This window comes from Singulisphaera sp. GP187 (assembly GCF_900129635.1).
Classification (GTDB): domain Bacteria; phylum Planctomycetota; class Planctomycetia; order Isosphaerales; family Isosphaeraceae; genus Singulisphaera.
Genome location: NZ_FSRB01000001.1, coordinates 4863219 through 4920889, shown reverse-complemented (window position 1 = coordinate 4920889; position 57671 = coordinate 4863219). Strand labels below are relative to the sequence as shown.

General features: G+C 63.5%; 46 protein-coding genes and 4 pseudogenes (2 of these 50 cut by a window edge). 18 read left to right on the top strand and 32 right to left on the bottom strand.

What is annotated here, in order from left to right; genetic code table 11:
- Positions 1 to 61: the 3' portion of a serine hydrolase domain-containing protein gene (locus tag BUS42_RS44415; RefSeq protein WP_074308767.1), read on the top strand. Its footprint begins 1325 nt before the window's first position; only the last 61 of its 1386 coding nucleotides appear in the window; its start codon lies beyond the left edge, outside the window; the stop codon is at positions 59 to 61.
- Positions 62 to 339: 278 nt separating this feature from the next.
- On the opposite strand, the gene leuD is transcribed toward BUS42_RS44415, so the two are convergent.
- The 4 genes from leuD to BUS42_RS18990 all read right to left on the bottom strand — a co-directional run bounded on the left by leuD (position 340) and on the right by BUS42_RS18990 (position 4364).
- Positions 340 to 1008 (bottom strand): 3-isopropylmalate dehydratase small subunit, encoded by a 669-nt coding sequence (leuD, locus tag BUS42_RS19005; protein WP_074308762.1) that lies wholly within the window; start codon positions 1006 to 1008, stop codon positions 340 to 342.
- A gap of 7 nt (positions 1009 to 1015) precedes the next feature.
- A complete protein-coding gene (gene leuC, locus BUS42_RS19000; protein ID WP_173878245.1) occupies positions 1016 to 2419 on the bottom strand; it encodes a 3-isopropylmalate dehydratase large subunit in 1404 nt (467 codons plus the stop codon).
- 265 nt (positions 2420 to 2684) lie between these two features.
- Positions 2685 to 3515, bottom strand: coding sequence for an MIP/aquaporin family protein (locus BUS42_RS18995; protein ID WP_074308758.1), 831 nt, complete (start codon positions 3513 to 3515; stop codon positions 2685 to 2687).
- A gap of 39 nt (positions 3516 to 3554) precedes the next feature.
- On the bottom strand, positions 3555 to 4364 hold the full coding sequence (locus tag BUS42_RS18990) for a protein-tyrosine phosphatase family protein (RefSeq protein ID WP_083670309.1): 810 nt from the start codon (positions 4362 to 4364) through the stop codon (positions 3555 to 3557).
- Positions 4365 to 4621: 257 nt separating this feature from the next.
- On the opposite strand from BUS42_RS18990, the gene BUS42_RS18985 reads away from it, so the two are divergent.
- Positions 4622 to 5500: an SGNH/GDSL hydrolase family protein gene (locus BUS42_RS18985; RefSeq protein WP_074308755.1), complete on the top strand. Its 879-nt coding sequence runs from the start codon at positions 4622 to 4624 to the stop codon at positions 5498 to 5500.
- Between the two features lie 86 nt (positions 5501 to 5586).
- A complete protein-coding gene (locus BUS42_RS18980; protein WP_074308754.1) occupies positions 5587 to 6576 on the top strand; it encodes an ADP-ribosylglycohydrolase family protein in 990 nt (329 codons plus the stop codon).
- Positions 6577 to 6868: 292 nt separating this feature from the next.
- Here the strand turns inward: BUS42_RS18980 and BUS42_RS43720 are convergent, their stop codons facing one another.
- Together BUS42_RS43720 and BUS42_RS46545 are read right to left on the bottom strand one after the other, a co-directional pair.
- The gene (locus BUS42_RS43720) at positions 6869 to 7579 is read right to left on the bottom strand and encodes a transposase (RefSeq protein WP_074308752.1); all 711 of its coding nucleotides are present in this window, start codon (positions 7577 to 7579) and stop codon (positions 6869 to 6871) included.
- Between the two features lie 352 nt (positions 7580 to 7931).
- Positions 7932 to 8075 (bottom strand): annotated as a pseudogene (locus BUS42_RS46545) (helix-turn-helix domain-containing protein); the annotation flags it as partial.
- Positions 8076 to 8439: 364 nt separating this feature from the next.
- On the opposite strand from BUS42_RS46545, the gene BUS42_RS18970 reads away from it, so the two are divergent.
- The 5 genes from BUS42_RS18970 to BUS42_RS18950 all read left to right on the top strand — a co-directional run bounded on the left by BUS42_RS18970 (position 8440) and on the right by BUS42_RS18950 (position 13688).
- Entirely contained in the window at positions 8440 to 8970 is a 531-nt protein-coding gene (locus BUS42_RS18970) for a hypothetical protein (protein ID WP_074308750.1), read from the top strand.
- A 55-nt stretch (positions 8971 to 9025) separates the two neighbouring features.
- Entirely contained in the window at positions 9026 to 9505 is a 480-nt protein-coding gene (locus BUS42_RS18965) for a hypothetical protein (protein ID WP_074308748.1), read from the top strand.
- Between the two features lie 328 nt (positions 9506 to 9833).
- A complete protein-coding gene (locus BUS42_RS18960; RefSeq protein WP_216821052.1) occupies positions 9834 to 10220 on the top strand; it encodes a DUF4157 domain-containing protein in 387 nt (128 codons plus the stop codon).
- A 374-nt stretch (positions 10221 to 10594) separates the two neighbouring features.
- Positions 10595 to 11479: a carbon-nitrogen hydrolase family protein gene (locus tag BUS42_RS18955; RefSeq protein WP_074308744.1), complete on the top strand. Its 885-nt coding sequence runs from the start codon at positions 10595 to 10597 to the stop codon at positions 11477 to 11479.
- A 1027-nt stretch (positions 11480 to 12506) separates the two neighbouring features.
- Entirely contained in the window at positions 12507 to 13688 is a 1182-nt protein-coding gene (locus tag BUS42_RS18950; RefSeq protein ID WP_216821051.1) for a ferritin-like domain-containing protein, read from the top strand.
- 1090 nt (positions 13689 to 14778) lie between these two features.
- Here the strand turns inward: BUS42_RS18950 and BUS42_RS18945 are convergent.
- The 3 genes from BUS42_RS18945 to BUS42_RS43710 form a co-directional block, all read right to left on the bottom strand.
- Complete coding sequence (locus BUS42_RS18945; RefSeq protein WP_074308742.1) at positions 14779 to 15867, bottom strand: DUF1559 domain-containing protein; 1089 nt, start codon at positions 15865 to 15867, stop codon at positions 14779 to 14781.
- A 298-nt stretch (positions 15868 to 16165) separates the two neighbouring features.
- The gene (locus BUS42_RS42835; protein ID WP_143206374.1) at positions 16166 to 16372 is read right to left on the bottom strand and encodes a hypothetical protein; all 207 of its coding nucleotides are present in this window, start codon (positions 16370 to 16372) and stop codon (positions 16166 to 16168) included.
- A 576-nt stretch (positions 16373 to 16948) separates the two neighbouring features.
- The gene (locus BUS42_RS43710) at positions 16949 to 17092 is read right to left on the bottom strand and encodes a hypothetical protein (protein ID WP_159452255.1); all 144 of its coding nucleotides are present in this window, start codon (positions 17090 to 17092) and stop codon (positions 16949 to 16951) included.
- Between the two features lie 700 nt (positions 17093 to 17792).
- Between BUS42_RS43710 and BUS42_RS18935 the strand changes: the two genes are divergently transcribed.
- The 3 genes from BUS42_RS18935 to BUS42_RS18925 all read left to right on the top strand — a co-directional run bounded on the left by BUS42_RS18935 (position 17793) and on the right by BUS42_RS18925 (position 21382).
- A complete protein-coding gene (locus BUS42_RS18935) occupies positions 17793 to 18131 on the top strand; it encodes a hypothetical protein (RefSeq protein WP_074308738.1) in 339 nt (112 codons plus the stop codon).
- Between the two features lie 309 nt (positions 18132 to 18440).
- Entirely contained in the window at positions 18441 to 19001 is a 561-nt protein-coding gene (locus BUS42_RS18930; protein ID WP_074308736.1) for a hypothetical protein, read from the top strand.
- 335 nt (positions 19002 to 19336) lie between these two features.
- Positions 19337 to 21382 carry a redoxin domain-containing protein gene (locus BUS42_RS18925; RefSeq protein ID WP_074308734.1) on the top strand — a complete coding sequence of 682 codons (2046 nt, stop codon included), beginning with the start codon at positions 19337 to 19339 and terminating at the stop codon, positions 21380 to 21382.
- Between the two features lie 180 nt (positions 21383 to 21562).
- On the opposite strand, the gene BUS42_RS18920 is transcribed toward BUS42_RS18925, so the two are convergent.
- The 3 genes from BUS42_RS18920 to uvrA all read right to left on the bottom strand — a co-directional run bounded on the left by BUS42_RS18920 (position 21563) and on the right by uvrA (position 26954).
- Entirely contained in the window at positions 21563 to 22384 is an 822-nt protein-coding gene (locus tag BUS42_RS18920) for an RNA polymerase sigma factor (RefSeq protein ID WP_143206373.1), read from the bottom strand.
- A 12-nt stretch (positions 22385 to 22396) separates the two neighbouring features.
- On the bottom strand, positions 22397 to 24223 hold the full coding sequence (locus tag BUS42_RS18915) for a serine/threonine-protein kinase (protein WP_143206372.1): 1827 nt from the start codon (positions 24221 to 24223) through the stop codon (positions 22397 to 22399).
- A gap of 181 nt (positions 24224 to 24404) precedes the next feature.
- Positions 24405 to 26954 (bottom strand): excinuclease ABC subunit UvrA, encoded by a 2550-nt coding sequence (gene uvrA / locus BUS42_RS18910; RefSeq protein ID WP_074308729.1) that lies wholly within the window; start codon positions 26952 to 26954, stop codon positions 24405 to 24407.
- Positions 26955 to 27605: 651 nt separating this feature from the next.
- On the opposite strand from uvrA, the gene BUS42_RS18905 reads away from it, so the two are divergent.
- The 3 genes from BUS42_RS18905 (at position 27606) to BUS42_RS18895 (ending at position 35001) form a co-directional block, all read left to right on the top strand.
- Positions 27606 to 30479 carry a beta strand repeat-containing protein gene (locus tag BUS42_RS18905; RefSeq protein ID WP_074308727.1) on the top strand — a complete coding sequence of 958 codons (2874 nt, stop codon included), beginning with the start codon at positions 27606 to 27608 and terminating at the stop codon, positions 30477 to 30479.
- Between the two features lie 729 nt (positions 30480 to 31208).
- Positions 31209 to 32540 (top strand): group II intron reverse transcriptase/maturase, encoded by a 1332-nt coding sequence (ltrA, locus tag BUS42_RS18900; protein ID WP_074306715.1) that lies wholly within the window; start codon positions 31209 to 31211, stop codon positions 32538 to 32540.
- Positions 32541 to 33399: 859 nt separating this feature from the next.
- Positions 33400 to 35001 carry a hypothetical protein gene (locus BUS42_RS18895; protein ID WP_254053609.1) on the top strand — a complete coding sequence of 534 codons (1602 nt, stop codon included), beginning with the start codon at positions 33400 to 33402 and terminating at the stop codon, positions 34999 to 35001.
- 140 nt (positions 35002 to 35141) lie between these two features.
- Here BUS42_RS18895 and BUS42_RS18890 read toward each other — a convergent pair whose 3' ends face one another.
- The 6 genes from BUS42_RS18890 to BUS42_RS18865 form a co-directional block, all read right to left on the bottom strand.
- Complete coding sequence (locus tag BUS42_RS18890; RefSeq protein WP_254053608.1) at positions 35142 to 36704, bottom strand: alginate export family protein; 1563 nt, start codon at positions 36702 to 36704, stop codon at positions 35142 to 35144.
- A 509-nt stretch (positions 36705 to 37213) separates the two neighbouring features.
- The gene (locus tag BUS42_RS18885) at positions 37214 to 37855 is read right to left on the bottom strand and encodes a hydrolase (protein WP_074308725.1); all 642 of its coding nucleotides are present in this window, start codon (positions 37853 to 37855) and stop codon (positions 37214 to 37216) included.
- 219 nt (positions 37856 to 38074) lie between these two features.
- On the bottom strand, positions 38075 to 38944 hold the full coding sequence (locus tag BUS42_RS18880; RefSeq protein ID WP_074308723.1) for a pirin family protein: 870 nt from the start codon (positions 38942 to 38944) through the stop codon (positions 38075 to 38077).
- Between the two features lie 67 nt (positions 38945 to 39011).
- Positions 39012 to 39596, bottom strand: a complete 585-nt coding sequence (locus BUS42_RS18875; protein WP_173878244.1) for an NADPH-dependent FMN reductase — start codon at positions 39594 to 39596, stop codon at positions 39012 to 39014.
- A gap of 18 nt (positions 39597 to 39614) precedes the next feature.
- A complete protein-coding gene (locus tag BUS42_RS18870) occupies positions 39615 to 40295 on the bottom strand; it encodes an isochorismatase family protein (RefSeq protein ID WP_074308720.1) in 681 nt (226 codons plus the stop codon).
- Between the two features lie 186 nt (positions 40296 to 40481).
- Entirely contained in the window at positions 40482 to 41348 is an 867-nt protein-coding gene (locus BUS42_RS18865) for a formylglycine-generating enzyme family protein (RefSeq protein WP_074308718.1), read from the bottom strand.
- A gap of 152 nt (positions 41349 to 41500) precedes the next feature.
- Here BUS42_RS18865 and BUS42_RS18860 point away from each other — a divergent pair, with 152 nt between their 5' ends.
- Positions 41501 to 42550 (top strand): prenyltransferase/squalene oxidase repeat-containing protein, encoded by a 1050-nt coding sequence (locus BUS42_RS18860; protein WP_074308715.1) that lies wholly within the window; start codon positions 41501 to 41503, stop codon positions 42548 to 42550.
- A gap of 162 nt (positions 42551 to 42712) precedes the next feature.
- Complete coding sequence (locus BUS42_RS43705) at positions 42713 to 42874, top strand: hypothetical protein (protein WP_159452254.1); 162 nt, start codon at positions 42713 to 42715, stop codon at positions 42872 to 42874.
- Between the two features lie 164 nt (positions 42875 to 43038).
- Here BUS42_RS43705 and BUS42_RS46020 read toward each other — a convergent pair.
- The 4 genes and pseudogenes from BUS42_RS46020 to BUS42_RS18840 all read right to left on the bottom strand — a co-directional run.
- Positions 43039 to 43137: pseudogene (locus BUS42_RS46020) on the bottom strand (lipoyl synthase); the annotation flags it as partial.
- Positions 43138 to 43416: 279 nt separating this feature from the next.
- A complete protein-coding gene (locus BUS42_RS18850) occupies positions 43417 to 43896 on the bottom strand; it encodes an ester cyclase (RefSeq protein WP_074308713.1) in 480 nt (159 codons plus the stop codon).
- A 111-nt stretch (positions 43897 to 44007) separates the two neighbouring features.
- Complete coding sequence (locus tag BUS42_RS18845) at positions 44008 to 44721, bottom strand: flavin reductase family protein (protein ID WP_074308711.1); 714 nt, start codon at positions 44719 to 44721, stop codon at positions 44008 to 44010.
- A gap of 760 nt (positions 44722 to 45481) precedes the next feature.
- Positions 45482 to 45631, bottom strand: a pseudogene (locus tag BUS42_RS18840) (lipoyl synthase); the annotation flags it as partial.
- 280 nt (positions 45632 to 45911) lie between these two features.
- Here BUS42_RS18840 and BUS42_RS18835 point away from each other — a divergent pair.
- Positions 45912 to 46379: a hypothetical protein gene (locus BUS42_RS18835; protein WP_074308710.1), complete on the top strand. Its 468-nt coding sequence runs from the start codon at positions 45912 to 45914 to the stop codon at positions 46377 to 46379.
- Positions 46380 to 46707: 328 nt separating this feature from the next.
- Here BUS42_RS18835 and lipA read toward each other — a convergent pair whose 3' ends face one another.
- The 7 genes and pseudogenes from lipA to BUS42_RS46540 all read right to left on the bottom strand — a co-directional run.
- On the bottom strand, positions 46708 to 47661 hold the full coding sequence (gene lipA / locus BUS42_RS18830) for a lipoyl synthase (protein ID WP_074308708.1): 954 nt from the start codon (positions 47659 to 47661) through the stop codon (positions 46708 to 46710).
- Complete coding sequence (gene lipB, locus BUS42_RS18825; RefSeq protein WP_074308706.1) at positions 47639 to 48370, bottom strand: lipoyl(octanoyl) transferase LipB; 732 nt, start codon at positions 48368 to 48370, stop codon at positions 47639 to 47641. The genes lipA and lipB overlap by 23 nt, the downstream gene beginning before the upstream one ends.
- 230 nt (positions 48371 to 48600) lie before the next feature.
- Positions 48601 to 49581 (bottom strand): SDR family NAD(P)-dependent oxidoreductase, encoded by a 981-nt coding sequence (locus BUS42_RS18820; protein ID WP_074308704.1) that lies wholly within the window; start codon positions 49579 to 49581, stop codon positions 48601 to 48603.
- 446 nt (positions 49582 to 50027) lie between these two features.
- Entirely contained in the window at positions 50028 to 51407 is a 1380-nt protein-coding gene (locus BUS42_RS18810; RefSeq protein WP_074308700.1) for a dihydrolipoyl dehydrogenase family protein, read from the bottom strand.
- A 382-nt stretch (positions 51408 to 51789) separates the two neighbouring features.
- A complete protein-coding gene (locus BUS42_RS18800) occupies positions 51790 to 52158 on the bottom strand; it encodes a hypothetical protein (RefSeq protein ID WP_143206371.1) in 369 nt (122 codons plus the stop codon).
- 96 nt (positions 52159 to 52254) lie between these two features.
- The gene (locus BUS42_RS18795; RefSeq protein ID WP_083670305.1) at positions 52255 to 53322 is read right to left on the bottom strand and encodes an SDR family oxidoreductase; all 1068 of its coding nucleotides are present in this window, start codon (positions 53320 to 53322) and stop codon (positions 52255 to 52257) included.
- Between the two features lie 206 nt (positions 53323 to 53528).
- Positions 53529 to 53651 (bottom strand): annotated as a pseudogene (locus BUS42_RS46540) (SDR family NAD(P)-dependent oxidoreductase); the annotation flags it as partial.
- A 121-nt stretch (positions 53652 to 53772) separates the two neighbouring features.
- Here BUS42_RS46540 and BUS42_RS18785 point away from each other — a divergent pair.
- Positions 53773 to 54360 carry a TetR/AcrR family transcriptional regulator gene (locus BUS42_RS18785; protein WP_074308695.1) on the top strand — a complete coding sequence of 196 codons (588 nt, stop codon included), beginning with the start codon at positions 53773 to 53775 and terminating at the stop codon, positions 54358 to 54360.
- Positions 54361 to 54726: 366 nt separating this feature from the next.
- On the opposite strand, the gene BUS42_RS18780 is transcribed toward BUS42_RS18785, so the two are convergent.
- The 3 genes from BUS42_RS18780 to BUS42_RS18770 all read right to left on the bottom strand — a co-directional run.
- Positions 54727 to 56415 (bottom strand): serine hydrolase, encoded by a 1689-nt coding sequence (locus BUS42_RS18780; RefSeq protein WP_074308693.1) that lies wholly within the window; start codon positions 56413 to 56415, stop codon positions 54727 to 54729.
- Between the two features lie 134 nt (positions 56416 to 56549).
- Positions 56550 to 57371 (bottom strand): AraC family transcriptional regulator, encoded by an 822-nt coding sequence (locus BUS42_RS18775; protein ID WP_074308692.1) that lies wholly within the window; start codon positions 57369 to 57371, stop codon positions 56550 to 56552.
- Between the two features lie 294 nt (positions 57372 to 57665).
- A protein-coding gene (locus tag BUS42_RS18770) for a DHH family phosphoesterase (protein ID WP_074311216.1) crosses the window boundary here: on the bottom strand, positions 57666 to 57671 show its final stretch. Its footprint extends 1068 nt past the window's final position; only the last 6 of its 1074 coding nucleotides appear in the window; the start codon falls outside the window, past its right edge; it ends in the stop codon at positions 57666 to 57668.

Genomic DNA, 57671 nt, shown 5'->3' with positions numbered 1-57671 from the left:
GACGCGACTTCAGAACGACGGGCAAGCCCCCTCCGGGGAGACGCCCGACCAGTCGCAGTGATCGAAACCGCTTGAGGGGCAAAGTCGCCAGGCACCTCAGCGGGGAGATCTAGGCAGAATGGCAGTCTAGCCGGGTGCTCAGACAGATTGCCTAGGTTTTCTATTTTGGTCTAATTGGTTGCCTCGCCAATCGTGACCCGCGCGAAACGTCCTCCCGGTCTCGTGGCGATCGGGCCACGAAACGGGGAGGACGATTGGTTTTCGGAGGTTGGGGGGTCAGTCCTTGCCGAGCGACAAAGGGCAAGGGCAAGGGCAAGGCCAAGAGCGAGGGCGCATTCCTCAAGCCGGCTGCGGCGTGAGCCAGGCGGGGGCGGACTGCTCGTGCTTGCGGATCGACTCGTCGTTGAGGAGGGTCTCGGAGATCGCGTCGAGGCCGTTGAGTAGGCGGTGGCGGTCGGATTCGGAAACGTCGAAGGTGAAACGCTTCTCGGCGCCCTGGGCCGGATGGAGCGTGATCGACTGGTCGCGGAGGTCGATGGTGACCTCGGCTCCCCCTTCGGTGCGCCCGGTCTCGGCGATTTCCTTCCAGTCGGCTTCGGCGAGTTCGATGGGGAGGAGGCCGTTGTTGAAGGCGTTCCCCTCGAAGATGTCGGCGAACCCTTCGCCCTTGCCGGGGGCGATCACGGCGCGATAGCCGCCCTGGGCCACGGCCCAGACGGCGTGCTCGCGACTCGAACCGCAGCCGAAGTTGCGGCCGACCACCAGGACGGAGGCACCGCGGTTCGCCGGATCGTTAAGCGGGAATTCGGGGTTATCCGCGCCGGATGCGGTGGGGTCGTCGACGGCCGGGGCGGCGCCGGGGGCGTAGCGTTTGTCGGCGAAGAGCAGGGGGCCGTAGCCGGTGCGTTCGATCCGCTTGAGGTAGCGGGCCGGGATGATCAGGTCGGTGTTGACGTCGCTCCAGTCGAGCACGGCCACCCGACCACGGTGGGTCACGAACGGTTCCATGATATCCTTACTTGAGAAGCTGGCGAACGTCGGTGAAGTGCCCGGTGACCGCGGCGGCCGCCGCCATGGCCGGACTGACGAGGTGGGTTCGGCCGCCAGGCCCTTGCCGCCCCTCGAAGTTGCGGTTGCTGGTGCTGGCCGAGCGCTGACCGGGGGTCAGCTTGTCAGGGTTCATGGCCAAACACATGCTGCAGCCCGCCTGCCGCCACTCGGCGCCGGCGCCGGAGAAGATCCGGTCGAGACCTTCCGACTCGGCCTGGGCACGGACCGCCTCGCTCCCAGGGACGATCAAGGCGCGGACCCCATCAGCGACCTTGCGGCCCTGGAACACCTTGGCCGCGGTGCGGAGGTCTTCGATCCGGCCGTTGGTGCACGAGCCGATGAAGACGATGTCGACCGGGATCTCGGTCATCGGCGTGCCGGGGGTCAGGCCCATGTAGTCGAGGGCGCGGCGGGCGTCTTCCCGGCTGGCGAACGGGACGTGGTCGGGGTCGGGCACTTGTCCGGTCACGTCGACGGTCATCGCCGGGTTCGTGCCCCAGGTGACCTGTGGCGCCAGGGTGCTGGCGTCGATCGCGATGTGCCGGTCGAATGCCGACGGATCGTCGGTCCGCAACGACTTCCAGTCGTTGAGGGCGGCTTCGAGTGCCTTGCCCTTGGGCGCGAACGGGCGGTCGCCCTTGGTGATGTACTGGATGGTCGTGTCATCGGGGCCGATCAGGCCCGCGCGGGCGCCGGCCTCGATCGACATGTTGCAGACGGTCATCCGCCCTTCCATCGTGAGGGCCGTGATCGCCGGGCCGTAGTACTCGATGACGTGCCCGGTCGCTCCCCCGGTGCCGATGGCGCGGATGACGGCGAGGATGATGTCCTTGGGCTCGAGCCCGGCCGGCAGCGTGCCCGTGACCTCGATGCCGAGCGAATGCGGGCGTCGGCCTTGCCAGAGGGTCTGGGTGGCGAGGACGTGCTCGACCTCGCTGGTGCCGATCCCGAACGCCAGGGCACCGAACGCCCCGTGGGTGCTCGTGTGGCTGTCGCCGCAGACGATCGTCGTGCCCGGCAAGGTCAGGCCGAGCTCCGGGCCGATGACGTGGACGATCCCCTGGTGTCCGCTCTGCATGTCGTAGAGCGTGACGTCGAACTCGCGGCAGTTGGCGCGGAGGGTCTCGACCTGCCTGCGCGACATCGGCTCGCGAATATCGAGCTGATTCTCGGTCGGAACGTTGTGGTCGAGCGTGGCGAACGTGAGGTCGCGCCGGCGGACTTTACGCCCGGCCAGTCGGAGCCCCTCGAACGCTTGCGGACTCGTCACCTCGTGGATGAGATGGCGGTCGACATAGAGCAGAGTCGCCTCGTCGGTGGTCGTCACCACGTGGCGTTTCCATACCTTCTCGAACAGGGTCTCGGGCATCAACGGCGTCCTTCACTTCGCTTCATTTCGATTCGATCGGATGGGGCGAAAACAAAAATCATGAGTCGAGGGGGGACCCTATCTGCCCCAGACACGCTCGTCGCGACTCGGTTCAGTCGACGAAGGCCCAGCGCGGCTTTCGAAATCCATTCTAGGGCCCGGACAATGCTGAAACGATCCGATCCCGTCCAATAACCAGCGGGAGAGGGGGGCACACCGGCCTTTGGGGACCCCCTCTTTCCTTCAGAATAATCAATCGACGCGCTCAGGGCGAGAGGCGGCCGGGCGGGCTCGGCTCGTCACCGGGGGGAAGGTGGCGATGGATCGCCAGGTCGTAGACGGCGGCCCCCACGATTCCGCCGGCCAGCGGTCCGACAATCGGCACCCAGAAGTAATAGTTGTGCGATTGGAAGACCGCCGGTCCCCAGCCGAAGACGGCCGACGCCAGCCTGGGCCCGAGGTCACGAGCGGGGTTGATCGCATAGCCGGTCAGACCGCCGAGCGAGAGGCCGATCGCCCAGACGACCGCACCGACCAGAATCGGCTCGAGGTTCATCTGGGGCGACGCGTTGCGGCGATCGGTCACGGCACGGACGCCGAAGAGCAGGAGCGCCGTGCCGAGAAACTCGCTGAAGAAGTTGCCGGCCAACCCGTCGAACGCGGGGTAGGTGGCGAAGATGCCCGCTCCTCCTGCCGCGGGGCCGGCGAGCTTGCCGTCGACCAATGCCCCCCGGAGGATGTGGTGGGTGTGCTCGAAGGCCGTGAAGGCGGCGAAATAGTCGGCATAGACCAACGCCGCGCCACAGAAGGCCCCGGCGAGCTGCGCTGACCAGTAGGGGAGCAGCCGGCCCCAGGAGACCTCACCGCGGGCGGCCAGGGCCAGCGTGACGGCCGGGTTGAGGTGCCCGCCGCTCAGCCGGCCGCTGACGTACACGCCCAGCGTGACGGCAAGGCCCCACCCCGTCGTGATCACGATCCAGTTGGCTTGCTTGTCCAGCAGCGCAACCGAGGCCACGACTCCGTTGCCCAGGAGGATCAGGATCAGGGTGCCAAAAAACTCGCCGATCAGGACGGACCGCAGCGGGGGTGGTTCCATGAGAGCGCTGATACCCTTCCAAGAGAATGAGTCAGGTGGTTATGTCTTCGCTGAGTTCGGGAGGACGGAACGCGAACTCGGAGCTGCGCCCGCTCGATCCGAGTTCCAGAATCGAGCGAGGGCCTGCCGCTGCTTGCGCGACGGCCTGGCCTTGGTCCGGACGGCAGCAATCCGGGCCAGCGCGTCATCAGGATCGGCCGCCAACCCGAGCCGGCAGAGGGCCGCGGCAGCGACGGTCACACTGCGCCCACGCCCCTGGGCGCAGTGAACCAGGACCGATTGGCCCGCGCCATGACGGGCCACGATCCATTCGACGGCCTGGCGGAACTGCCGATCCGACGGCGCCGTGCCGTCGAGGACCGGCACGTAGGCCGTCTCCAGGTTTAAGGTTTCGAGGCCTTTCGCGTGGCGCGGAAACTCGGCACACAGGTTCAGGACCGACGTCACCCCGAGCGCCGACAGCTCCGCCTGCTCGGAGGGTGAGGGGTGCCGCCCCACAAAGAGCCGTGGCCCGACCGGGTGCATCAACTCCATCGAATCGAACCGGCGGAGCACGGCCAGGGTGATCCGGGCAAGGGCCCGGTAGGGCAGCAGGAGCAGGCCGAGTGTCTGCCTCCCCCTGACGCTCCCGAAGACCTGCTCGAGTGCGATCCCACGATCGTTCAAGCCATGAGCCAGGGCCATGGTCAGCAAGCCGAGTGCCACGTACCCCTCAACAACGGCGATCCCCCAGACCGCGCTTACACCGGCTCCGGCCACCCGTTGCACGGCCGCGCACCCAAGCAGGATACCAAGAACACCGAACAGCGCGGCGTAGCGCATCGGCTCGAACATATCGGGGTTAATCATTCCGTTGGGGTCGAATCGCGCACGTGGCCGCACCTCTCGCTTGCAAATGAGGAGTGACGACGTGTACTTCGTACCAGGGAGGCCAGGCGCAAGTCAATCAGATTCACGCGATTGCGCAATTCTTTCCGGCCTGGGACCGGTGTTCGAACCGCGCTGCTTTTTCCTCGCGAGCCCCCCCATCGTCCTGCGACAATCTTGGAGAGGGCACGCCGTTGGTGGGCGGGTGCCGCGAACCAAAAGCGGAGCCGCACATTTCCATGTTCACGCGATGGCTCGTGTTCCATGTTGCCAGCGGCCAATCGTTCTTCGCGGGGGCTGCCAGCCTGATCGTCGCGGTCGTTCTGTCGGCCCTGACGACGCGGCGGCCGCTTCGGATCGTTCGGAACGCCCTCGTTTTTCTCGGCGGTACGTTGGTCTTCTTGTCCGCGACGCCGTTGCTGCCTTGGTTGACTCTCCTCCTGGTCGCCGTCTCGTTGCTCTGGCTGGGGGGCGAAGCGGCTCGCGGGCGGCTCTCAGCCCGACTCGTCCTTGGTTTGCGGGGCGCCGTCGTCACTCTCTGGGGGGCGGCCCTGCTGGTCGAATGCCCCTATCACCGGGCGCCGACGGTTCCTCCACTCGGTCGGCCGATTCTCGGGATCATTGGCGATTCCGTCACGGCCGGGACGAATCAGGCGACGGTGAAGACTTGGCCCGGCCTCTTGGCGGACCGCCACGACGTTGTGGTCCACGACCACTCGCAAGCTGGGGCCAACGTCGCTTCCGCGTTGCGGCAAGCGAATGCCGTCTCGGCGGACGAGCGGCTCGTTTTGCTGGAGATCGGTGGTAACGACATCCTGGGAGACACGACCCCGGCCAAGTTTGAGGCGGGGCTCGCGATCTTGCTCGCCACCGTCCGCCAGCCCGGCCGCGTCCTCGTCATGCTCGAGTTGCCGTTGCCACCGACCTACAACGCATACGGGCGGATTCAGCGTCTCCTGGCGCGGCGATACAATGTCCTCTTGGTTCCCAAACGCGTTCTGCTCGGGGTGCTCCAGCAGCAAGGCTTGACCGTCGACTCGATCCATCTCAGCCAGGTGGGGCACCAACACATGGCGAACGCGATCTGGGCGGTTTTGCAGGGGGCGTACTCAAATTGATGGTGCTATGATTGCAATAACATGTGAATTATTTGAGGTTGTGCCGTCTCTTGGCCGCGTGATTGGTGTCTGATCGAGGCCCTCTCATGACCGAATCGCAGCCGGACCTGCAAAGTCGCTTCCTCGGTTGCCTCGTAGGTTGCGCCGTGGGGGATGCCCTCGGGGCTCCCTTCGAAGGGTATTGGGAGCATCAGTTGCCCGGTCGAACGGCTCTGCTGAGGGGCTTCGCGGAGGTTGACGGCTACCCGCGAGGGCAGTACACCGACGACACGCAGCTTACCCTGGCCACGGTCGAGTCCATCGTCGGGCAGGGGGGCGTGGAGCCGGCGGATATCGCTCGTCGCATCGCCGCCCTCTGGAAGTCGTCGTCGGTCGTCGGACCCGGCGGCGCCTGCACGTTCGCGGCGCACGCATTCCTGAAGACTCGCGACTGGACTTCATGCGGTGCCCCCGTGGGCCAGGCCGGGAATGGGACGGCGATGCGGACGGCGGCCCTCGGCCTCGCGTTCCTCCGCGACCCCGAACGGCTGCCGGAGGCGGTCGCCAACGTCTCGCGGATCACGCATCAAGACCCGCGGAGCGTGGCGGGCGGCATTGCCATCGCCAAGGCGGCCCAGTTGCTCGCCACTCCCGACCCCGTGGATCAAGGCTCGTTCTGTGGCGCGATTGCCGGTGCCATCCGGCCCTATGAGGCGACGTTCGCAAGCTTGATCGAGGACCTGCCGTTACGACTCCAGGAAGACAGGGAGACGGCCTTCTACGCGATCGCCTGGGCCGGTTCCGCAAAGCCGGAGTTTTCGAGGCCGGTCATTACTCCCTTTGTGGTGCCCACGGTCCTGGCCGCCCTCTGGGTGGTGCTCCAGCATCGCTCGTCCTGGCCGGATGCCGTCGCCGCCGCGATCCAGTTGGGAGGCGACGTCGATACTCTTGGGGCGATCGTCGGTGCGCTGATGGGAATTCGGCTGGGCATCACCGCAATTCCAGCCCATCTCGCCGAAGGGGTGTTGAGGTCCAACAGTATCAGGCTGTTGGCCGAGCAGTATTTCCTGACCGTTGCTGCCATGGCGGGTGACTGAAAGAGCGATCGCATCGAGGATCGGCATTGGATTCAAACTCTTGTGAGACGTTGGAGGAATGAGCGATGCCTTGGCTGTGCCGTGGCAGCCCACTCCGGCCACGGGAGTGCTTTCTCAGGAGCCTGTCCAAGGAGGAATCGTCCATCGGGTTCGGCGAAGAATACCGTCGCGCTCCATTGACGATGATCCATCCTTTTTCTGGGTGCCACGCGGTTCCGTACTTGTCACGCGACAGTAAGTTAGGCCGCGCAATCGCGACACGAAGTTTGTCCGCAACCTGTTCGTTTGACACCTACTTGTTCGTCACCGCTAATCCCATGATCCGCTCGCGACTAATCTCGGACGCCACTTGCCGGCTCAACTGTCGCCCCTCGGTGTCCGCGATTACCCACTCACAAGCCAAGGGGTCAAAATTCACATAAACATGCTTATTTTTGTTGAGAATTCCGATGTAAAGATTTCTATTGTATACGGAAATGTATCCAGTTGCTCCTGCCCATCGTCGACCTGTGGAGTTGGCCAGGTGCCTATTGACCGATTCCAGACTCCAGTTGTCCCGCTCCCACGCCGGTGTAAATTCGCGACCGGAGCTCGCCAACTCGGGGTACGCTTCCAATCGGCTCCGGCCCTTCACGCTGGGATACTCGCCACGCTGAATGTCGTCCATAATCTTCAGGCGTTCCCGCAACTCTTCCGGGGTCGCGCAGGCCTGCGGTTCCGCCCACCGCTTGGCCGTCCCTTGGGACCGCTCAACCACCCCATTGTCCTGGGGGGTTGCCGGAGGGTTGTAGTCGATACCGACCTCTATCCCGGCCAGCCACAGTCCGAGGTCCGTCGGCAGGTCGCCCCGCGCCGAACCCCACGGCGTCCCATTGTCGACCCGGATCCGATCGGGTCGGCCCCAGCGGGCGAAGGCCAGGCGGAGTTGATCCTGGGTCGACGCGGGCGAGACCTGGTTCCAGCGGGCCGGGGGGGAAAACCTCGGTCCAAAGGACTGCGCCACTGCACTCGTCAACGATTCTTAACCAGCAAACTCGCTGCCCGGTCTGGAGCGGAACGAGTTCGGCGGCGTCCATCTGCCAGACCTCATGAGGCCTGGCAGCCCGTAGAGTATCGCTCGAGGGCCGCCGTCCCGGCGGGGCGGGCGCGAGGTCGGCTCGGAGGAGCCACCGTTGAAGAGTCCGAGTGGCGGGGAGCGGTCCGTCGAGACCGTTGCGACGTAACATCACGCGGATCAACCCCGCCCCCCAGGTTGGGTGCTCGCGGCGAAGCTCCAGCACGGCTTGTACAAGGGTCTCGATGGGCTTAGGTGTCGCGACTCCACAACGGTCGTAGGACGTGGCCAGCGGATCGGCGTTCTCGGAACGGAAACGTTGAAACAACCGCCGAACGGTGCGTAAGGAGAGGTCCAAATCCTTGGCGATGGTCCGAACATCCTGTCCATCCTGGAAGCGATTCCAGATGGTTTGACGAATGGGAAGGGGGACGTGGCGTGGCATGAGCCGTTCTCCACGGACGACGGGCGAAAGAACGAGTCTCTACTGTAAAGCCATACCGATTCGCGGACAAACTTCGTGTCGCGATTGCGCGGCCTAACTTACTGTCGCGATTGCGCGGACAAACTTCGTGTCGCGATTGCGCGGCCTAACTTACTGTCGCGATTGCGCGGCCTAACTTACTGTCGCGTGACATACTCGGAACCCGTGCGCCACGGGCCAAGGCGTTCCCTCACGGGTTCCGAGTACGGAACCGCGTGGCACCCAGACATCGCTCACTTGCCAGCTTCCCTATGTATCGGGACAGCCCACGCGTTTGTGTTGATCTTGCCCGACCCACGGGTCCTTTATCCTGGAGTGGCTCACCTTGCCCGTCCTCAAACGAACCCTCTTGCTCTTCTGGGCGGCATGGCTGAGTGCCGTCGCGACGACGAATGTGCTCGACGGGCTATGGGCCCTGGGCGCTCTCCCGGAGTCGTTCAAGTTCGTCTCCGGGAACTGGCATTGGATCAACCAGGTGATGGACCCCCTCGGCATTCCGCGCGGTCTGCAAGCGCCCCTCTACGTAGGCGCCATCGCGTGGGAGGCTCTGGGGGCGCTGCTGTTCTGGTGGGCCGTCGCGTCGTATCGTGGTCGGCCGCTCGTGCAGGAGAAAGCGACGGTGGTCGCTTGCAGTGTCAACCTGGCTCTCTGGTCCGCGTTCCAGGTGCTTGACGAAGTCGTCCTGGCGTATCAGCCCGAGGGGGTGCACCGGATGATTTTCGTCAGCCAGATCGCCACGCTGCTCTTACTGGAACGACTGCCGACTCCGGCGTGCCAGCCTGGCATGATCGAGGCCGACGTAATTCAGGCCGGCGGCGATCCTGTCGCTCCCGAGCTCGGCCCTCACCGCGTTTGACTTCGGAGAGGACAAAGAGGTGCCAAAGCCTGATTCAAGTCGATCGGACGGCACAATGCCGGACCCGGCCCTCTGGCAGGGGCCGCTGGCCTGGGCCGGTTCACCACCCCAACCGGTAGCGAACTACTCGCGGGAGTTCCCAGCCAACGCGACCTTCGTCCGGGCCGAACTGATTTTCCAGTTGGGCACCCCATCCGGTCCGAGTGCGATGGGAGTCGAAGAGCGAGCGGTCCCGGGACTCATCCGTCTCGACCGTGGCAAGCCCGTCGAGGTCCACGCACCCGGGCCGGACGGACAGTGCTGGACGTATCGCCGCCTCGGGAGGGGAAACCAGTGGGCGTTGTGTGTCGGGCCGTCGTTCCCGGCGGGGGAGCCGGCGGTCCCGTCGTTCCTCGGGCCGATGGTGGTCGAGCAGGTTGTCGTCCAGAGCGTGCTGCCGAAGCAAGGGACGGGGAAGGTCGTGTCGTTCGTGATCTCCTCCGGCGGACGTGGGGATGACCTGTCGCGGACTGTCGATCCCGATCCCGACGACTGAGGTGCGGGCACCGGACGGATCGTGCGGCTTACCGACCCACTTACCATTGTGGATGTCGACGGAAAACCATGAGACACGGCCACAGACCCAGCAGTTGGAACCGTCGGGTTGCGTCTGAATGCGCGCTATGGTCTTCTGGGCGTTCTCTCCGACCCGCGGCAATCGCCTCGCCGGTTCGGAGGCGATGCCGTCCGCGCCGACGCGGATGAGTGCTGGAGACGGGGCGGTTCGGAATGGCGACGATTTGGCCACCGGAACTTCCTCGTCGTCGGATCATTGTATGACTGATAACCAAGAGATGAGCCTACGCGGAAGGGAGTGTGGGGCGATGGCCTTGAGACTCGATCCGGAGCGAGTGAACGAGCGACGGGACGCGAACGAAGGTTCAGCAACGCGCGGCGGTCAACCGTTGCCACAATCGTTTCGTCACCAGATGGAGGCGATCTTCGGGGCGAATTTCTCCGGTGTCCGCATCCACCAAGGGCACCACGCGACCCATGTCGGAGCCGTCGCCTACACCCAGGGGGAAAACATCCACTTCGCCCCCGGGCACTACGACCCGACGTCCGCTGCGGGTCAGGAACTCCTCGGTCACGAGTTGGCCCACGTTGTCCAACAACACTCCGGGAACAGGATCCCGGACGTCCCACGCGGGATGGTCAATGTCAATCTGGAGTCGGAGGCGGACAGCATCGGCAATCTCGCTGGGATGTAAAAATCAAGAAGAATTTTGTTTCTTTGATTTGCAGTCAGCTTCAAAAATGTAAGGATTTTTTGAGACTGTCGCAAGGATACCGGGATCTCGTTCCCACGCTCGGCGTGGGAACGAGATTCTCCCGCGAATTTCGGCCTCCGTGGCAGACAGACGGCCCTGTTTTTTTGCGACCGACTCGTTTTTTTTGTGCTTCGATATCATCATTCATGATGAGGCCGCCCCTGATCCTGGAGCTTCGATTCCCATGCCCAGTGTGTCGGCTGTCATGTGCATCCACGTCTCCGAACCCAAGGGCATTCATTCGAGAAAATCGGCCTGGGATGACGGTCGAAGAGAACCGGATCGCCGAACATTTACCATGATGAGACGCTGATATGCTCGATAACGTACGGATTGCCGCGGTCGCCGTCGACACTCAGCCCGGCCGGGTCGCGGAGAATCTCGACAAGATCTCCGCCTGGACCGGGAAGGCGGCCACGTCGGGCGCCCAGTTGGTCCTTTTCCAGGAGCTGTCCCTCTCGGGCTTCCTCCCGAATCACCCCACGCAAAACCACGACGCATGGCTTCGCGAGGCGCTCCAGTTTGGCCGGAGGGCCGCGGAACGCCTCGACGGCCAGGCCGTGCGCCAACTCTCGGAGATCGCCGCCAAGCACGACGTGCTGATCTCCGCCGGCCTGCTGGAAGACGCGGGAAACGTGCTCCACAATACCCAGGTCCTGGTCGATCGGACTGGGCTGCTCGGGCATTGGCGGAAGATGCACGTTCCGATGTATGAGATGCCGTTCTATTGTGGCGGCGGCGTGCCCGACGTGGTCGAAACCCCGCTCGGTCGGATCGGCGCGAATATCTGCTTCGACGTCCTGATGCCCGAATCGACCCGCCTGCTCGCCGTCAAGAACGTCGAGCTCGTCCTCTTCCCGTTCGCCTCCGACCCGCCCCCCGTGACACCACGGGGCTGGGCCGACTGGGCGGGGACCGCGCTCAGGTCCCGGTGCGTGGAGAACGGTGTCTTCGGCATCGCCTGCAATTATGTCGGCACGGTGACCTGTGCGTCGGTCAGCCAGTTCTTCCCGGGCGGTGGGATGGCCATCGACCCTCGTGGCCAGGTTCTCGGGGATTGGACCGCCCCCACCGGAGAGCCGGGCATGCTGGTCGTCGACCTCTCGGCGGAGTTGCTCCGCCAGGCAAGGGCGGAGCCGGAATATCTCTACCGCTTCCGGCGCCCCGAGCTTTACGGATCACTTGCAGGAATTCGTTAACGATTTTGTGTAGGAAATATGCGATTTGCAAAAAAAAAATACAGTGACTCCTCGTATTTATTTACACTCTATCCTGAGAAGAGAAAACTAGCATCGTGGTAATATTGTCCAGTTTGTGCGGGATATGCCCAGGCGTAGGAATATGCTATTTGATTTTCCGCGGCAGTCTCGGGAACCCCAGCGCTGACTGGGCTGACGAGATTCATGGTTAAGAAGTCTCGCTCTCCCACCGCCACGCCACGCCAATGATCCATTTGAACGGCCTGCTGCGTCGAACGGAAGCCGTGCGCGAGTGGATCACACGGTTCTTTCCAGTCGAAGAAGCCCGTCCTGCAATGGGAATCAATCATTAAATTTCATTGGATCTATGCCGAAAATCAACAAGCATGGCTACGTAAAGGATTTGAATGCGATGGTAATATTGTGGCGTGTGACAATAGATCTAGCTGGCCCTGGTGAGCCAGGGATATGGCTTACTCTCTTGGGCTTGTCGACGGTGATTTGAATGAATTTTCTCGGATGTTGGTTCAAGCAATGAAATCGGCGCGATCCCGGCAACCCTGCTGAGTCATGGCGGTTTCGTCGAGTTCACCTCTCGCTTTTGGGTTCCATTCTTGTCGCCGTCTGAGCCAAACAACTGCCTACAATAGTTTGCAACAATCACATGGATCTCCTAGAAATCAAAATATCTGGGGCGATTTTGCTTGCAACGAAAACACGATATGAGTAAAACCAAGAAGCCTTGTGGTTGCTAGCCGAAGAACAAGCGAGGACTCCTTCGCCCTAAACCACCCGGACTGCTTGGCGAAAGCTAGTCGGGGTGGCTGAGAGTATGGATGCGAACTTGAATGCGACGCATTTTTTTATGCGTATGAAGCGTTCTGCGTTCATGGATTTAATGAGGCCGATTCATCTTGCTTTGGCGGGATGTCTCTTGCTTGGCCTCTCCATTGAATGTCGGCCCCGTTGGATCGGGCTCGACGTTTGCAAGGCTGGAGTCCTGCCCAACACCGTGAGGAGCAAGACGATGACCTTGGACATTCGCGACCATGATCAGCCCACGCAATCCCCGGCGCCCGTAGGCACGCCGCCGCCCGGAGAGGGTGTCAGCCGCACGTTGGACCGACGTTCGTTTCTGCGGCGAGGCGCGGCCGCGGCGGGAACGGTGTCCGCCGGCGCCGCGTTGCTGGGCGCTCAACGCGAGGCCCTTGCCCAATGGCACAGCGGCTGTCTCTTTCCGGGAGATGCCGCCATCCTCAGGTTTCTCGCGGCGCTGGAGATCCTCGAGACCGACCTCTGGCAGCAGTACAACGAACTGGGGGGCATTCAGGACGCCGAGGTGCCCGGCGGGACCGGGAACCCAGCCTACACGCAGGCCCTCTTGGCCCTTGACACCGACATGAATCAATATATCCACGACAACACGGAAGACGAGTTGACCCACGAGCAGTTCCTCAACGCCTACCTCATTGCGCACGGGGCGGCGCCGGCCAATCTCGAGCCGTTCCGGACCCTGGCGAGTAGCAAGGCGACCGGCGCCCAGCAGATCGGGCGGCTCACCAACCTCATGCAGCTCACGGTGGACACCAGCTGGTGGACCCGATACCGCGACCCCAACCATAACCCGGACCTCGACCCGCGGTTCGTGTTCCCACCGGCGGTCCCGGGTCTGCTGAATGGGCGATTTCCGGCCATCCCGAGAACGGATAATGACCTCACGCCCCCCAACCACCTCCAGGCCATCGCCAACACGGCGGGGTTTCACTTCGCGACGATCGAGCAGGGAGGCACCAGCCTCTACCCGTCGCTCGCCCAGAGGGTGACAGACGTCGAGGCCCTGAGGATCGTACTCAGCATCGGTCCAACGGAGGCGATGCACTTCCAGACGTGGCACGATAAGGCGGGAAATGCGCCTGCGGTGACCGATCCCACCAACGGCTTGACGTTTCCGGACCTTACGGACGGCGGGCAGCTCTTTCAGAAGAACCTCATCATGCCGGAACCCTGCCCGTTCCTGAGCCGGCGCCTCCCGCGCTGTTCGATCGTCCGGCCGACCGAGACCCGAGGGGCTGCCATGGGGGCACTGAACTTTCTGACAGCAATGGGGCTCTTCCGCGGCCAGCCTGGGGCGTTCTTCCACTACATGCGAGGGCTTGCCGTACACGCGGACGCGGCCCGGCGCGGATCCGATCACCTCGAGGACGACTGAAATATAGCTCATTCAATTGAGGTTATGATTATTATTTGTTGTTCAGGTGAGCGTTGATCTCATCGTGCGGGACCTCGCCCGGGTCTCCTGAACACACCTTGGGCACGGTCCGGATCCCCCTGCCCGATGGAAAACGGCGAGCCCGGGGCGGTTGGTACGCCGGATGCGACTCGGGCGTGCCGACGCCCCCCCCCCTTTCGGTTCGCCCACGGCCGGCCCCCCCTCACTTCACTTCGAACCATCCGCGCTCCCCGCGGCTCGGCGCCACTCCAATCCGCCGGCGAACGCTCATCCCGAGCCAGCCGCGGTTGACGACCTACCGTATTCGGAGAGTCACGGAAAGTGCAGACAGGTGACCCGCTACGCCGTTACCCCTGATATAAGCTGATGTCCAATGCTTTGTGCCGCGTTGATTCGAGCTTCCGTGGCATTGTGGACTTTTGGGCCTCGGTCGCTGGCTCGTCTTTCTTGCGCCATGCCGGGACACCGGCTTGCGCCATTTGCCGTTGAGCGTGCCGGGCCGGCAGTGGCCAGTCACCGGAACTGGGGAAGGGAGCGAATCGGGGTGGGCCATCGAAGCCATGCGTCAATCGCTCGTGATCGCCAAATCTTCCACGCCTCCCCGCTGAAGTGCCTGGCGGATTGTTTCTATGCGCCTAAAGAGGGCAAACCAGGAGACTTGAGTAGACTGTTGAGACTCGCGGACAGGTTCGCAGTTTTGCTGAAAACTCCCAAATTTCCCAATTGAAGTGCATTGCGACTGATGTCGTTCCTAAAGAGGGTGAGTAAGGCGGGGAGCTTGGGTGATCTATCGTGGTCAGCGGCCAGGCGTCTATCTTTGCTGAATATCCCAGACCTCTCCACTGAAGTGCCTGGCGACTTTTGCCCTCTCCGGGAATCAGTGTCTCGGGTGCCCGGACCACTGGTGGTCCGTGGTGGCGCAGCCACCAGAAGTCCGGGACAAGACCAAGTCATCGATCGAATGGCCTGAGCCAGCGGAACGCCCCTTGTGGCTCCGTGGCCACGGACCACCAGCGGTCCAGGCTTCCTTTTCATGGATCGGCAGGTGATTCCTGGCCGATTCGTCAGCTCAGTAGCTATCGGACGAGACAACCTCGCCGCCGGCCTTGGTGCCGAGGGCCCAGTACGTTGGGGGGCTGATCGAGTCCTTGATGAACTTGACGCTTCCGTCGCAGAACGCCACGTTGACACCACCGGAGTGGTAGCTGTTGGCATTGATGAAGCTGGCGTAGTCGGATCCCGAGTTGGTGTCGGTCCGGCACGAGCTCCAGGGGTACTGGGTCGAGTTCGGTGTGACGACGGTGTTGAAGAACGTATAACCGGGCGAGCCGACGCCCCAGTATTGGCCACGGTTGCCCGCGGTGCCGGTGATGGATGTCGCGGCGCCGGCCCAGACTCCGCTGCAGGCCGTCAGGCCACTCTGCACGGCGGGATTGAGCACCTGGGTCGTGCCGGAGGGCACGACCGGATTGAGCATGTTGTTGGTGGTGGAGGTGCCTGTACCGCCAACCGAGGTTCGCTTGTTGATCCGCGGGTTGTTGTTGCCTACCAACGCCTCCGACCACATGATCGTGTTCGACGTCCCGTCCGTGACGGAGGCGACATCGTAGGAAACCGTGTGGGCGAAGATGCCGGTGACTCCACCAGCAAACCAAGGGTCGGTGGTCGTGCCCATGCTTCCGTGATAGTTGTTCAGTCGGGAAACAGCGTCGGTTGCGATCACTTGGCCGTCGGAGGGACAGATGAAGGCCGCGATCCTGGACTTGACGGCCGTGGAGTTCATCGGACCGAAGACCGGGAAGGTTGTGATCGGGTTCACCATGAAGTTGCAGGCGTTGTAAATCGCCGTCTGCTCCATGAAGGGGAGCATCATCGCCTGTCCGCTGAAGTTGCCCCAGCTACTAGCCCTAACAGTCCCGTCCGACCCTCCGGTGGAGTTCGTCGCATTCCGCAGTGGGTAACTCTGGTTGGTCGACTGATAGGTGTTGGCCGCCAACCCCATCTGCTTCAAATTGTTGATGCACTGGGATCGGCGCGCCGCTTCTCGAGCAGCCTGGACCGCGGGAAGGAGAAGGGCGATCAGGACTGCGATAATCGCGATGACGACCAGCAATTCGATCAGCGTGAAGCCGGACCGGGAAGACTGAGAACGTGACATAGACAAGTTCCTTTCCCGAACGTCGAAATGGGAGGGTCAGGGGGGAATTATAAAAACGAGGGATTCCCCCAAAGTCCAATTCAAGGGAGACGTCTTACCAACGGCTACGTGCTACCTGTTGGCACTTTCTCAAAAGCAACAGTGACGCAGATGTGCAGGCAAAACAGTTTGCCTGGCAGAAAAGTCGTCACGGGCGGACACACCCTGAGCCTTGGATTCCTGAGACCTCGACCTGATTACGGCTTAAATGTTCACTGGAAGAACTGTCCGGCCTTGTCCGCCTCCGCTGAGATCGTCCCTACCGGTTACCGCGTCTTGCGGCCTTCGAGGCCGAATCGTTGGCTTCATTCTGCTCCTGGACCGCCTTCTTCTCGGCCTCTTTCTGAGCCTCCGTCTGGACGGGGGGCTCACTGTCCGACGAGCAACCGCCAGAGAAGCCGATCGAGACCAAGCCCAGCCCCAAGAGAGAGGCTCCGATCAGACTGAATCGTTTCAGACGAACCAAGACAAAGCTCCTTACAAAACGAACCTGGGAATTCGCCTTTTTTCCTGCGACGAGCCCGAACTGGATCACGTTGTGGAGAGTCCGTCGATCTTTGGTCGGCATCGTCCCGAGGTCGCGATGGAGTGCATCGCATTCGCACGAAACCCGGCGAGGCCGAACCATCAGATCTGGAATCATGGCATATTAGGACAGGGAGGATTGTACAACGCTAAGCGACCAGAGACCAAAGAAGCTAAAGATTGGCGGGACACCGGTCGAACTCGCACATCGACGGTGATTGAGGCTTTCTGCATTGTCAGTAACTTAAGCTATATCATGCAAGGTGGATCGCGCAAATGCAATCTCGAATTGACGTCACCGACAAAACTCCGCTTGCGCGGTGTCCCTGAATCCGTTCAAACCGCCGGCATCGGCTCGAAACGTCGGTCAGGCGACGCGGCAGAAAACGCGGATTTGTCGGCCGGCAAGGCGTCTCCGACGATGAAAAAGGCTTTCGTGGCCATCACCATCGCCGATTCTGAGCGTCTCGGCCACCCTGGCCTTCATCTTCTTCGACGCCGACGCCTGCAGCATGTTTCAACTCGCCAGTTTATGCAGTCGCACACGCGACACGCTCTTCAGGCTACCCAGGCCCTGTCGGTTCTTCAGCCCGCTGTTGGTCGACTCGATCCCCGAACGCGTCGCGTACCGCTCCGCGGAGACCGTGGTCTTCTCTTCCACGCGACGCCCACCAGCCGGTGTTCCTTGTTGGTGAACTTTAATGTTGATTAACGATGAGGTGTTATCCTAATCATGTACTGCTGCCGGAACAGGCACTCCGCGCACGCCGACATTTCGTACCCAGGCCGGCAGTGGCCAGTCACCTGAACGGGGGGAAGGGAGAGAATCGGGGTGGGCCATCGAAGCCATGAGTCAATCGCTCGTGATCGCCAAATCTTCCACGCCTCCCCGCTGAAGTGCCTGGCGGATTGCTCCTGAACTCGGAAGGTCGTGGCTGGAGGAGCCCGGCTCGCGCCATCTTCTCCCCAGTCGCCCCACGGAGCCCGAAATCGTGGCTCCGCGGTTGCTGACGGCGGCGTCAAAAAAAAGGGCGACGGTAAACTGCGGATTCAGGAACACAACCGCTTCACTTCGCCCAGAAAACGGCAATAATGATTGACGTATGCCCCCCCCAGATATCGCTCCCGATCCCCGGGGTCTCGTGGTCCCATGAATTCACCCACTGCACTCCAGTATGAGAACCGGAAGGGCGTGGTCTACTCTCTCCAGGAGGGGAAGACTCGTACCGGCAAGCCCAATACAGGCAGAAAACTGACGGGAACGGGTCGTTCGCAAGATCAAGCCGTCGGCCATCACGGAGTTCGAGCGGAGACAGGCCGAGGAGATCGTCCGTCGCGAAAGTGGCCTGAAGCATTTTCGAGTGGATATCGAAGACGATGCGTTGGTGATCTACACCCCCCCCTCGACCCGTCCCGCCGCCGCGACGAATTTGTTCGAACGGCTCACTCGTTCCCTCTTCGGAACAAGTTCGTCGATGCTGGACGAGTCCAATAAACAGCAATTGAGAAAATCTCAATATGTGGAAATGCTTAGAATTGAACTGGCGAATCCAAAAGCGAGGCGTTATCACGCCTATCGCTGGTGCTTCCTCGGCTCGATCGACCACTGGGTCCCGCTCCACGAACACGGGTCGCTCGTCGCCCTGATCGAGCTGTACGCGAAACACCTGAATGAAGAGAGCTTCTTCGAGTTGATGTAGGTGCCGGAGGTTGTTGGCCTGGGCGGCCCCTCGGTGGCCAGGCACCTCAAGGCGATAAACTGGGGAATGGGGACAATCCGTCAATGGGGGGGCGGCTGACCACCCATTTTCACTGAAGCTCCCAAGCAACCCATCTCAAGTGCCTGGCGACTCATCCTTATGGGTGTAAAGTGTGGAAATCGTGTGCCAAATACGATTGGGGATGTCCTATTTTCTTGGGTAGTCCAACGAACAGGGCGGTAGACTGGGGCTGTCCCTCGTTTTCAGGAATGGTCCCGCCGGGCCGGCGGGCATTCGGAAGGGATCACCATGAGCACCGAGCCGACGACCCATCGTACCGATTCCGATACCTCCGCGAAGCCGTCCGCCACTCAGGCCCCGCCGCACGAGGAATTTAAGCGCAGTCACTCCATCATCGGTCGCCATCTGACGAAGTTACGAGATGCGGCGTTTGCCATCCTGACGGCGTTTGCCCCACCCGAGGATCCTGAGGAGGCAGGCAGGGGGCACGGGCCGACGGGGCCGACGAAAAGCCTGCTGGAGGCTCGGATCGATCATCACGCCGCCGTGATCGACCGGGCACTCAACGTGGTCGCGCAACTCAACCCGGACCACAAGTCCCGGCGCGACCTGCCCGAGGAGGCAAGGGGGGCGATCGGCCGGCAGGAGCAGATCATCCGCGACGTCGTCAATGCCGAGGTCCACTACTGGAGCGCGTCCATTGAGGGCAACCCCCTCATCGGACTGGACGAAACCGAGGGGGCCTGGGTCCGCAGGCTCGTCCGGCTGGGGGACCGTGTGGGGTGCGACGCCGACCACGAGGAGCATCTGGTCTTCCTGCGCAACTGGGTGGCGAACTCGCGTCATTGAGGCTGTGACCCGCCCCCTGCGGGGCGGTCGGGTTCCTTGATGACCGAACGGCCCCGGGGATCGATCCGGGGCCGGTTCGCGTTGGTTGTGACGCCTCGGCGCAGTCGTCGCTCACGAGGTATCGTGGGTCGCTTGGAAGTCTCCAAAGGGGGGCAGGTGCACGAGGTCCAACGCTGCCCGGCGCAACAGGGAGGGACGCCACGAAACGAGCACGGGACCATCCCCGGAAACGGCCCTCGAGTCAAATGCCAGATCCGCCTCTTTCTTGCCCCCGACAATCGTGGTAGGTTGACGACGATCCAGGCCGATCTCGCGTCACGACGAGTTTTTCTGCCATGCTCACCCCAGGCCGATTGATCTTGCTGCGTCTTGGTCTCTGTCTCGTCGCGGTGGCCGGGTATGCTCCGGTCGCGTGGGGCGGGCCCGCGGCCGAGGTTTCGTTCCGGCTCCAGGACTTCCGGGGTGCCTGGCACTCGTCGGATGACGTCCGTAGCCGCAAGCTGATCGTCCTCGCGTTCGTGGGGGTCGACTGCCCGGTCGCCAACCGCTATGCGTCGACGCTTGCCGAGCTCGCACGCGAGTTCGAGCCACGGGGGGTCGCCTTCTTCGCCGTCGATGCCAACCGGCAGGATGGCGTCACGGCGATGGGTCGGTTCGCGGACGCCCACAAGTTTCCGTTCCCGTTCCTCAAGGACGCCGGCAACGTGCTGGCCGATCGCCTTGGGGTCGAGCGTACGCCCGAGGTCGTCGTGCTCGACGAGAAACGCACGGTTCGGTATCAGGGCCGGGTCGACGACCAGTTTACTCCGGCCGCTCACCGGCCTTCGCCGACGCGCCGGGACCTCGCCAATGCGCTCGGGGAGTTGCTCGCCGGGCGCGAGGTGTCCACCCCGACGACGGAGGCTGTCGGGTGTCGGATCGGGCGCGTGCGTCCGGCGGGGAAGGGCTCGGTGACTTACTCAGGGCAGGTGGCGCGGGTGTTGCGGGATCGCTGCGTGGTCTGCCACCGCTCCGGCGAGATTGCCCCGTTCGCGCTGACCTCGTACGAGGAGGCCGCCAGTTGGGCCGAGACGATCGCCGAGGTCGTCCGCGCGGGCCGGATGCCTCCCTGGCACGCCAGCCCCGACCACGGGAAGTTCCGCAATGAGGCCCGCCTCACCGACGCGGAGAAAGCCGCGATCGCCGCCTGGGCCGCCGACGGCGCCCCCATGGGCGACCCGGTCGAGTCGCCCACGCCGACCGTCGACGCCAACGCCAACGTCTGGCGCATCCCGACACCCGATCTGGTCGTCGAGTTGCCGAGGGCCGTCGAGATCCCGGCGTCGGGCGTCCTCCCCTACCAGAATTTCATGATCGACCTCAAGCTCGACCATGACGTCTGGGTGAAGGCCACCCAGGTACGGCCCCAGAACCCGGCGGTCGTGCATCACCTGATCGTTTATGTGCTCCCCCCCGGCCAAGTGTCGAATAACCCGTTCGACTACGATTTCCTCGCCGCGTACTCCCCGGGGATGCCCCCACGGATCCTTCCGGAGGGGACGGCCAAGGTGATCCCGGCGGGGGCGAAGCTGCTGGTCCAGGTCCATTACACCCCGCGCGGAACACCGCAAACCGACCGCAGCCGGATCGGCCTGGCGTTCGCCGACCGGGCGACCGTCCGGAAGCGGATGACCTCGGCCGCCGCGATCAACTACCAGTTCCGCATCCCGCCAAAAGCTGCCGACTACCCGGTTACGGCCGAGCACCGCTTCAACCAGGACTACATCCTCTACGCGCTCCTGCCCCACATGCACCTTCGGGGCAAGTCGTTCCGCTACGAGGCCGTCTATCCCGACGGCCGGCGCGAGGTCCTCCTCGACGTGCCCCGTTACGAATTCGACTGGCAAAACGCCTACGTCCTCGACGAGCCCAAGGCCATGCCGGAGGGCACGATCATGCGCTGCCTGGCCCGATTCGACAACTCGGCCGACAACCCGAACAACCCCGACCCGTCGCGGGTCGTCACCTTCGGCGAGCAGACGAACGACGAGATGCTGGTTGGCTACATGGACGTGGCACTCGGCTACCAGGACCTGAGCGTTCCCGCCCCGTCGGCGACCCCTCGTGGCGACGGCGATTTCGACGTGACGTTCCGCCACCGCCCTCCCGCGGGCACGAAGTCGGTCCAACTTGCGGCCACCTTCAACAAGGACTTCTCCCCGGTCCAGAAGCTCGACGGTCCCGGACCCGACGGGCTCTACACCACGACAATCTCCCTACCGCCGGGTCGATACGAGTACAAATACGTTCAAGACGGCAAGCACTACCGCCATGATCCCGCCAACTGGCAGCAGACCGGCTTTTTCAATAACAGCGTGCTCACCATCGGCAAGGTGCCCTGACGGGTCGTCCCCGCGAAGTCGGAGGGTGGTGTCATCCGGCCGGTGACGTGATCACTATAGGGACCGGTACCCATAGAATGCAACGATATAGTAAAACATGTTGGTGTGATGTTCGCGATTCTTGATCGTCTGATCGATCGCCGCGGGCATGCGACTGCCGATGCGTGCCACTCTACGCCGTTAGCGGCCGGTTGCCTCAGGCGGCGTTGACCGAGGGCGGAATGCCGCATGGGCTTCCGAACCCGTACCCGGGTGCGATGCGGTCAGGGCCTGGATCAAGTAGTCAAGTTCCCCTTGGAGCACGTCCGGACCATCCACGGTGGAGGCAATCTGGTCATGGACGAGCTGGCGGAATCGCTTCCGGAGACGATGGACGGCGACTTTGAAGGCCCCGTCTGTCATCTCCAGCGAACGGGCCGCCTCGGTGGCCCTCACGCGGTCCTCGGAAGCGATGAGCCAGCGTTTCAGAACCTCGAACCGCATTGTCTCGTCCCTGTCCCGCGATTCCGCTTGCAGGTCACTCATGGCCTTCTCAACGATGGCCAACGCCCATTGATGGTCGAAAAAGGCATCCGGGGGAAATCCATGGGGATCAGCGACATCGAATCGCGCCTGCTCTTGGGGGTCGGATCGACTGCGGCTCGGTCCTGGGTCGAATGACGCTGGCGCTTGGCCACCTCGCCGCTTCTCGGCGAACGAGCGATCCGCCTGGTCGGCCAGAAAATGCTTGACCGCTCCCAGCAGGTAGGAGCGGAACCGGCCTCGCGTCCGTTCGACGCCCCCCAGGCCGTTCCCTTCGAGCAGCTTGGCGAAAAACGCGTGCGTGAGATCGCGGGCGTCGTCACGGCCCGGTCGACTTCGTCGCACGAATGCTTCCACCGGGCCGTAGTATGCTTCGCACAAGTCACGCAGCGCGTGTCTCGCTTCGGGAGATTCACCGCGGGTCGCGAGAACCTGAGTCCAACGTGTCGTGCGAAAGCTATCCGCAGAACGATCATTCATGAAATTATCGCATCATTTTTTGACGCCGGATTCAAACGGCTCACTGGGAACCTTGAGTGGCGGCTCGACAGCGGGCATTCTCGGTGGTGAAGCGAAGCGTTCAGGCTGCGGGACAAGTCTCGGGGCGACTAGGGCTGGGGCGACTTTGGGCGTCACATGTTGAAACTCAAGGTAAATGGCGATAGCCATCATGCCGATTACGAACAACAGAAAGCCGGCGAGCAGTTGCGGTCGTGGAGCCAGCTTATCGCCGCTGAGTGCGCTCTTCTGGAGAGTACCCAGCATCGAACCGAAGCCGAAAAAGACGCAAATGATCCCCGACACCAGGCTCCAAGTCGAGCCCAACCCGCCCCAGCGTGAACTGAAAAAGAAAACGAGGACATATATCACCAAGGCGATGATCATGTGGGACCTGGACGGCCCTCGGAGCTGGTCGCTGGGGGTGTTGCCAGGCTCGCGGCCGGTCGCGGCCGTGGCGGCGGCGCGGATGGATTGGAACCACCCGGCCACGTATTGGTTGAAGTGCGAGGGCAGGGCGATCAGGCCTTCGTAAGGCGAGAAGATGAGACGATGCGGCTGGCCTCCCACCTCGTAGGTCACACTGATGAAGTCGATGCCCGCGGGATTCACAACACGTGGGTATTGACCGATGCTGAGATTGAGGATGGCGGCCAGCGGGATGATTGTGGTCGTGCCGGGGCGTGTGAAGATGAGCTGGCAATCATCAAGGAGCATCTGGCTCTTGCGGCGATAAAGGAAGAGTTGACCGTCGAAGGTGCTGAGCTGTTCCGGCGTGGAGACATAGCTCTTGCCCTCGTAAATATGACGCGATGCCGTGGTGTCCGCCTGACTGTCGGCTTTGCCTGCGCTAGGTTCGTTGGCCACCGTTTCCAACTGGGTCTGCATCTCCCCGATCGTCTGGTAACGAAGCTCCGGCACGTGCTCCAGGGCCCGCAACACAATGGCGTCGAGCCGCACGTCGACAGACACCTTGCGCGACGGCGGCTCGAAGGTTCCCACCGGCAGCTCGCCCGTAAGCAGCTCGTAAAGCACCACGCCAAGCGAGTAGATGTCCGCGCGATGATCCACCTGCGCGGGCAGGGCCGACTGCTCGGGCGCCATGTATTGCGGCGTACCCAGAACGCTCTCCTGTGTGAGGCCCGCGGCGCCCGGCACCGTGAGTTCCGAAGCGGGATCGAGCCCCGCGCCCACGATCCGCGCGATGCCGAAGTCCGCGATCTTCACACGGCCTGATTGATCCAGCAGCAGGTTCTCTGGCTTGATATCGCGGTGCACGATGCCGTGATCATGCGCGAATTGCAGCGCCTCGCAGATCGAGGGCACAATCGCCAGCGCCTGCTCCGGCGTGAAGCGGCCCGCCTTCATCGCCTCGCGCAGATTGACACCGTCGACGTATTCCATCAGCAGAAAAAAGAACGGGCCGGCCCGCCCAAAGTCATGCACCGTGACGATATTCGGGTGGTTGAGTTCCGCCAGTGCCTGGGCTTCCCGCGAAAACCGTTCGGCAAAGCGGGGGTTGTCCGCATGCCCCGGCGCGAGAATCTTGAGTGCCACAAACCTCCCGAGCGACTTTTGGCGGGCCTTGTAGACCGCCCCCATTCCGCCTCGGCCGATGAGTGCGATGATTCCCAATTGCGGAAAAGCCGCGGCCAATTCGCTCAGGGCAGGGGGTGTCCACGGTTCCGCGGACAAGTCGTCCGTCCCCGTCCCAAGCGCCACCTGTCTCAGCAGACAGGCAGGACAGAGGCCGCCGGCCACGTCCGGGTTTGCAGGTGCCCCGCAGCGCGGACAGTTTGGAATGTTCGTTGTGTCGGTCACGATTGCATCTTACCTCAGGTCCGTTCCCAAATTTCGCAATGTTCGCCTGAGAGTTACCTGAGGAATCTCCACGCGCCGGTTACACGATACAGGTAAAGGGGGTGGACCGACCCGATTGCGCCGTCGATGGTGGAGGGCAGGCTTCCTCTCAAAGCCACGGTGCCTTGGGTTGGGGCGGATCTCAATCGACACACCGCGCCAGGTACGACGCGGTCCGGCTCTGGGGCGCTGCGGCCACTTCGTTGGGAGTCCCGGACGCGACGATTCGTCCCCCTTCGTCCCCGGCGCCGGGGCCGATATCGATGACCCAGTCGCTCCCCGCCACAACGCGCATCTCATGCTCGACCACGATGACCGTATTGCCCGATTCGACCAGGCCGTCGAGCTGGGTCATGAGCTTGTCCACGTCGGCCGGATGAAGTCCGGTCGTGGGCTCGTCGAGGATGTAGAGCGTATCGCCGCGCTGGGCGCGTTGCAGCTCGGTCGCCAGCTTGATCCGCTGCGCCTCGCCGCCGGAGAGTTCGGTCGCCGGCTGGCCGAGTCGCAGATAACCCAGGCCGACCTCCTTCAAAACGTCGAGCGAATGGAGCACCGACGGCTCGGCGGCGAAGAACTCCCAGGCCGCATCGACCGTCATTGCCAAGACGTCGGCGATGCTCTTCTCGCGGTACTTGATCTCGAGGGTTTCCTCGTTATAACGAGCCCCATGACAGGCCGGGCAGGGCGCATAGACGCTGGGCAGGAAGAGGAGCTCGACCATGACGAAGCCTTCGCCCTGGCACGTCTGGCAGCGCCCCTTGGCGACGTTGAACGAGAACCGTCCGGCATCGTACTGACGGGCCCGCGCGGTCTCGGTGGCCGCGAAGAATTTGCGGATATGATCAAACAGACCCGTATATGTGGCCAGGTTGGAGCGAGGCGTGCGCCCGATCGGCTTCTGGTCGACTCGCACGAGCCGTCTGACGGCTTCCATCCCGGCCGTGATCCGGCCGCCGAGAGTCGCCACGGCCGACTGTTCGAGCCCTTCGCCTCCCTCATCGTCCGGGGTGAGGACGTGGCCGAGTTGCTCCGCGACCAGTTCCACCAGCACCTGGCTGACCAGGCTCGATTTGCCCGAGCCTGAGACGCCGGTCACGCTTGTGAACACCCCCAGCGGGAAGGCCACGTCGAGGCGTTTCAGGTTGTTCCGTGTGACATCGGTCAGGCGGAGCCATCCTTTAGGGACGCGCGGGGTCCTGCGATGAACCACCTGGTCCTCGAACAGGTGGCGCCTGGTCTGCGATTCCTCGACCTGCTTGAGCCCTTCGGGCGGGCCGCTGTAGAGCACGAAGCCGCCGTGTTGGCCGGCGGCCGGCCCCACGTCGACGATCCAGTCCGCATGACGGATCACGTCGAGATCGTGCTCGACGATGAACAGCGAATTGCCGGCGGCCTTCAGCCGGCCGAGCGCCCGCAGGAGCGCTTCGGTGTCCGCAGGGTGGAGCCCCGCGGACGGTTCATCGAGCACGTAAACCACGCCGAACAGGTTCGAGCGGACCTGGGTGGCGAGCCGCAGGCGTTGCAACTCGCCCGGCGAGAGCGTGGGCGTACCGCGATCGAGCGCCAGGTATCCGAGGCCGATGTCGATCAGCACCGCGAGCCGCGCGACGAGATCCTGGGCGATCCGCTCGATGACCAGCGACTTTTCCGGGTGTTCGGTCGCCAGCTTCGCGAGCGCGGGGGCGGTCCGCTCCGCATATGGCTGCAAGAGGTCGGCGAGCCGAGCGAGCGGCACGTTGGACAGGTCGGCGATATCGAGGCCCGCGAACGTCACGGCAAGCGACTCGAGGCGGAGCCGCTTGCCGTGGCAGAGCGGGCACTCGGTGCTCAGCATGTACTGGAGCGCCCGCTTCTTCATCAGCGCGCTCTGCGAGTTGGCGAAGGTGTGGAGCACGTGGCGTTTCGCACTCGTAAACGTGCCCTGATAGCTTGGTATGTCCTTGCGGTTGAGCGCCTTTCGCACCTCGGTTGCGCTCAATCCCGAGTAGACCGGCACCGTCGGCTGCTCGTCGGTGAAGAGGATCCAGTCGCGATCCTCCTGGGGGAGTTCGCGCCAGGGCCGGTCGACGTCGTAGCCGAGCGTCATGAGGATTTCGCGCAGGTTCTGCCCTTGCCAGGCGGTCGGCCAGGCGGCAACGGCCCGCTCGCGGATCGAAAGCGAGTCGTCCGGCACCATCGAGCGCTCGGTCACTGCATAGACCCGTCCCAGGCCGTGGCACTCGGAACAGGCCCCCTCGGGAGAATTCGGGGAGAACGACTCGGCGTAGAGGATCGACTGCCCGGGCGGATAATCCCCCGCGCGGGAGTAGAGCATCCGGAGCAGATTCGAGAGCGTCGTGACGGTGCCGACGGACGATCGCGTGGACGGCGAGCCGCGTTGCTGCTGCAGCGCCACCGCGGGGGGCAGCCCGTCGATCTCGTCGACTTCGGGCACGCCCAATTGATGGAATAATCGCCTGGCATAAGGGGAGACCGATTCGAGGTAACGCCGCTGAGCTTCCGCGTAGAGCGTGCCGAACGCCAGCGAAGATTTGCCCGACCCGGACACCCCCGTGAAAACGACCAGAGCATCGCGGGGGATCCGGATCTCGACGTTCTTGAGATTGTGCTCCCTCGCCCCGCGAACGTGGACGAACCCCTGGAATTCCTGGCCCGCGGGCCCTGGCAAAGGAGAAGGATCAGCCCTGTCCATTTCGAGTGGCTCGCCGTAGCGGGATGATGGCCGGTGGACGAGACTCTGGGGTCGAGCCGTTCCGGTGGAGTTTGCGTTCCGACAGCATACGAAATCCCGAGGCCCAACAGGAATCGATCCGCGGCGCATCCCGACGTTGCGACCATGTGCTCCAGGGTCCTCGCAGGAACGCCAAACCGCATTACGCATCTCGGACGCAATCCAGACGCCGGAATTATCGATTCTTACGTTTCGAGAAGCTGTCATTTCGCGAAGGCCCGAGTCGTCCGGCCGAGCGATGAGCCGTTCGGTCCGAGCTCCGAAATGTTGAGCCTTTGCCGGATCGTTGTTGATTTCGGCCTGGACGGCGGTCCCAATCTGGGCTAGACGGTTTTCGCCAACTGTTGTAATTTGTTAACGGTCAAATATGGCGAAGCAGGTTGTCACCAGCAGCGTCGACTGACTCACATCTCAGCTTGTCTCAGCTTATCCTGTCTCGACTTTTGCTCCTTCGAAGCGGCCAGTGCATGGTCGTTGACGGTCTCTACCTTTCATCTTTTGATGAAGAGGGAGAGCCGGCTTGAGCGGGGTCGGGAATGAGCCCATTCCGGGCACTACTTCATGGCCGCCGGCACGGATGTAGCGGCCATCATCAGGCAAGGAGGCCAGTCCATGGCTCGACGGACCTTCCTCGGTCGGCTCGCTCGACAGGGCTTTCACTTTCTCCCCTCGAAGCGTTTGCCCAAAAAGGACTACCGGCCTCGCATCGAGTCGCTCGATTCGCGACTTCTCCTCTCGACGTTTACCGTCACCAACTCAGGAGATTCCGGACCCGGAACGTTGCGCGAGGTCATTACGCAGTCGAACGCTGACTCGGGACAGCCGAACTCGATCCACTTCAACCTCGACGCCACCCAGCGAACGATCGCGCTGGCGACGCCGCTCCCGGTCGTCACCACGCCCGTCACCATCGACGGCACGAGCGATCCGGCGGCCCCGGATGTGGCGCTCTCGGGATCGGCCGGCGCGGCCGACGGGCTGACGATCCAGTCGGCCAATTCGACGGTTAAGGGACTGGACTTCCGGAGTTTCTCCGGCACGGCCCTCAACCTTCAGGGCAATAGCATCGTCGTCCAGGGAAACAAGTTCGGAACCGCGAGCGACAGCACGACCCCCGCGCCCAACGGGACCGCGATCCGGATCTCGGGGTCGAACCAGACGATCGGCGGTTCGGATCCCGGCCAGGGCAACCTGATCGCTTACAACGGGACGGGCGTCCTGGTCGCCGACCACTCCCACGACAATACGATCACGGCCAACGCATTGGTCGCGAATAACGGGCCCGCGATCGGGATCACGAATTCCGACCGGAACCGGATCTCCGCGAACTCGATCGCCAACAACGCCGGGCCGGGCATCTTGCTCGATGCCAGGACGGGCGACGTCGCTCCCAATGCGCTTCAGCCGGCCCCCGTGCTCACCTCGGTGGCCGACGCGGGCAATGTCACGGTCACCGGAACCGTCCGCGGAACTCCGAATACGGCCAATTACCGCGTCGAGTTCTTCGCCAACGCGGCCTCGACCCCAGGCGCCCAGGGCGACACGTTCGTCGGCGCGGTCAACGTGACGACGGACGCGGCCGGAAACGCGCCGGTGTCGTTCTCGTTCGCGCCGGTGGCCGGCAGAGCGGTCGTGACCGCGACGGTCACCGACCCGTCGGGCAACACGTCGGCCTTCTCGGGCCCGAATGCGGCCCCCGTCAACTTGCTGCCCGGCTCCCAATCGCTCGATCAGGACCAGCCCTTGGTCTTCTCGAGCGCAAGGGGCAACCTGATCGCCGTGGCCAATCCGTTCCGGCCCGACAACACGTTCAAGATCGACCTGACGGTGAACAGCGGGACTCTCACCCTGTCCGGCTTGCAGGGTTTGAGCGGCACCGGCAACGGCACCGCGGCGCTGAGCTACACGGGGACGCTCTCACAACTGAACAAAGCTTTGAATGGGTTGACCTATCGGCCGACCAACCCCTTCCCCGGCATCACCACGCTCACGCTGAACACGACCAGCCTGGACGGCCCCGGCCTGGGCGGAGCGCTCTCGAAGAGCGACAGCACGACGATCGACGTCCGATCGATCAATAACCGGCCGCTGCTCAGCTCGTCGTACACGGCCCTCAACCAGCAGACGAACTCGGGCTTGGTCCTCACGCCCAATCCCTATGGGCCGCGAAACGTCGCCAGCTTTCAGATCACGAACATCAGCCACGGCACCCTCTATCAGGCCGACGGTGTCACCCCGATCCACAACAACGACTTCCTTACCATCCAGCAAGCGGCCGCGGGCCTGAAGTTCACTCCGGACAACGGCTTTATCGGAGTCGGCAGCTTCAACGCACAGGCCTCCCGCGACGGCACGACCAACGGTCTGGCCGGTCCGTCGGCCTTGGGCAACATCACGGTGAATCGGGTCGCGATCACGACCACGCTCACCAGCAGCAATCCCAACTCCCTGCAAGGCCAGGCCGTCACCCTGAGCGCCACGGTCAGCCCGGCCGTCAGCGGCTCCATTACATTCCTTGATGGGTCGGCCCCGCTCGGAACCGTGACGCTTGCCAACGGGGTCGCCACCCTGAATCTGACGAACCTCTCCGTCGGCACGCACTCGATCACCGCCTCATACGCCGGCACCGAGGGGAATCCGCAAGGAATCTCGACCCCGGTCATTCAGACCGTCACCGCGGCCACACCCGTCGCCGTCGCCACAACCACGTCCCTTACCAGCTCCACGGCGTCGACGACCGTCGGGGCACCCGTTACCTTTACCGCCACGGTCAGCCCCGCGCCCGGCGGCGGGACCGTGACCTTCCTCGACGGAACCACGATCCTCGGCACCGAAGGCATCGTCGGTAACTCGGCAAGCCTGACGATCCCGGTCCTCACGGCTGGCACCCACAACATCACGGCCAACTTCAACGGCACGGCTAACCGGGCCCTCAGCCGGTCGGCACCGGTCACGGTCAACGTCCAGAACCCCAATCCCTCCGAAACAGGGACGCCGACACCGACCCCGACACCCACGCCGACGCCGACGCCGACGCCGACACCGACCCCGACACCAACGCCGACACCGACTCCGACGCCCACTCCGACCCCGACCCCGACCCCGACCCCGACACCGACGCCCACGCCGACGCCCACGGGCACCGGAATTCAGGCGACCGCAAACCAGGTCGGGACCAACACCACGGTCACGGTCGAACTCCTTCGACAGCGTCGCAAACAGTACGCCAAGATCACGGCTCACGTGTCACCGAGCCAGGCCGGGAGCACCCCGTCCGGCGGAACGATCACGTTCTTCGGTCCGAGCGGCCCGGCGCGCCAGGTGCCACTGGTCAACGGCGTGGCCGAGCTCAATGTTCAGGTCAGAGGACCACGTCCCAAGGGAAGTGTCCTCGCAGCCTATAGTGGAACCAACGCCTTCGGGGCGAGCCAATCGGCGATGACACCCCTGTTCGCGCAGGCTCCTCGTCGCTTCCGAAGAGGCTGATGCTCTGAGTCTGAGGTCACGTTGCAAACCCAAAGGAACCGAGGCGTGGAGCACCACGCCTCGGTTCTTGCATTACCCCACCAGCACGGTTAACCCCCGGCTCGCCGAAAAGTCACCGACGGCCACAGGCACTTTTTTTGAGACTGTAGCAAGGCTACCGGGATCTCATTCCCACGCTCTGCGTGGGAATGCCGTCTTGGACGCTCTGCGTCCTCGGCTTTCGAGGGCCAGACGACGCGGAGCGTCGGGGAGTGCGCCTGTAATTGCATTGAATCCGCAGGGTGTGAGTTCCTGCCGAAGTGTTCTGGCACTTCGTAACCGAGGGTAACTGCGTCGCCGCGAGGCGGGGTGGGAAGCAACCGTAGGTGAACGATCAGTCCGTAACGCAAGTAAACTCGATTCGGCCGACTGTCGTGGCGAGCCTGCTCCTCGATGGCGAAGCCCAATTGACGCATGGCCCCTCAGAAAGGGCGTCCACAGTGATGTGGTCCGGTAAGACCGACGCACAAAACCCCAGAATGGCGTCGGGACGACAGTAGGTTGTTGGAGACGGAATGATCGGAAGGTTCGATGACGAAACACAGGGAGACCTGGACCTCGCCAAAGCCGGTGTTCATTGTCCCTGATAAGGATACGAAGAGCCGGGGGTCCAGGAGTCAGAGCACCCATAGTAGCGCAGAAGCCGGGTAACTCCGGTGGAGCGAAGGGGTGCAGGGAGGTGGAGACGCGATGTCCGATGCGAAGGAATTCCCACTGGAGGCAGTGCCCGCGAGGGCTAGGCGCGCCAGAGAGATCCCGATCCCATGGGTCTGGGTCGAACCGACGGTCTGGACGGAGCGGATGTTGACGGCCCTCATCGAGGGGGTCAAAGGTGGAGTCTGGTATAGCCTGATGGACAAGGTCCACCCGCAACGCGCCCTGTATACGGCCTACTCTCGAGTCGCCGCCAACGAGGGTGCCGCGGGCGTGGACCACGTGACCGTGACGATGTTCGAGGACCGCCTGGAAGAGAACCTGAAGGATCTCAGCGACGCCCTGCGTACGGGAACCTACCGTCCGCAAGCGATCCGCCGACACTGGATTCCCAAACCAGGAAACCAGGAGAAGCGTCCGCTCGGGATTCCCACCGTCCGCGACCGGGTGGTCCAGACGGCACTCCGGCAGGTGTTGGAACCGATCTTCGAGCGTGACTTCGCCGCGCACAGCTACGGCTTTCGCCCCGGCAGGGGATGCAAGGACGCGCTGCGGCGGGTGGACGAGCTGCTTAAAGGCGGATTCACCCATGTGGTAGATGCCGACTTGAAGAGCGATTTCGACACGATCCCCCACGACCGCCTGCTGGCGCTGGTCGCCAAGAAGGTAGCGGACGGGAAGGTGCTGAACTTGATCGACGCGTTCCTGCACCAGGGCGTCCTCGACGACCTGGAGGTATCGACGCCCGAACAGGGGACGCCGCAGGGTGCGGTGATCAGCCCGCTGTTGAGCAACATCTACCTTGATCCGCTCGACCACCTGATGGCCGAATCGGGTTTCGAGATGGTGCGCTACGCGGACGACGTCGTGATCCTGTGTCGAAGCTCGGAGGAAGCGGCCCAAGCGATGGCGGTGGTGCAGGAGTGGACGGCCTCGGCCGGCCTGACCCTGCATCCCACCAAGACGCGGATCATCGCCGTCAGGACCGAAAGCTTCGACTTCCTGGGCTACCGGTTTGAGGACGGCACACGCCGCCCGCGACCGAAGAGCCTGGACAAGTTCAAGGAGACGGTCCGGACGAAGACCACGCGTACGACCGGGGGCAGCCTCTCCGCGATCATCGCTAGCCTCAACCCAACGCTTCGTGGCTGGTTTGAATACTTCAAGCACAGCCACAAGTGGACGTTTGAACGACTCGACGGCTGGATCCGCATGCGTCTGCGGAGTCTGCTCCGTAAACGGATGAAGAAACGAGGCCGCGGTCGTGGCACCGACCATCAACGTTGGCCCAACGCCTTCTTTGCCGACCATGGACTTTTCAGCTTGGAACGAGCCCATGAGTTAGCCAGTCAATCCTCTTTGAGGTAAAACCACCAACGGGAAAGCCGTATGCGGGAGATCCGCCCGTACGGTTTGGAGGGAGGGGGAGCGTAATCCGCTCTCCCTACCCCTATCGGCATTCCCACGGAGGACCGTGGGAACGAGGGGGATTCTTAGCTCTATGGCGGGTCGTTGTTTTTTTGCAAGCCAGCTATATCACCGCAAATACGCGGCAATTCTCAATAAAATGCACATTGTTTCGCCTGTACAAATCATTGTGTTGATCGCTTTGCCGCCCGCGTCATCCCAATCATGTAGGGTGGGCACGGCCCACCAGGTTTTGCCTCTCGGTAAGAGCGGTTACCAACTCACGACAACCGGCTTGTGAAAAGGCGTGGTGAGCCGTGCCCACCCTAAATGATACTGATTGCTTATGTTCAATGTGCAGGTTATGGGATTGGTAGCCGCAGGTTGCACTCCCCCGGTTACAGCCGTTTGCCAATCGGTTGCGAACGCGGTCCTGCCAACCCGCCTACGGCAACGCTTGCCAGGCCCGAAGCGATTGAGTCGAGAAGACCGACGGGCTTCCCCTCGCCGAGGACCGTCAAAAACCATACCGCGATGATGACGCGGGTGGTCGCTGGGCGTCCACAGTGGTCGTCGAACGCCCAACAGGAATGACAGCCAGTGGCCACGGGCGGCGGTCGTGAACACTCGTTCGAGGACTTGGCGATGACAGCACAATCTCTTGCTCACCAAGGAGTTCCACGCAGACGATCGCTCCGTGCCGGCGCCCCGTCGTGCCGTTGGCACAAGACATGAGATGGGACGGACCCGAGATCCCCATTGCACTCCGCTCGGGCCGTGGTTCCGAAGCAGAAACCGGCCCGGGTGAGGATCGCGGGGAATGGATTCTCTTCTCATCCTCAAGGGAGACGGCATGCGTATTGGTCTCAGTCTCTGCGGCGCGATGGCCTGCGCCCTCGTGGCGTTGGCCCCATCGACCCGAGAGGTTGTGGCGGCCGAGGCGGTCCGGCCAGTGCCCCTCGGCGGCAGTTTGGGCGGCCAGACCGGAGACCGGTCCTACGGCGTCTACGTCCCGACCCGCCACGGTGGCATCCTCACCGTCAAGGCCGAGGCCGGCACCATCGAGGCGCTCACCGGGCCCGACGGACGGCCCCGCCACAACGGCCAGGAGGTCGGCGGCCCGGACGCGCACGGCTGGTACACGTTTAAAGTCTCCGGCGCCGAGCCGGGCAAGCCATACGCAATCGAGACGGCCTTCGTGCAGGTCGGCCAGGCCGCGCGGATGCCCTGGAACTACTACTACTGGCCCACGAAGGGCGACTCGATCCACGAGCCCTGGGCCGGCGGCAACGGGCGTGTCGACACCCCGAGCCCGGCCGGTGACGACATCATGGTCGTCGCCTATGGTGCTCCGATCGCCCCGGGGCAGGACATCATCCTCCCCGGCCCCAACGGACTGCTGGAAACGCGGCCGGCCCCCGGCGACACCTCGACCTGGTTCCCCAACCTCTATGACGACCTGACCTTCCTGGGCGCAGACGGCGTTCCGTATCAGACCCCCGCGCCCCTGCTCAAGTACGATCAGCTCTTCGGTCTCTCCGCGCGGAGCTGGGAGGCGGCCTTTAGCCAGACCCAGGGCATTCAGCGCTGGCCGGGCCACTGCCTCGGGGGCGCCATTGCCTCGATCATGCTCAATGAGCCGCAGCCGGTGCCCGGCACGGGGTTGACGCGGGATGAGATGAAGGCCCTCTGGGCCGAACTGGGCGAGAATCACCTGAACCACCGGATCGGCGACAACGCCAACAACATCCCGGCCGGTCCGCCTCGGCCCGGTCCCGACCCGTGCGACTCGTCCGTGCCACGGTTCCATGCCATGCTCGAGCGGAACATTCGGGCCCGCAAGCAGGCCTTGCTCGCGAACCTGCGCGCGTTTCCCCCCCGCGGCGGGCCGGACGAGGTCTGGAACCACGGCGTCGGCAAATACACCGCCACCTTCCACGTTGTCCCCGGCGCGGGCGCGCGGCGGGTCCGGATCGGGCTGGAGTTGGTCGCCAACACGGGGTCGAACCTGAACGACCAGGATCCGAAACCGCGACTCAATACTTATGAATACATCCTGGTCTACGGGGCCGACGGCGAGGTCGATGAAACGGCCGTGGCCCTCTGCGACTGGACGGCCGTGGGCGGCGATGCGATGTATGCTCCATTGAACATTCTTGAGGTCGCCGAGAGTCGCTGGCAGGGCCACAACCCATTGGTCACCGAGGCGAACGTCCGCGCACTCGACGCCACGAACGGTGGCGGCGCGCGATTCACCGGCGCGGCACCGGTCTTTCGGCCGGTGGCGACGAATGAAACGGGCCAGGCGCCCCTTGCCTTCCCGCCCATGGTCGGTGGCGATCCGAATGCGGCTCCTCCACGCATGGCGGACGGCAACCCGACCCCGCCGCGCCGGGGCCTGTTCCGTTTCGGCCGCGACTGAGCGTTGGCCCTGGGGCCTCCTCATCAGGGCTGTTGCGGCGAATCGGCCCCGGCGACCGCCGGGGCCGGTGAGCCTCAGACATCGAGGCCGTCGCCGTTGCCATTCTCTCCTCACTACTGAAAAACTCTTGTTTGCAAATACTAAAATGTGTAATCAATCCAAAGCGTCGCGTAATCCATGTCACGCCCGGGTGGGGTCTCCTTGAGGAACGGGCCGGCGAAGAAGTGGACGTAGCTTGCCAACAGCGTGAGGTGCCGCGTCGCGTTCCACGTCAACGTGACTGCGGGCGAGCTTCCGACAAACCGCTTCTGGCTCAGTTGTCCGGTTCGGATTGGCGGTCCGACGAACGGTCCGTAGATGCCGTCGTTGATGCTCTGGCGCCAGACGAATGCCCAATCCGCTTTGAGCATCAGGTCATCACCGAGGCGGACGTCCGCCGTCGGATGCACCTGGATGAAATTGGCGGGGCCGATCGGGTTGGCGAGGTTGAGGTAGGCCCCTGTGGGGAACATCGGGTTGAACGTCTGGAGGTTCGCCGAACGCGGGTTCTGGTCGCCGCTCGCGATGTCGGCGATCAAGCCGAGGCGGGGGCGGAGCGACCGATCCTGGAAGGTGTATCGGACGGCCGAGGCGATCGCCCACGCCTGGAGGTTGCCGTGTCCGAACCGGCCGAACTGCCAGATGGCCTCGACGTTGTACTCCCAGGGCAAGGGCAGGCCCCAGAACCGAGTCCCCAAGGAATTCCGGAGTTCGTTGCCGGTTGACTGATCGAAGGTCGCCTGCTTGTTCTCGTAGCCGAGATAGTAGAAGTCGGCGTGGCCTTCCGGCAGTAACTTGAGCGGACGGACCGCGTAGATGCCCCAGAGCGAGAGCTTGGGGTTGGGGATATCATCGAACACGCCGGGTCGATTGAGGACCGGCTTGGACCAGAACCCATCCACCGACCAGTCACCGACCCGCAACAGCAGCCGCGCGGCGTCGAACGAGCGGCGGAGGTTGACGCCCTCCCGCACGCTGATGAGCCGTTCCGAGCCGTAGGACATCTCTTGCCGTCCGACCCGCCAAGTCAGGGTGTCCTTCTCACCGAAGTGTTGCACCACGTCGAGGAACGCTTGGTGGCCGTCGAAAATGTTCTCGTCGATGTCCGGGCGGGGCCCGCCGATCCGCCCGTTCTCGAACCCGCTCACGAACTGGCCGAAGAAGCGGACGTTCGGGCCGAAATGGAAGTCGCCGTGGAGCAAGTATCGCTGGAGGAGATAGCCGTTGCCGCCCGGGATCGTCCCGAAATCAAAATTGTTGTAGAACTCGAACCGTGGACGAAATTGGCCACCGAAGGAGCTGTACCATCCCTCCCGCTCGCCAACCGGGATGTACTTGATTGGATCCCAGAAATCGGTGCGACGGCCGGGGTCCTTCAGGTCGCTGTAATCCTCGTTGTAACGCAGCAGCTTGTAGGTCGGCACGTCGGAGCCGGCGATCGCATCACTTCCCGGCCCGAGGCGAGTGGGGGCTGCCGGCTGGGTCGGCACCGCCCCGGAACCGACGGGCAGGGCCGCGGCAGAGGCGCTCGACGGTGGAGCGGTCGGTGATTGTGCATAGAGGCTATTGCTGAGTGTTAGCAGGAGGCCGGCGATCGCCGTCAGGACGCGAGTCGGGGGGGACTTGTGCCTTGGGCCTGACCCACGTTCGTTCCCCATGGTCATTCTGAGGATTCTCCGGCCATGAGTGAACAAACGTTGCGACGTCGGGCCTCTCTTTCTTCTTAAGGATCGGCACTCTGGCCGCCACAATGAAATCAATACGCAAGACCCGTAGGAACGGCGTATTCAGGGTGGACCGCCCGCACTTGCCGTGGGCGCCGTCGTTCCCGCGATGCTTGAGCGTGGGTGAGAAACCCGTGGTCCGACACGCGTAGTGGTCGATCCACTCTAAATTCGTGGGTATTTACGGCGGCTACAACTCGTCGACCTGGCTGAAACAATGCACTCGGCACGTCAATAGCAAGCATGCGCCACCCACAAATTTAGAGTGGATTGACCGGTAGAGTGGGCACGGGCCACCAGGTCTAGTCCCGGAGAAGGAAAGGGCACCCACTCCAACCATGCCTCTTGTGAAAAGGCATGGTGGCCGTGCCCACCCGACAAGACACGTTCTCACCCACGCTCTCAGGCCTACCTGTGTGCGATGGCCACGTTCGGCCGGTCCGGGCCGGTCAGTCGGGCCTCTCGGCGGCGAACTGGAGGCCGGCGGTGCCGCCGGTCTCAATGAAGAGGTCCATGAACGCCGGCACCGTCTCGCTGCGCGCCCAGTCACGCTGAAGTTCGCAGAGGAGTTGCGTCCAGCTGATCGGTTTGCCGCCGGCCTGCTCGATTCGCCGCAGGGCCGCCTCGTGGGCCGCAACCGAGGTGCCGCCGACTGCGTCCACCACCAGGTAGACCTCGTAGCCTTCGCGGATCGCATCCAGGGCGGGGAAGGTCAGGCAGGCCTCGGTCCAGAGCGCCGTCATGATGAGCTTTTTGCGGCCCGTGGCTTTGACCGCCTTGACGAACTCGACGTCCTCCCACGAATTGATCGAGGTGCGATCGATGGTTGGGAGGTCCTTGAGTACCTTGCGAAGCTGTGGGATCGGAGGCTTGTTCAGCCCGGTCTTGACATTGACTGTGGCGTGGACGATCGGCAGGCCGTAGGCAAGCCCGATCTTGGCCACGCCCACGATGTTGTTGACCAGCAGTTGCCGGTCCATCGAAGCAATCGAGTTCACCTGAACCGGCTGATAGTCGATGATGATCAGCGCCGAGTTTTTGGGAGTAAGCAGGTCATCCTTCATGGGGTCACGAATGGGTTCACTCGACATGACACACCCTTTCCCGGCAGAGCCGGACCCGAGTTAACGTCGCCGCCATTCTGGGGAGTGGTATTGGTGTTCGTCCTCATTGAAACGCAAGAGAAAATCAGAGCGAACACCAATAATCATTGTGTGGCCAACCCATGTCTCCCTCGGGCCGCATTTGCTCGAGTGAGAGGTGGACCGGCGAAACCGTGGGATTCGATTCCCACGATTCGGCTCGCGGACTCAGGACGGGGCGACGAGGTGCCCCATCTTGCCGCTCTGGTAGTCGCTGATCGCCTGGCGGATCTCCGCCTGGGTGTTCATCACGAACGGCCCGTAGCTGACGACCGGCTCGTCGATCGGCTCGCCACTCATGACGAGGAGGGTGGCGTCGTCCTCCGCCTCGACGGTGACCGCGCCCGGTTCGCGATCGAACACAGCGAGCTCGGCCTCGCCGATCGGTTCCACCCCGTTTATCATCGCCTTCCCCTTCAGGGCCAGGAGGAGGGTCGTCGACCCCGCCGGGAATTCCAACTCGAGGCGATGACCCGCGTTGAGCCGAACGTCCCAGACGTTGAGCGGCGTGAACGTGTTGGCCGGTCCCTTCGTCCCCTGGAACGCGCCGGCGATCACCCGCACGGTCCCCGCGCCGTCGAGGTCGACGACCGGGATCTGCCGGTCGAGGATCTCCTGGTAGCGGGGCGGCGACATCTTGTCCTTCGCCGGCAGATTCACCCACAGTTGCACCATCTCGAGGATGCCGCCCTGCTTGGTAAACGCCTGTTCGTGCCACTCCTCATGCACGACCCCGGACGCGGCCGTCATCCATTGCACGTCGCCCGGGCCGATCTTGCCGTGGTTGCCGGCCGAGTCGCGGTGTTCGAGCTCGCCCTGGTACACGATCGTCACCGTCTCGAACCCGCGGTGCGGGTGCTCGCCCACCCCGCGCGGCTCGTCCGACGGCGGAAACTCGGCCGGACCGGCGTAGTCCAGCATCAGGAACGGGCTGATCCACGCCTCGAGAGTCTGGACCGAAAAGAGGGTGCGGACGGGGAACCCGTTGCCAACCCAATGGGCGTCCGCTTCGCGATTGACGGCGACAAGTTTTTTCATGTCAGTTCCCTCCTTAACTGTTGATTGCATCCCTTCGCAACGAGGCCACGCCCAGGTGACTCCCGCGCTATTGCCCCAGCCCGGCCGGTTTCCGGGAGGTTGAGGCGCCGACGAATTCGACGAATCCGTGGACGAACCGTTTGAGCGGCTCGCGAACCTTGTCGTCGGTGATCGCTCCCGAGGTGTCGAACACTTCGCCCGCATGCGAGACGAGGAGCCGACCGGCAAACCAGGGGTTGGTTCCGAGGTAACGGAGCACAGGGAGCCAGGCGTCTTGGCTCAAGATGGTCCCGAACCCGCCGGGGGTTGCGCCGAGGATCGCCACCGGCTTACCGCCAAACACCCGCTTGATGTCCGCCTGCGGGCGGGACAGCCAGTCGATCGCGTTCTTGAACGCCCCCGGGAGCGAGTTGTTGTATTCCGGCGTGGCAAGGAGCAGGCCGTCCGCCGCGGCGATCGCCTCCTTCAGGCCGGCCACCGCCAGGGGGATGCCCTCGGCGGCTTCCACGTCCGCGTCGTAGAGCGGAATCCCCCAGATCGTGTGGACCGAGAGCTCGACCCCAGCTGGCAACAGCTCGCCCGCAGCGCGAAGCAACGCGGTGTTGAACGAACCACGGCGCAAGCTACCGGAAAGTCCAACTAACTTCATCATTGCATGAGTTTCCGTTGATTATTTGGCGGCTTCAAGTCGATCGAGCTTGGTTTCTCGTCCGACCTTTTGCACGCTCTGCGCCTTGTCGTAGCTTTCCATCAGGGCCCGATAGGGCGGAACGATATGGTCGACCATCACCGCCGCGAAGTCCATCGCATCGGGCCGATTCCAGGTGCTCATGAGTTCGGCGAGCACGGCATAGGTGTCGATCGGCATCGCGCCGGCCTGCGCGACGCGGGCGACCGTCAGGTCCGTCGCCATCTTGCTCCAGTTGCCGGAGGCGTCGACGATCGTGAATACCTTGTACCCGGCAACGAGGGCGCTGAGCGTGGGGAACGACATGCAGACACTGGTGAGCGTGCCGGCGATGAGCAGGGTTTTCCGCTTGGTTTCCTCGATCGCCTTCACCCACGCCGGGTTGTCCCAGGCGTTGATCTGGCCGGTTCGCGGGATGTAGACCGCATCCGGATTCGACTGATGGATCTCAGGGATCAGCGGACCGTTCGGGCCGTCGGGGACCGAGGCCGTGGTGAAGGTCGGGATCTTGGCGAGCCGGGCCACCTTCGCGAGCGCAGTCACGTGCGAGCGAAGGATCGGCAACTCGATGTCCTTGACCAGTTGGAATAGCCCGCTTTGATGATCGATCAGCAACATCACGGCATCATTGGGGTCGATCATCCACTTGTTCGCGTGTGCCATGGCTTACGGCTCCCAAGGGGGCGGGTCGGGATGAAGGCGCGACGGACTCCTTTGACTTCTACATCGCGACTGGCAAAAGATCAAGGATGGGCAAGCTCGCGAAGGTATCCTCGGGGATCCTTCGGAGTCAGAGTTGGCGGTTGGTATGCCGCTACGGTGGATGGCCACCGGCCTGCTTTTCCCAGGCTACTTTCGCACCGCCACGACCCTGAACCCGATATGGTCGTAGCGCCGCTCGGGCTCGAAGCGAACCCGGAACGCCGTCCGGCAAAACATCCCGTCGTCGGTCCAGGCGCCGCCCCGCCGCGATCGGGAATAGGTGCCGTCCCGGTTCATTGTCGCGGTCGCTTTCGCCGAGGACAAATCCGGGTCGTCGCCTCCCGACAGCGTCGCGTGATACCAGTCCCGGCACCACTCATAGGTGTTGCCGTGCATGTCGTGGATGCCCCAGGCATTGGCCGGGTAATTGCCGACCTTCGCCGCCCGATTCAACGAAGGACCCTCGTCGGCACCGCCGTTGTAGGGCTTCCCCCGAAAATTCGCCTGCCCGCGGGTGAGTGAATCGCCGAACGCGGTGGCGGTGGCTGTTCCGGCCCGACAGGCGTATTCCCACTGCGCCTCGGTGGGGAGGCGGAACTCCCAATTCCCCGGCAGCTCCTTCGCCGCGATCGCCATCGCGGTCAGCTTGCGACAGAAACCCTCCGCCTCGGCGAAGTTCACGTTGCCAACCGGGTAGTCATCCCCCTCGGGCAACTCCGCCGTCAGTTTGCCCGGCAGTTCTCCGACGACCCGCTTCCAATCGCGTTGGGTGACCTCGTATTTGCCGACCCAAAAGCCTCGTGTGTGTCGCACCTCGACCTGGTTCTCGCCGGGCCTCCGTTCCGGCTCGCCGGGCGGGCTTCCCATGGTGAAGCGTCCGGGCGGGCACCAGCACAGCTTGACGCCCACGGCTTGACGCTCGTCACCGGCCTTGGAGCCGACGATGGGAGGGGCTTGAGCCCAGGCCGTAAGACCAATCAAGGAGGGGAGTGCGATTGCGAGACATCGCGTCATGGGGAGCGCTCCGTCGGGCGATCGAAGCAAGGGCAGGGGGCGCCGCTCGACCGTTCAGGACTTGCTCGGACAGGTAGCGAGCCGGCCGCGCGCGGCGTAACATCGATACGTATTTTGCCACCGATCTTCGTCCTTTTCGAGGTGATCGATCCATGGCTCGCCCATTACGGATCTCGGCGTTCTTCCTGACGCTTTGCCTCGCACCGCTCGCCCTTGCCGGCGAACCGGCCTCGGTTCCGTCAGCAACGCCGCGGCAGGTTCAGCAGTCGGTTGAGCGGGCCATCGGATTCATGCAGACCGAAAGCACCGCCTGGTTGAAGTCACGCAACTGTTTTACATGCCATCACCTGGCAATGCCGCTTTGGGCGATCAGCGAAGCCGAACGGCAAGGCTACACGATCGACAAAGCCTTCGTGGCAGAGACGACCGAGGCCATGATCGGGGGGCCGGACAAACTGATGACTTCGAAGCTGTTCAACGACCCGGCGGATCCGCCCGACCCGCGGCCCATCGGTAAGGGCGTAAGGACCGGCACGGCGTTCATGGCTGTTGCGGCACGGTCGTTGCCATCGCTGAGTGAGGGGCAAAAACAAAGCCTGCGGCGGATTGCGGACGAAATCCTCAAGAAACAACGCAACGACGGCGGCTGGGACTTCTTCCTCAGTCGGCCGCCGATCAACGAGAGCGAGACGACTGACGCCGCATGGCTCATCATGGCCTTGCAGGGCGAAACGGGCCCCGACGCCACCGAATCGCAACGCACCGCGCTCGCGAAAGCGAACGCCTGGCTGGCCGACACCAAGCTGCCCAAGACCCTTCAAGATCAAGTTTTCACGGTATTGCTGGCAGCTCGCGCCGGCAAACCCCGGGAGGAGATGGACGCAACGATCCGCGAACTCCTCGCCCTGCAACGAGCCGACGGTGGCTGGAGCCAGAACGCTGATACGGCGAGCGACGCTTATGCCACCGGCCAGACACTGTACGTCCTCGCGCTCGCCGGTTTCACCGCCGATCAACCTGAGATCAAGCGATCCATAGATTTCTTGATCGCCACGCAAAAGCCGGACGGCAGTTGGCCGATGACGTCGCGATCCTCGCCGGACGGCAAGACCGGCGGGTCCGCGAAATTATTGACGCCGATCACCTGCGCCGCCAGCGCCTGGGCCACACTCGGGCTGGCAAGACTCGTTCCCAAAGAATAGCCTCCATGCATCGAGTCGGAATCCGAGGGCATGCAACAGCGACGTTCTCACCGGCGTGGTCCTTGAGACGTTGTCTCGAACCGGCGCCGGCTATAAAGCGATGACGATAAAAGCACGTGACTGACTCGAGGCTGGTCGCCGCACGCGCACGAAGGATTGAACTTGGACATTCAGCCCCTTCCGATTCGCCTGGCCGACCTGCTCGACGTGCGGAAGGTCGAGTCAGATCGCCTGAACTTCATTGAGGCCGGAGTTAAGGCCGGAGTTGAGGCCGGAGAAACGCTGAGCAAAACAGGTTGCCATTTTATGGCTAAAAATGACTAATCTGTTGATTTTCAGTGACGTTGCCAAAGGCTGGCTTGGGGCGATAACAGGCGTGCTTGCAATATGTCGGTAAACCCCCGGAGGCACCTGGATTGCGACAAGACCGGGGGTAAAGGTTCGCCGAAACGATTGTAAATTTATTAATAAATTTGCGATCGATCGGCGGTCAGGAAATCGCAGCCGACGGCGCGGAGGTCCGCCAAGGTTTCGAAGAGCTCTTCGGTTGTCTCGCTCAGGCCGAGCATCAGGCCGCTCTTGGTTCGCACGTCGGCGGGGCACGAGTGACAAGCCACTTCAGTTACGAGGTCTGGGAACTTCAGTGAAGATGGACGCCGGGACGCCGACCTCGATGGATTTTCCAGGTCCCCTGTCTTGCCCTCTATAGGTGCCTGGCTACCGACCGAATCATTCACTGAAGTTCCCAGCCCTCGCCGCCCGGCCGGCGGGCCGATTGGCCCGCAGACCGCGGATATTGCCGAGATTTTGGGCGAGCGACCTGGGGAAAGTCGGTTGGTCCACGCTCGTAACTCGCGGCATTCTCGCTAAATATCACGGATGCTGTGCGCCGCCGTTCCAATCGCCTTGATGAGCCCCAATTGAAAATAGGCGGTCACGCCATCGTCCAGGCCGATCTCCTCCACGATCTTACCTTGATCGAGTCGAAGCACCGTCGTTCCGGTGAACCGCATCGTACGCCCGGTCGCTGCCGTCAACGATCCCAGGAGGAAGTCATGGAAGGCGGGACCGGTGTGGGTGCCGCCACCTTCCCAACGGCCGACCACGTAGTCACCTTCGGCGATGAGATCGGCAGTCCCCCAGAAGTTGAGGTCCGGGAATGCGCCGCGGAAATCGGTCATGAATGCCTTGATGTCCTCACGACCGCGACGCGGGGCGTGCAGCGAGTACTTCAGGAGCATGTCGGGAGCGGCGAGCTCGTCCACGATGTCGAGGTTGCAGGTTTTACCCCAGAAATCTGTGAACCAGCGACCCACGATCGCCTTGTTTTCCTCTTCTTTAGACATGGTAGAGCCCTCACTTGATTGAAGTGGAACGGAGAAGCCAGATCACCTCTGACTCCGTACGATAGCCCCTTGGTGTGCTGGCCAGCGCTCCGGTTCTTGGCTTCGAATTCGTTATTTGATTTTTGCAGGTGAGACGATAGCGGCGCGATCGACATCGGGAGTGCGGTACATTGCTTCGGGGATCTTCGCCAGTCGAGACTCGGAAAGTTCCGGCCCCAATCCGTAGAACCGCTGAAAGCTCATGATCAAGGGCCGCCAGCGATCCGGATCGATATGGTTCCGCTTTCCATCCATCAAGATCGAAGGATGCGTGTGGACGCGCGTGATCCGCACTTCAATGCAGACGATGCCTTCCAACGTACACTCGCCGCTCCTTTCATGGACGGAGTAGTCATACTCATCCGCCATGACGGGATTGACGCGGGCGACTTTGGCTTCGAGGTGAATCGGGCACTCCAACGCACGTGCCGCCGCGACAGTTTCCGAGGCAACCGGGGTCAGTCCCGAGACTTCAAACTTCTCCCGCTCGAACTGGTAGCCACGCAGGGTCTTCCCGGCGGGCACGGGGTTTGAACCTGTGAGAAACGCAAGTCGGTTGACGGCATCCACCTGATCGGCAGACGGGAGATTGAGTACGCACTCGCCGGTTCGGATGAGATTCTGAGGTGTTTTGGAAACTCCCTCAAAGCCCAGCAGGCAGCGCCACCCGAGCCAGAATGCGGACGACATGGGCGCGAGATTGTATGAGCCGTCTTCGTTGACCGTACTGACGAGGACGACGGGCGTGCCAAGGTAGAGAATGGACGGAGTAATTGACATGTGCATTGTGCTTGTGTCCTCAATGACTTGTGTAAGCGTTGTCATCAATTCCAAAAGCACTCTACAAGTCGGGCGATACCGAAGCGCTCCGTTTTATGCTCTCAAATCCAATTAATGCACGTGAAATCTTCCCGGTTAGCGAGTTCATTGCAGCCCCGAAGGGGCGGCTGTGCATAGCCAGTAGCGTAAGCCATGGGAGATAAGATAAAATTAAATCAGAGTTTATTGTTGCAAGCCCGAAAGGGCGACCGCCAATTGCCAAGACCTGCACTGACGGTCGCTCCTTCGGGGCTGCAGAATGCGTGTATTGTTTTTTTGACTTATGGCAATTTGCTATTTGATGACTAAATAGCTCCTCGCAACAGGGAAAGCAGCGGGGTGACGAAATTTCGTCACTTGCCGTAAGAGGCTGGACCGTAGGACTTTCCCAGTTGCGAGGAGCTATTTAGAAATGACGTGTCTGTTGGTTTTTAGGGACGTTGCCAAGGGTTGTCTTGGGCCGTCCCGTCGGGGCGATAACAGGTGTGCGCGCAATATGTCGGTAAACCGCTGGAGGCACTTGGTTTGCGACAGGACCGGGGGTAAAGGTTCACCGAACCCGTTATAAACTTATCAAAGATTTGCGATTGATCGGCGGTCAGGATCGGATTCTTCCCGTCGAGTGGACACGGCCCACCCGACGGGAATCGTTGGACCAACGATGGCGCCACGGCCAATTGCGCTGAAGAAGGGGGGCGGGTTCGGCGATGCTTTGCGGACCGGGCCGTCAGTCTCTCGCCCCCATCTTGGCCATCTCGTCGGCGTGGTAGTTCGAGCGCACGAACGGTCCGCTGGCGACTTCGGCGAAACTGCGGGTGCGGGCCAGGCGACCGAGTTCGTCGAATTCCGCGGGGGGCAGGTAGCGGAGGACGGGGAGGAGCGGGCAAGAGCGGCCAGGCACTTCAGTTGCAAGGTCTGGGAATTTCAGTGAAGGTGGACGCTGGGTCGCCGACCTCGATGGATTATTCGGGTTCCCCGCCTTACCCTCTTTAGGTGCCTGGCTACTGACCGCTCGCGGACGCAGCGAGGCAGGGCAGGGGCCAGCCCGGTGCTCGCGGCGGATCCCGGTTCGTTGTGCGGAGGCTAGCGCCGGCGGTAGGCTGGCCATGGAGGCTTGGAGATCGCTTTTACCAGTCAGGCCCATCGAAGCCCCGAGCATGAGACTCCCCCGCTTCCGCCTCCGGACCCTGATGATCGCCGTGGCAGTCGGGGTCGGTTTGCTGCCGAGTTTGCGCACGCTCGCCGCAGACTACCCACGCAAAACGCCAATCGCTGCCGTGGTATACGCCAACTTGAGCACGCAAGCCGCCGCCGACCGCTGCTTCAGGCCTGTAGGCTTCGTCTGTTCGGTCGTGTATGCCGTGATCGCGGTTATACCGGTCTGTCGTCGACGGATGACGACAGGCAGGTGGATGCTCGCTGTGGCGGTTGTTGCCGGGGTTCTCTGGATTGAGTCGTCTCTATACTACTGGCTGTCAGACGACGCGCTTTGGGCCGATAGGCTTGTGACTTGGGGGATGCTCCAATTGCCCCTCGGGTTGGTTCTCGGCGTGGCGGTGTTTCTCTGGTACGTGCTGAAGTGGCTTCGTTCCGGGCCGTTGTGCGGGGGCTGGCGCCGGCGGTAGGCTGTCGATGGTGGCTGAGTTGGTTCATCTGGCAAGACCTGTGAGACGCCCACCCGCTTTGTGCGCCCAACCTGAGGGGGGAAGAGTAGCCAGGCACTTCAGTGGCGAGGTCTGGGAACTTCAGTGAAGATGGATGCCGGGTCGCCGACCTCGATGGATTTTCCAGGTTCCCCGGCTTACCTTCTTTAGGTATCTGGCTATCGACCAATGTTCCCAGCCACATCAAGCGAGCGCGTTCAGGACAGGCGGCTCGGTCTCCATGATCCGTGCGGCATCCGACGGTAAACCGCTGTACTTGCCCAGGATCAGCCCCTCTTGATGGGGGCCGTCAGTCCCTCGCCCCCATCTTGGCCATCTCGTCGGCGTGGTAGCTCGAGCGTACGAACGGTCCGCTGGCGACTTCGGCGAAACCGAGGGTGCGGGCCAGTCGACCGAGCTCGTCGAATTCTGCGGGGGGCAGGTAGCGGAGGACGGGGAGGTGGCGCGGGGAGGGTTGCAAGTACTGGCCCATGGTCAGGAAATCGCAGCCGACGGCGCGGAGGTCGGCCAAGGTTTCGAAGAGCTCTTCGGTCGTCTCGCCCAGGCCGAGCATCAGGCCGCTCTTGGTTCGCACGTCCGGGCGCGACCGCCGGGCATGGTCGAGCACCTTGAGGCTGACAGCGTACTGGCTCTTGCGCCTGACGTGCTGCTGAAGTCGGGCGACCGTCTCGAGGTTATGGTTGAAGACCTCGGGGTTGGCCGAGAGGACGACGTCGATCGAGTCGGTCCGGCCATCGAAGTCGGGGACGAGGACCTCGATCGTCGCGCCGGTGCGTTCGCGGACCGCCAGGATGCAGCGGCGAAAGTGATCGGCGCCACCGTCGGGCAGGTCGTCGCGGGTCACCGACGTGATCACGACGTGTTTCAGGCCGAGTCGCGCGCAGGCCTCGGCCAGGCGGTCGGGTTCGTCGAGGGCGACCGGCTCGGGCCGGCCGCGCGGGACTGCGCAGAAGCCGCAAGGGCGGGTGCAGACCTCGCCCAGAACCATGAAGGTCGCGGTCCGCCGGGTCCAGCACTCGGAACGGTTCGGGCAGCGGGCGCTTTCGCAGATCGTCTCGAGGCCGAGCTCGCCCACCAGGTCCTTGGTGAAATACGTCCCCCCCGCCTCCGGGATCGGCCGCTTGAGCCAGTCGGGGAGGCGGCGCCGCGGTGCCGAGGTGGGCGCGGCGATGTCCGCGCCGGCCGCCAGGACGGGCAGGATCGGCAAGGCGGTACGCTCGTCAGGAGCTTTCAGCGTAGACATGGGAACGAACCTTCTGGCGGACCAATGGGTGGTGCGTGTAGATATGATGCCGTTCGAGGCCGAATCGGGTCTCGAAATGGCGAATCAGGGCCTCGCGGACCTTCGGCATCGGAGCCGGACGTTGCCGTCTCGACTCCATCGACGTCTGACGGAGTGGGTAGGGGCCGAAACCGGGCTCGTCGATCAGGCCGAAGGGCTCGAGAAAGGCCCCCACGTTCAGGGTTAAGCCGTGGTAGGCGATCCAGCGATTGACCGCGACGCCCACCGTGCCCACCCGCGAGTGATCGATGAAAACCCCGTCAATGCCCGGATGAATCTTGCCTCGGAGCTCAAACTCCTGGAGCACGTCCAGCAATGTGGCGTTGAGCCCGTCGATATAGCGGCTCAGGTTGAGGCCCAGGGGTTCGAGGGGGAGGACGATGTAGGCGGCCAGTTGGCCGGGCAGGTGAAAAATACAGCCGCCGCCCCGATTAACCCAATGGACCTTGATCCCGAGCGAGCGTAACCCTTCATCGTCCGGGACGAGATGAGCCCGGCTCCCGGACCGACCGACGCTGATCGTCGGGGGATGCTCGCAGAGCAGGAGCGAGGCGCCTCCTCGTTCCCCTTGCTCGTAAACGAGTCGACGCTGGAGTTGCTGGATGTCCTCGAAATCCACCAAGCCCAGCATGAAGACTTCGAGCGACGGAACCTGGGGGGAATGCTTCATCTCGCCACAATCCCCCGGCCGTGAAAATCCCGATACATTCAGGATCATTTCGACGTCCCAACCACCCCATCAATGTACCGCGACGACGAGCCGCCGGGCAAGGTTGATCGCGTGTGCAGGATGCGCTCCTCCATGTGTTACGGGGGAGGAGCCGATCCGGTGATCCTCACCGGCTTCTGACCTCGTTTCAGAGGCCGCCCCGCATTTGTGTGCGGTCCTCGCGCAATCGGTCAGCCTTGCGCCAACGCGTTGGGCAGGCATCCCATGCCCGCCAAGGTCTCGCGGACCGCGAGATTCAGCGGCGTGCGGGGTTCGGCGCCGAGGACCTTGATGAGCCGCGCATTGCCCATATGGGTCGGGGTGGTCCAGAGGTAGCGCATCTCCGCCAATTCGCGGAAGAGCGGCACGAAAGGCGACAGCATCTGCATTGGCAGCCAGGGAAACCCACGCACGATGAGGCCCGGGTTGCCGCTCGCCTCGCGGATCGCCGCGATCATCTGCGTGCCGTCGGCATCCCAATGCCCTTCCATGTGGAAGATCGCGAAGGTCTCCAGCGCGTCCGCTCGCTCCAGAAGCTGCACCATCGTCGCGGCGACATCGGGCAGGTAGGCCCATTGATGGCCGATGCCGCGTTTGCCCGGGTAGCTCACCGCGGTCAGCGGTTTGCCGGGCTTCACGAGACCTTGAGAGAACCAATTATTGGCCGCCTTCGGGCCAAAGAAATCGCCAGCGCGGACGATCAGGACCGGACTGCCCGCATCGGCGGCGGCACGCAACCGGCGCTCCATCTCGACCCGAATGCCGCCCTTGACGGTGACCGGATGCTGCGGCGAGTTCTCGTGCAGTTCGGGAAAGGCGTCCGGCCCGAAATTGTAGACCGTGCCCGGCAGGACGATCCGTGCACCCGTCGCACGGGAGGCGGCGATCGTGTTGGCCAGCATCGGCAGCACCAGCTCGCCCCAATGGCGGTAGCCGGGCGGATTGACCGCATGGACGATGACGGAGGTGCCGTTCGCGGCCGCTGCCACATCGGCTGCGGACATCGCGTCACCCTGGACCCAATGGATGCCCGAAGCTTTCTCCGCCGAGGAAAGCCGGTCCGGATTGCGGTTGAGCGCTTTGACCGTCCAGCCTCGGGCGAGGAGGCGGCGGGCCACCTCTCCGCCAACGCCGCCGGTTGCGCCGAGTACGAGCGCCGTTTGATGGGTCAAGATTTATCTCCTTCGTTTGGGATGTCTCGAAGATAAAGGATTCGCATGTTAGGCGGAATTGCCGAAAGCACTGGCCCTTCCGGGAGTGTTTTCCGAGGCCCAATCGCCGTCGCCGATCCTTCACGCCTCGGTTCAAGTCCCAGGTCGTCCTGACGCTCGCGGCCGGAGTACCCGGTCCGCCGGGCGATAGGCTGGCCCCGCAGCAGCCTGTACCACGACGCTGCGCCGGCCGCCGATGAGGGGCGGCTTCGGCGTGCGCTCGCGCGGCTGGCTGCGCGGTGGCCGACCTCCGGCTACCGCAGGCTGGCGGCAATGATCCGTCGCGAGGGCTGGTCCGTCAACGCCAAGCGTGTCCGTCCATTCCGCGGTGTGCGAGCTGCGCAGGGAGGCGCACTCCCGGTTCGTCCGCCCGCCGCGGCCTTTGGCGACTCCGGTTCGCTCGGATGTCATCCCCGCGGCACGGAGGAGAACAGGGCGGCGAGCCCCTCGGCCATCGTCGGGTGGGTGAGGACTGCGTCCCGCAGCGCCGTGTAGGGCAGGCCGGCGAGCATCGCGACCTGGACGACGGCCATGACCTCGCCGGCCTCGGCCCCGAATGCGGTGAACCCAAGGATGCGGTCGCCCCCTTCCTCGATCAGCGCCTTGAGGAAACCCCGCGTTTCGGAGATCGTCTGGGCTCGAAACACGGCCTCCATGGGGACCTTGGCCAGGCGGTAGCCGACGCCGCGCTCGCGGGCCTCCCGCTCGCTCAGCCCGACGCGGGCCAGCTCCGGGTCGGTGAACAGGCAGAACGGCACCTGCCGGCCGGTCGTCACCCGGTCCCCGCCGGTGAGGTTGGCCAGCACCACGCGGAAGTCGTCCTCGCCGATGTGCGTGAAGTACGGACTGCCGGCGCAGTCGCCCACCGCCCAGACACCTTCAGCGGTCGTCCGGAGCCGCTCGTCAACCTTGACGTGCCCTTTTCCGTCCGTCTCGACCCCCACCTTCTCCAGGCCGATGCCGTCGGTGTTCGGCGTGCGGCCCCCGGCGACGAGCAGGTGCGTCCCCTCGATTCCACCGTGGCCCGTGTGGAGGCGGACGGACTCGCCCGATTGCCCCTCGACGCGATCGACGGCGGTTCGGGTCAGGACCTCGATTCCCTCGTCACGGCAGAGCCGCTCGATCGCGTCGGTGACGTCCGGGTCCTCGCGGTGGATCAGCGCGCCGTTCCGCTCGACGACGGTCACGCGACTGCCGAAGCGTCGGAACGCCTGCGCCAGCTCGAGGCCGACATAGCCGCCGCCGAGGACGATCAGGTGTCCCGGGAGCTGGTCCAGCTCCAGGGCCTCGACGTGGGTCAGCGGGCGAGCCTCCGCGAGCCCGGTGGTGTCGTCCATCCGGGCTCGCGACCCGGTGTCGATGATGACGGTCTGACCACGGAGCGTCCGGGTCCCGCCCGCGTTGAGCGCCACCTCGATCGTCTTCGGCGCGACGAAGCGACCGTCGCCCATGACGAGCTCAGCACCGCTCTCCCGGTACTTCTCCAGGTGGAGCGCGACCAGCCCGTCCACCATCTTCCGCTTGCGGTCGCGGACGGCGGCCATGTCGACCTTCCAGTCGCCGTTGGCGATCCCGAACTCGGCACCGCGGCGGAAGTAGCTGGCCACCCTGGCGCCGTGGATTACGTTCTTGCTCGGCAGGCAGGCAATGTTGGGGCAGGCCCCGCCGACGTATCGCCGCTCGACGACCGCCGTGCGTCTCCCTTGCGAGGCCAGCGTCCAGGCCAGGAGCTTGCCGGCCGCCCCGCTGCCCAGGACGACCACCTCGTATTCCTCATGATCAGACATGACTTCCTCCGTCGAATGACTGCAATTCGAGCCACGAAGTCAGAGCATCAACACGAATGCAGCATACTCTTGTCACGAAAAGGATCATACGGGACGGCATCACCATGGAAGTACGGACGAGGTGTTGGTCCAGGCCCTTCCTGACGAGGCCGGACCTGGCCAGGGCTCTGATCAGCGAGGTCATGATCTGCTCCTTTCGCCGCGACTGCGCTCGCCGTTGAGCGAACGCGGCCCGTGGAAAACGAAACGCCTGGCGTGGGCGGTCACGCCCCGATTTGAAAGGAGTGGACGCCGCCCTCGTCGCCCGACCGCGACCCGTCTCCCAAATGTCGTACCAAACACCGCATCGAGGAAGCACAATTTGCATGCGAATGATTGTTCATTACCGTGCTGGATAATGGTGCCAATAGCCCGTGATCGTCCCCCGGCTCGCCGCCGGGACCTGGTAAATGGCTTGAGGAGAATCGTACCGGTAGCCGGCGGCCGGCGTCGGGTTCGGTGCCGGAACCGGATAGGCCGGTTGAGGGTCGCCGCGCCAGTAACCCGCGACCGCTCCCGGGACTTGGTAATTGGCCTGTCCGCGGGGCAATCCGGGATAACGACCTCGACCGGAGTTCCCGCCCCCTGCCAAGGCGCCGGAGGAGTATCGGAACAGCTCTTCGCCTCGTGCGGGCGCCGCAGAGCCAAGGATGACCGATGCCCCCACCGCGAAAACCGCCGTGAAAAACAACGCGCGCATACGAGCACGCATGACGAACCTCCCCGTCATCTGAAGCCCGAAGTGTTCACGTCCGACACCCCTTCGCCGCCGGGACTCGGGGGTGTTCTTACCTGCCGGCAGCGTAGGTCAGAAGGTCGGGATGATCCGGGCACCGCGATACTCGTCGAACCGCCTGAAGAAGCCCTCCAGCGTGTCCGGGTGCCTCGCGAATCCGGCCCGGCGGATCTTGCCGAGCGTCAGCACGATGTCGTACTCGATCGCGAACATGAACTCGAGGAAGCCCCAGTTCACGAGCGACCCGAGCTCGGGCTGGGCGAGCCCATATTTCGCCGCCATCTCCTTCCAGAGCGGGGCCAGCTCCGGCATGAAGGAGGACAGCGGGATCGGGCGCGGGCCGCCGGCGGGGACACCGAAGTAGTCCGCGAACGCGGGCCACAACTGCGACCATCGCGTCGGGTCGCCGTTGGCGACGTTGAAGACCTCGGACGCCGCCCGTGGAGCCACTGCCGACCACGCAGCCGCCTCGGCGAGCTGCTCGGCGTCGACGACCTGCGTCATGGCGCCGAAGGCCGCCGCGGTCCCCGGGAAGTCGAGGCGGCGCCCGGCCGCGCGGATGAGGGACGCGTAGACCGCGATCGCCAGAGCCAGGTTCATCGGGTTGCCGGTGGCGAAGCCGGTCAGGTGGGTCGGGACCAGGTTCGTCCAGCGCCAGGCGGCGTCAGTGCGCGACCGCAGGTAGTCCTCCTGGTCGTAGTAGAAGTTCGGGCCGAGGTGTCGCGGCTCGGTCTCCACAGCGGGCGCCGCGGACGGACCGAGGTGGACGCCGTAGTACTTGGCCCCGGTGATGAGCGTGACGTGCTGCAAGGGCGCGCCGACGGCTTCCAGCCCCTCGACCGCGTTGACCAGCATCGTGAGGTTTGGTCCGACCTCCGCCGCCCAACTCGTCTGGGGGAGGTAGGCCGCGAAGAACAAGTGGGTCGCGCCGGCGGCCGGGGCCAGTCGCCGACGGGCCTCCTCCGGGGCGAGCAGGTCGACAGCGATGGTCTCGTCGACGCCGGGGACGGTGCCGCCGGACCGCGTGACCCCGATCACCCGCCACCCGCCCAGTTCGGCGAGTTTCGCCCCGATTGCCCGGCCGATGATCCCCGTCGCCCCCACCACCACCGCAGTACGCGTCGTCAAACCGTTCGACATGATTCGTGATCCTCCGCTGACGGCGTCGGCCACCCCTTAGATGAATGCTCGTGACGCCATCGGTTATGCTTTCTTTCGGAGACAGGTTCTCCCCTCACACGTTCGTCGGCCGGCGGGCTGTCGTCGCCGTGTCAACTCGACAGCCCCATCGCCAGGTAGCGCCGGCCACGGCGAGAAACGGGCCGGTGATGTCATCCAGATCCCTCCATCACCGAGCCGGGGCCGCTTACGTCGGTCGCGGAATTCACGACGACCGATGCCCCGGCCTCGGCGAGGCCGCGGGCGATCCCCGCCCCGATGCCCTTGGACGCCCCGGTCACCACCGCCACCCGCCCGCGAGTCTCTCAGACATGGCCCCCTCCAACCTTGAGTTCTTTGTACCGTTTGGTACAATAAAACTGTACGGGGCCCGTCAAGGGTCGGCAAGGCATTTTTCGATGGGAGGTCGTCATGCCCTCGGGACGCGTGCGACAGTTCGACGCGGATGACGCGCTGGATCGGGCGCTGGAGGTGTTCTGGGGACGCGGGTACGAGGGAGCCACGCTCCCGGAGTTGACCGCGGCCATGAGGATCAACCGGCCGAGCCTCTACGCCGCCTTCGGGAACAAGGAGCAGCTCTTCCACAAGGCGCTCGACCGCTATCAGGCGGGTCCACAGTCGTTCGTGGCTGGGGCCCTCAAGAAGCCGACCGCACGCGCTGTGGTCGAGGCCCTCTTTTCGGGGTTCGTCCGGATGCAGCGCGACAGGACCAGCACGCGGGGTTGCATGATCGTCTCCGGAGCGCTGGCGTGTGGCGAGGAGGCGGAGCCGGTCCGCAGGGAACTGGCCCGCTTGCGGCAGGCGACGGTGGCGGCGTTACGGGAGCGGTTCGAGCGGGCCGTGCGGGAGGCCGACCTGCCGGGGGAGACCGACTGCGCGACGCTGGCGCGGTACGTCGCTACGGTCCTGAACGGGCTGGCGGTCCAGGCCGCGAGCGGGGCGACCGAGACGGAGTTGCGGAGGGTCGCGGCGATGGCGATGCGAGCCTGGCCCGCTTGACCGCTCGCGATCCCCCGTCCAAGACGAATCGGCCCCCGGAGAGCTTCGATGAGGACTGGGGGCCGTTCGGGTGGCAGACTCGCGAGTCGTTACCCTGATCGGTCACGTCGGTGGCCAGTCTGATCTGAGACTCATTGGCCATCGCCTGCGCGTCGCCGCACTGGTCTCACCCCTTGTTCGCGGTCTTCATGGGATCCGCGACTCGGGATCGGGGCCGTGCGCCGCGTCCTCCGTTGCATCGGCCGACTCCGCCTCGGCGAGCCGCTTTGCGATCCTCTCCTGCAATCGCTTCCCTTCGGACCGACTCCTCGTGCGGCCAGTAGCAACACTATGCTGTCAAGGACGATAGGGTGATGAAACAGATTCTCAGTTGTCCACGACGTCCATGTCCGTAAGCAAACCTCCTGCCGTCAGGTGAACCAAGAGGTATCGCGTGCCTTTCGGCGTCGTGAACTTGTAGTAGAGGATATGTGCCACTTTCTCCCCATGCCGCTCGATTCCACGGTCGCCGATCCTTTCTTGGGAGATGAAAGTGAGGCTCTGGAGCCCCGCCAAGTCCGATCTGGCGGCACGGCCGAAATCCTTCTTCGCACCGGGGGTCAGATTCTCCGCCCGCTCGACGGCTTGACCGCCCTTCGCGAACGATTCCAACGCGGCGCGAACCCGTCCGGTCCGCTCCGGGTCGGGGTCGGCTTGCGGCTCCAGATCGTGAATGAGAGGACCGATCCGGGGTACCGTTTTCTTTCTCAGGTCGGATCTCCAGGTCAACCCGACCACTTCGCCCTGCCCGCCTAGGTCGAAGGTCATCTCGATCGGCAAATCCTCCGAGAGGAACGTCGTTTCCGAAACCGGCGACCAGAACCCGCCGGCGAGTTTCGGGGACCGCTCCACCAGTCTTCCGTCTTCTAGGTTGATGGTGAGCATGAAATTGTTCGCGAACTCATAGCGGCCGGTATAAGCGGTGAGCCGAGCGGGTGCGATCTCCTCCGTGATCGGCTTGGGGAAATTGAGCGAAGGGATGAAATGCCGTGCCACCCCACAGCTGATGCGTCCGATCTCAGCGTCGCAGTTCAGGAGCACGATGACCGTGACCTTGTCGTCCACGTAGCGGGCGAGGTTCGTCGTGGTTCCGGGCCGGCCCCCGTTCATCGCGATCAGCCGGTGCCCTCGCAGTTCATCCAGCCCCCACCCGAACCCGCTATTGATGGACTTGCCGTCCTTCAACGTTCCGCGCGACCACATTTTTTGCTTGGTGGCTTCGTTCAGGATCGCTTCCCCGTAGAGTGCTGCGTCCCACTTCGCCAGATCGAGGACGGTGGAGAGCATCCCGCCGTCGCCATTGTCCCAGAGGGTCGGATTGAGATAAGGGCTGTTCTGCCACCTGTCGCCCACCCAAGTGTATCCCGCGGCGCGATTGCGGATGACGTCGAGGCTGCTTCGACGCGTGGCGTCCATCCCCAGCGGTTTGAAGACGCGCTCCGTCAGGAAGACGTCGTAGGGCATCCCGCTCATCTTGTTCACGATCATGCCGAGCATGACATAACCTGTATTGCTGTAAGAATACTTATCTCCCGGTGCGAAGTTCAGCGGTTGGTCGACGACCAAGCCGACGATCTTTTTGGGCGTCATCTCCTCCGGGGATCTGACGTTTAGCTCGTTGAGATAGTCCTTGATGCCGCTGGTGTGGCTCAGCAGATGAGCGATGGAAATGCCTTCCCAGATGTCGGGCGTTCCCTCGATGAATTTTTGGATCGGATCGTCCAGGTTGAGCTTTCCATCCTGCACGAGCATCAAGACCGCGGTCGCAGTGAACTGTTTAGTGACCGAAGCCAGTTGGTAGACGGTTTCCGGCGTGGCGGGGGTGTCCGTCTCGAGGTTCGACAGGCCGTAGCCCTTCGCCTTGACGACCTTCCCGTCCACGACCACCGCGAGCGAGAGGCCGGGGATGTGTTGGCGCCGCATCTGGCTCTGAATGTAGTTGTCGACCGCGTCGGCACGGGCGAGGGCCGGCGTGGCCAACGCCAAGAGGAGGGAGACTTGAATCGCGCATCTCATCGCAAGTTACCGCTCTTTCCGGATGCAAGCGAGGCTTCTCAACGTGGCGCCCGGCGGGCGCAGCACTCTGACGACGATTCTAGGAACCCCACCACCCGTGGTCTTGTGTCGGCAGAACATCCGGTTGTATTCGCTTAGCGCGATCGCAGGCGTCGGCGATATTCGCCGGGGGTCATCCCATTGAAGTGCCGGAAGGTCTTCGTGAAGTGGCTCTGGTCCGAGAAGCCAGCCGCAAGGGCGATCTCGGCCAGTGGCGCGTCGGTCATGGCGAGTCTCTGGCAGGTGATCTCGATGCGCAACCGACGGAGGTATTCGCCCGGAGAACAGCCGAACTCGCGGCCGAATGTCCGGGCGAGGTGGACGGGATGGACGCCGACGGTCGCGGCGATTATCCCGAGAGGCAGGTCTTCCGCGAACCGGTCATGGAGCAACTCGCGGGCCTGGTTCAGCCATCGCGGGGCCGTTCGCTCCGGGGCCGGGACTTTCCGCCGGGACGCCTCCGCCAGGACTTCCAGAGCCATCCCTTCCAGGGCCAGAAGCGAGGCGCCGTCTGGCCTGCAGTATTCCCGGTAGAGCCGCATGGCGAGCCAGGGCGCCATGCTGCCACGGAACTCGTTGCGGTCGTCGAGAACGACCGAGTGTTCTCGGATGTTGTCGGCGCGCGTCTGGGAAATCTCGATGTGAAAGGCCCGCCCGCCAGCCCCGGGCCATCGATTCGCATGCGGCTCACCGGACGGGTGGAACACCAGGGTGGACGGGCCGCAGGTGCTCGTCCCATGCCTGGCCGTTTCCTCGCACGTGCCCTCGATCACGAGGTAGAAGAACGCGTGGGCATGAGCGTGCGCCGGGATATCGAAGCCCGCAGTGTACGCCGATTCGGCGAACGTCAGTCCGGCGACCTCAAAGCGACCTCGCGACTGCCCGAAGAACGCCCCGGGTGGAAGTCTTGTGATCATCGTTACCCCGACGTCGAATGGCAGATGCGGCACGGACCGCCGAGAGTCCCGGTTCAGCCAAAAGTGTGAATTATCGACGGCCCGACTCGGTTTCTCAACCGCCGGCCAGCGACTGATCGGGAATATGAGGCCCGCCGATCCTTACCCGCTCGAGTCGGCCATTGAGGAGATGGGGGCCGTGCTTCGGAAAATGGCCAGACGGCTTGCCCGGTTGCCTCGTCGCAAAAGTCGGGTCGTTTTCGGGGAAACGCGGTGGCGGGGTGTCCCGGTGCTCCTGAGCGAGCGCGTTGAATTTCAAGG

Excerpts from the sequence above, each read along its gene's own strand:
- BUS42_RS18965 (WP_074308748.1), top strand. The coding sequence starts at position 9,026 with ATGCCGGACCCGGCCCTCTGGCAGGGGCCGCTGGCCTGGGCCGGTTCA.
- uvrA (WP_074308729.1), bottom strand. The coding sequence starts at position 26,954 with ATGGACAGGGCTGATCCTTCTCCTTTGCCAGGGCCCGCGGGCCAGGAA.
- BUS42_RS18880 (WP_074308723.1), bottom strand. The coding sequence starts at position 38,944 with ATGAAAAAACTTGTCGCCGTCAATCGCGAAGCGGACGCCCATTGGGTT.
- BUS42_RS18810 (WP_074308700.1), bottom strand. The coding sequence starts at position 51,407 with ATGTCTGATCATGAGGAATACGAGGTGGTCGTCCTGGGCAGCGGGGCG.
- BUS42_RS18875 (WP_173878244.1), bottom strand. The coding sequence starts at position 39,596 with ATGATGAAGTTAGTTGGACTTTCCGGTAGCTTGCGCCGTGGTTCGTTC.
- leuD (WP_074308762.1), bottom strand. The coding sequence starts at position 1,008 with ATGGAACCGTTCGTGACCCACCGTGGTCGGGTGGCCGTGCTCGACTGG.
- BUS42_RS18950 (WP_216821051.1), top strand. The coding sequence starts at position 12,507 with ATGACCTTGGACATTCGCGACCATGATCAGCCCACGCAATCCCCGGCG.
- BUS42_RS18795 (WP_083670305.1), bottom strand. The coding sequence starts at position 53,322 with ATGTCGAACGGTTTGACGACGCGTACTGCGGTGGTGGTGGGGGCGACG.
- BUS42_RS18785 (WP_074308695.1), top strand. The coding sequence starts at position 53,773 with ATGCCCTCGGGACGCGTGCGACAGTTCGACGCGGATGACGCGCTGGAT.
- BUS42_RS18870 (WP_074308720.1), bottom strand. The coding sequence starts at position 40,295 with ATGGCACACGCGAACAAGTGGATGATCGACCCCAATGATGCCGTGATG.
- BUS42_RS18920 (WP_143206373.1), bottom strand. The coding sequence starts at position 22,384 with ATGAATGATCGTTCTGCGGATAGCTTTCGCACGACACGTTGGACTCAG.
- BUS42_RS18895 (WP_254053609.1), top strand. The coding sequence starts at position 33,400 with ATGGATTCTCTTCTCATCCTCAAGGGAGACGGCATGCGTATTGGTCTC.
- ltrA (WP_074306715.1), top strand. The coding sequence starts at position 31,209 with ATGTCCGATGCGAAGGAATTCCCACTGGAGGCAGTGCCCGCGAGGGCT.
- leuC (WP_173878245.1), bottom strand. The coding sequence starts at position 2,419 with ATGCCCGAGACCCTGTTCGAGAAGGTATGGAAACGCCACGTGGTGACG.
- BUS42_RS18960 (WP_216821052.1), top strand. The coding sequence starts at position 9,834 with ATGGCCTTGAGACTCGATCCGGAGCGAGTGAACGAGCGACGGGACGCG.
- BUS42_RS18780 (WP_074308693.1), bottom strand. The coding sequence starts at position 56,415 with ATGAGATGCGCGATTCAAGTCTCCCTCCTCTTGGCGTTGGCCACGCCG.
- BUS42_RS18845 (WP_074308711.1), bottom strand. The coding sequence starts at position 44,721 with ATGCACATGTCAATTACTCCGTCCATTCTCTACCTTGGCACGCCCGTC.
- BUS42_RS18945 (WP_074308742.1), bottom strand. The coding sequence starts at position 15,867 with ATGTCACGTTCTCAGTCTTCCCGGTCCGGCTTCACGCTGATCGAATTG.
- BUS42_RS18925 (WP_074308734.1), top strand. The coding sequence starts at position 19,337 with ATGCTCACCCCAGGCCGATTGATCTTGCTGCGTCTTGGTCTCTGTCTC.
- BUS42_RS18865 (WP_074308718.1), bottom strand. The coding sequence starts at position 41,348 with ATGACGCGATGTCTCGCAATCGCACTCCCCTCCTTGATTGGTCTTACG.
- BUS42_RS18990 (WP_083670309.1), bottom strand. The coding sequence starts at position 4,364 with ATGATTAACCCCGATATGTTCGAGCCGATGCGCTACGCCGCGCTGTTC.
- BUS42_RS18905 (WP_074308727.1), top strand. The coding sequence starts at position 27,606 with ATGGCTCGACGGACCTTCCTCGGTCGGCTCGCTCGACAGGGCTTTCAC.
- BUS42_RS18885 (WP_074308725.1), bottom strand. The coding sequence starts at position 37,855 with ATGTCGAGTGAACCCATTCGTGACCCCATGAAGGATGACCTGCTTACT.
- BUS42_RS18835 (WP_074308710.1), top strand. The coding sequence starts at position 45,912 with ATGAGACTCCCCCGCTTCCGCCTCCGGACCCTGATGATCGCCGTGGCA.
- BUS42_RS18860 (WP_074308715.1), top strand. The coding sequence starts at position 41,501 with ATGGCTCGCCCATTACGGATCTCGGCGTTCTTCCTGACGCTTTGCCTC.
- BUS42_RS18980 (WP_074308754.1), top strand. The coding sequence starts at position 5,587 with ATGACCGAATCGCAGCCGGACCTGCAAAGTCGCTTCCTCGGTTGCCTC.
- BUS42_RS18850 (WP_074308713.1), bottom strand. The coding sequence starts at position 43,896 with ATGTCTAAAGAAGAGGAAAACAAGGCGATCGTGGGTCGCTGGTTCACA.
- BUS42_RS18930 (WP_074308736.1), top strand. The coding sequence starts at position 18,441 with ATGAGCACCGAGCCGACGACCCATCGTACCGATTCCGATACCTCCGCG.
- BUS42_RS18890 (WP_254053608.1), bottom strand. The coding sequence starts at position 36,704 with ATGACCATGGGGAACGAACGTGGGTCAGGCCCAAGGCACAAGTCCCCC.
- BUS42_RS18995 (WP_074308758.1), bottom strand. The coding sequence starts at position 3,515 with ATGGAACCACCCCCGCTGCGGTCCGTCCTGATCGGCGAGTTTTTTGGC.
- BUS42_RS18985 (WP_074308755.1), top strand. The coding sequence starts at position 4,622 with ATGTTCACGCGATGGCTCGTGTTCCATGTTGCCAGCGGCCAATCGTTC.
- lipA (WP_074308708.1), bottom strand. The coding sequence starts at position 47,661 with ATGTCTACGCTGAAAGCTCCTGACGAGCGTACCGCCTTGCCGATCCTG.
- BUS42_RS18800 (WP_143206371.1), bottom strand. The coding sequence starts at position 52,158 with ATGCGTGCTCGTATGCGCGCGTTGTTTTTCACGGCGGTTTTCGCGGTG.
- BUS42_RS18775 (WP_074308692.1), bottom strand. The coding sequence starts at position 57,371 with ATGATCACAAGACTTCCACCCGGGGCGTTCTTCGGGCAGTCGCGAGGT.
- lipB (WP_074308706.1), bottom strand. The coding sequence starts at position 48,370 with ATGAAGCATTCCCCCCAGGTTCCGTCGCTCGAAGTCTTCATGCTGGGC.
- BUS42_RS18955 (WP_074308744.1), top strand. The coding sequence starts at position 10,595 with ATGCTCGATAACGTACGGATTGCCGCGGTCGCCGTCGACACTCAGCCC.